48 protein-coding genes (1 of these 48 cut by a window edge) are annotated in these 56812 nt (G+C 71.8%); 26 read left to right on the top strand and 22 right to left on the bottom strand.

Annotated features, from left to right (window positions below; genetic code table 11):
• Positions 1-226 precede the first annotated feature (226 nt).
• From ACWDAK_RS18940 to ACWDAK_RS18955, 4 genes are all read left to right on the top strand, one after another.
• On the top strand, positions 227-379 hold the full coding sequence (locus tag ACWDAK_RS18940) for a hypothetical protein (RefSeq protein WP_427393654.1): 153 nt from the start codon (positions 227-229) through the stop codon (positions 377-379).
• Positions 380-1296: 917 nt separating this feature from the next.
• A complete protein-coding gene (locus ACWDAK_RS18945) occupies positions 1297-2478 on the top strand; it encodes a LuxE/PaaK family acyltransferase (protein WP_344634234.1) in 1182 nt (393 codons plus the stop codon).
• A complete protein-coding gene (locus ACWDAK_RS18950; RefSeq protein WP_427393655.1) occupies positions 2475-3797 on the top strand; it encodes an acyl-CoA reductase in 1323 nt (440 codons plus the stop codon). Before ACWDAK_RS18945 ends, ACWDAK_RS18950 begins: the two co-directional genes overlap by 4 nt.
• Before the next feature lie 167 nt (positions 3798-3964).
• On the top strand, positions 3965-4393 hold the full coding sequence (locus tag ACWDAK_RS18955) for a hypothetical protein (RefSeq protein WP_344634232.1): 429 nt from the start codon (positions 3965-3967) through the stop codon (positions 4391-4393).
• A gap of 24 nt (positions 4394-4417) precedes the next feature.
• Here the strand turns inward: ACWDAK_RS18955 and ACWDAK_RS18960 are convergent, their stop codons facing one another.
• From ACWDAK_RS18960 to ACWDAK_RS18990, 7 genes are all read right to left on the bottom strand, one after another.
• Positions 4418-5263 (bottom strand): pentapeptide repeat-containing protein, encoded by an 846-nt coding sequence (locus tag ACWDAK_RS18960; protein WP_344634231.1) that lies wholly within the window; start codon positions 5261-5263, stop codon positions 4418-4420.
• A gap of 165 nt (positions 5264-5428) precedes the next feature.
• The gene (locus ACWDAK_RS18965) at positions 5429-5896 is read right to left on the bottom strand and encodes a cysteine/serine endopeptidase inhibitor (RefSeq protein ID WP_344634230.1); all 468 of its coding nucleotides are present in this window, start codon (positions 5894-5896) and stop codon (positions 5429-5431) included.
• Positions 5897-6442: 546 nt separating this feature from the next.
• A complete protein-coding gene (locus ACWDAK_RS18970) occupies positions 6443-6853 on the bottom strand; it encodes a cytidine deaminase (protein WP_344634229.1) in 411 nt (136 codons plus the stop codon).
• A 242-nt stretch (positions 6854-7095) separates the two neighbouring features.
• Entirely contained in the window at positions 7096-7269 is a 174-nt protein-coding gene (locus ACWDAK_RS18975; RefSeq protein ID WP_344634228.1) for a hypothetical protein, read from the bottom strand.
• 275 nt (positions 7270-7544) lie between these two features.
• On the bottom strand, positions 7545-7667 hold the full coding sequence (locus ACWDAK_RS18980; protein WP_344634227.1) for a hypothetical protein: 123 nt from the start codon (positions 7665-7667) through the stop codon (positions 7545-7547).
• Between the two features lie 39 nt (positions 7668-7706).
• Positions 7707-8738 carry a serine hydrolase domain-containing protein gene (locus tag ACWDAK_RS18985; protein ID WP_427393656.1) on the bottom strand — a complete coding sequence of 344 codons (1032 nt, stop codon included), beginning with the start codon at positions 8736-8738 and terminating at the stop codon, positions 7707-7709.
• A gap of 138 nt (positions 8739-8876) precedes the next feature.
• A complete protein-coding gene (locus tag ACWDAK_RS18990; protein ID WP_344634225.1) occupies positions 8877-9272 on the bottom strand; it encodes an ACT domain-containing protein in 396 nt (131 codons plus the stop codon).
• A 137-nt stretch (positions 9273-9409) separates the two neighbouring features.
• Between ACWDAK_RS18990 and ACWDAK_RS18995 the strand changes: the two genes are divergently transcribed.
• Together ACWDAK_RS18995 and ACWDAK_RS19000 are read left to right on the top strand one after the other, a co-directional pair.
• Entirely contained in the window at positions 9410-9784 is a 375-nt protein-coding gene (locus tag ACWDAK_RS18995; protein WP_427393657.1) for a PadR family transcriptional regulator, read from the top strand.
• Positions 9781-10743 (top strand): permease prefix domain 1-containing protein, encoded by a 963-nt coding sequence (locus tag ACWDAK_RS19000; RefSeq protein ID WP_344634223.1) that lies wholly within the window; start codon positions 9781-9783, stop codon positions 10741-10743. Before ACWDAK_RS18995 ends, ACWDAK_RS19000 begins: the two co-directional genes overlap by 4 nt.
• Positions 10744-10849: 106 nt before the next feature.
• Here ACWDAK_RS19000 and ACWDAK_RS19005 read toward each other — a convergent pair whose 3' ends face one another.
• Positions 10850-11197 carry a tautomerase family protein gene (locus ACWDAK_RS19005; RefSeq protein WP_427393658.1) on the bottom strand — a complete coding sequence of 116 codons (348 nt, stop codon included), beginning with the start codon at positions 11195-11197 and terminating at the stop codon, positions 10850-10852.
• A 60-nt stretch (positions 11198-11257) separates the two neighbouring features.
• Entirely contained in the window at positions 11258-12052 is a 795-nt protein-coding gene (locus ACWDAK_RS19010) for a LysR family transcriptional regulator (protein ID WP_427393659.1), read from the bottom strand.
• 117 nt (positions 12053-12169) lie between these two features.
• Here ACWDAK_RS19010 and ACWDAK_RS19015 point away from each other — a divergent pair, with 117 nt between their 5' ends.
• Positions 12170-12814, top strand: a complete 645-nt coding sequence (locus ACWDAK_RS19015; protein WP_344634215.1) for a PadR family transcriptional regulator — start codon at positions 12170-12172, stop codon at positions 12812-12814.
• Between the two features lie 88 nt (positions 12815-12902).
• Here ACWDAK_RS19015 and ACWDAK_RS19020 read toward each other — a convergent pair whose 3' ends face one another.
• Positions 12903-13124, bottom strand: coding sequence for a hypothetical protein (locus ACWDAK_RS19020; protein ID WP_344634214.1), 222 nt, complete (start codon positions 13122-13124; stop codon positions 12903-12905).
• Positions 13125-13590: 466 nt separating this feature from the next.
• On the opposite strand from ACWDAK_RS19020, the gene ACWDAK_RS19025 reads away from it, so the two are divergent.
• Positions 13591-14298, top strand: coding sequence for a bifunctional DNA primase/polymerase (locus ACWDAK_RS19025; protein WP_344634213.1), 708 nt, complete (start codon positions 13591-13593; stop codon positions 14296-14298).
• A gap of 137 nt (positions 14299-14435) precedes the next feature.
• Here the strand turns inward: ACWDAK_RS19025 and map are convergent, their stop codons facing one another.
• On the bottom strand, positions 14436-15281 hold the full coding sequence (gene map, locus ACWDAK_RS19030; RefSeq protein ID WP_344634212.1) for a type I methionyl aminopeptidase: 846 nt from the start codon (positions 15279-15281) through the stop codon (positions 14436-14438).
• A gap of 104 nt (positions 15282-15385) precedes the next feature.
• Here map and ACWDAK_RS19035 point away from each other — a divergent pair, with 104 nt between their 5' ends.
• Positions 15386-15610, top strand: coding sequence for a hypothetical protein (locus ACWDAK_RS19035; RefSeq protein WP_427393660.1), 225 nt, complete (start codon positions 15386-15388; stop codon positions 15608-15610).
• A 162-nt stretch (positions 15611-15772) separates the two neighbouring features.
• Here ACWDAK_RS19035 and ACWDAK_RS19040 read toward each other — a convergent pair whose 3' ends face one another.
• Together ACWDAK_RS19040 and ACWDAK_RS19045 are read right to left on the bottom strand one after the other, a co-directional pair.
• Positions 15773-17095: an MFS transporter gene (locus tag ACWDAK_RS19040; RefSeq protein ID WP_344634210.1), complete on the bottom strand. Its 1323-nt coding sequence runs from the start codon at positions 17093-17095 to the stop codon at positions 15773-15775.
• A gap of 336 nt (positions 17096-17431) precedes the next feature.
• Positions 17432-17998, bottom strand: a complete 567-nt coding sequence (locus ACWDAK_RS19045; RefSeq protein WP_427393661.1) for a hypothetical protein — start codon at positions 17996-17998, stop codon at positions 17432-17434.
• A gap of 48 nt (positions 17999-18046) precedes the next feature.
• Here ACWDAK_RS19045 and npdG point away from each other — a divergent pair, with 48 nt between their 5' ends.
• A complete protein-coding gene (gene npdG, locus ACWDAK_RS19050; RefSeq protein WP_344634208.1) occupies positions 18047-18739 on the top strand; it encodes an NADPH-dependent F420 reductase in 693 nt (230 codons plus the stop codon).
• 87 nt (positions 18740-18826) lie between these two features.
• The gene (locus ACWDAK_RS19055) at positions 18827-19015 is read left to right on the top strand and encodes a hypothetical protein (RefSeq protein ID WP_344634207.1); all 189 of its coding nucleotides are present in this window, start codon (positions 18827-18829) and stop codon (positions 19013-19015) included.
• A 32-nt stretch (positions 19016-19047) separates the two neighbouring features.
• Here the strand turns inward: ACWDAK_RS19055 and ACWDAK_RS19060 are convergent, their stop codons facing one another.
• Positions 19048-19863, bottom strand: coding sequence for a site-2 protease family protein (locus ACWDAK_RS19060; protein ID WP_344634206.1), 816 nt, complete (start codon positions 19861-19863; stop codon positions 19048-19050).
• A gap of 206 nt (positions 19864-20069) precedes the next feature.
• On the opposite strand from ACWDAK_RS19060, the gene ACWDAK_RS19065 reads away from it, so the two are divergent.
• Positions 20070-23579: an AfsR/SARP family transcriptional regulator gene (locus ACWDAK_RS19065; protein ID WP_427393662.1), complete on the top strand. Its 3510-nt coding sequence runs from the start codon at positions 20070-20072 to the stop codon at positions 23577-23579.
• Between the two features lie 60 nt (positions 23580-23639).
• Here the strand turns inward: ACWDAK_RS19065 and ACWDAK_RS19070 are convergent, their stop codons facing one another.
• The 3 genes from ACWDAK_RS19070 to panB form a co-directional block, all read right to left on the bottom strand.
• A complete protein-coding gene (locus tag ACWDAK_RS19070) occupies positions 23640-24446 on the bottom strand; it encodes an ABC transporter permease (RefSeq protein ID WP_344634204.1) in 807 nt (268 codons plus the stop codon).
• Positions 24443-25459, bottom strand: coding sequence for an ATP-binding cassette domain-containing protein (locus ACWDAK_RS19075; RefSeq protein ID WP_344634203.1), 1017 nt, complete (start codon positions 25457-25459; stop codon positions 24443-24445). The genes ACWDAK_RS19070 and ACWDAK_RS19075 overlap by 4 nt, the downstream gene beginning before the upstream one ends.
• Before the next feature lie 176 nt (positions 25460-25635).
• Positions 25636-26508 carry a 3-methyl-2-oxobutanoate hydroxymethyltransferase gene (gene panB / locus ACWDAK_RS19080; protein ID WP_344634202.1) on the bottom strand — a complete coding sequence of 291 codons (873 nt, stop codon included), beginning with the start codon at positions 26506-26508 and terminating at the stop codon, positions 25636-25638.
• 263 nt (positions 26509-26771) lie between these two features.
• On the opposite strand from panB, the gene ACWDAK_RS19085 reads away from it, so the two are divergent.
• From ACWDAK_RS19085 to ACWDAK_RS19095, 3 genes are all read left to right on the top strand, one after another.
• Complete coding sequence (locus tag ACWDAK_RS19085) at positions 26772-28358, top strand: MFS transporter (protein WP_344634201.1); 1587 nt, start codon at positions 26772-26774, stop codon at positions 28356-28358.
• Positions 28359-28500: 142 nt separating this feature from the next.
• Positions 28501-29202: a TetR/AcrR family transcriptional regulator gene (locus ACWDAK_RS19090; RefSeq protein ID WP_344634200.1), complete on the top strand. Its 702-nt coding sequence runs from the start codon at positions 28501-28503 to the stop codon at positions 29200-29202.
• A gap of 120 nt (positions 29203-29322) precedes the next feature.
• Positions 29323-30378 (top strand): endonuclease/exonuclease/phosphatase family protein, encoded by a 1056-nt coding sequence (locus ACWDAK_RS19095; protein WP_344634199.1) that lies wholly within the window; start codon positions 29323-29325, stop codon positions 30376-30378.
• A 142-nt stretch (positions 30379-30520) separates the two neighbouring features.
• Here ACWDAK_RS19095 and ACWDAK_RS19100 read toward each other — a convergent pair whose 3' ends face one another.
• A complete protein-coding gene (locus tag ACWDAK_RS19100) occupies positions 30521-32272 on the bottom strand; it encodes an NAD+ synthase (RefSeq protein ID WP_344634198.1) in 1752 nt (583 codons plus the stop codon).
• A gap of 230 nt (positions 32273-32502) precedes the next feature.
• Between ACWDAK_RS19100 and glnA the strand changes: the two genes are divergently transcribed.
• Entirely contained in the window at positions 32503-33864 is a 1362-nt protein-coding gene (gene glnA, locus ACWDAK_RS19105; RefSeq protein ID WP_344634197.1) for a type I glutamate--ammonia ligase, read from the top strand.
• Positions 33865-33968: 104 nt separating this feature from the next.
• On the opposite strand, the gene ACWDAK_RS19110 is transcribed toward glnA, so the two are convergent.
• A complete protein-coding gene (locus ACWDAK_RS19110) occupies positions 33969-34241 on the bottom strand; it encodes a hypothetical protein (RefSeq protein WP_427393663.1) in 273 nt (90 codons plus the stop codon).
• Between the two features lie 884 nt (positions 34242-35125).
• On the opposite strand from ACWDAK_RS19110, the gene ACWDAK_RS19115 reads away from it, so the two are divergent.
• From ACWDAK_RS19115 to ACWDAK_RS19140, 6 genes are all read left to right on the top strand, one after another.
• On the top strand, positions 35126-38092 hold the full coding sequence (locus ACWDAK_RS19115) for a sensor histidine kinase (protein WP_427393664.1): 2967 nt from the start codon (positions 35126-35128) through the stop codon (positions 38090-38092).
• Complete coding sequence (locus ACWDAK_RS19120; protein WP_344634194.1) at positions 38089-38526, top strand: roadblock/LC7 domain-containing protein; 438 nt, start codon at positions 38089-38091, stop codon at positions 38524-38526. Before ACWDAK_RS19115 ends, ACWDAK_RS19120 begins: the two co-directional genes overlap by 4 nt.
• A gap of 47 nt (positions 38527-38573) precedes the next feature.
• The gene (locus ACWDAK_RS19125) at positions 38574-38936 is read left to right on the top strand and encodes a DUF742 domain-containing protein (protein ID WP_344634409.1); all 363 of its coding nucleotides are present in this window, start codon (positions 38574-38576) and stop codon (positions 38934-38936) included.
• A 20-nt stretch (positions 38937-38956) separates the two neighbouring features.
• Positions 38957-39541, top strand: a complete 585-nt coding sequence (locus ACWDAK_RS19130) for a GTP-binding protein (RefSeq protein WP_344634193.1) — start codon at positions 38957-38959, stop codon at positions 39539-39541.
• A gap of 44 nt (positions 39542-39585) precedes the next feature.
• Entirely contained in the window at positions 39586-40719 is a 1134-nt protein-coding gene (locus ACWDAK_RS19135) for an FAD-dependent monooxygenase (RefSeq protein WP_427393665.1), read from the top strand.
• Positions 40720-41089: 370 nt separating this feature from the next.
• Positions 41090-41269: a DegT/DnrJ/EryC1/StrS family aminotransferase gene (locus ACWDAK_RS19140; protein WP_344634191.1), complete on the top strand. Its 180-nt coding sequence runs from the start codon at positions 41090-41092 to the stop codon at positions 41267-41269.
• Between the two features lie 23 nt (positions 41270-41292).
• On the opposite strand, the gene ACWDAK_RS19145 is transcribed toward ACWDAK_RS19140, so the two are convergent.
• Positions 41293-42165, bottom strand: coding sequence for a glycosyltransferase family 2 protein (locus tag ACWDAK_RS19145; protein WP_427393666.1), 873 nt, complete (start codon positions 42163-42165; stop codon positions 41293-41295).
• Here ACWDAK_RS19145 and ACWDAK_RS19150 point away from each other — a divergent pair.
• Both ACWDAK_RS19150 and ACWDAK_RS19155 read left to right on the top strand, forming a co-directional pair.
• A complete protein-coding gene (locus tag ACWDAK_RS19150) occupies positions 42155-42745 on the top strand; it encodes a hypothetical protein (RefSeq protein ID WP_427393667.1) in 591 nt (196 codons plus the stop codon). The two genes, ACWDAK_RS19145 and ACWDAK_RS19150, sit on opposite strands and share 11 nt — an antisense overlap.
• Before the next feature lie 248 nt (positions 42746-42993).
• A complete protein-coding gene (locus ACWDAK_RS19155) occupies positions 42994-46026 on the top strand; it encodes a bifunctional [glutamine synthetase] adenylyltransferase/[glutamine synthetase]-adenylyl-L-tyrosine phosphorylase (RefSeq protein WP_427393668.1) in 3033 nt (1010 codons plus the stop codon).
• Positions 46027-46096: 70 nt separating this feature from the next.
• Here ACWDAK_RS19155 and ACWDAK_RS19160 read toward each other — a convergent pair whose 3' ends face one another.
• Positions 46097-47059 (bottom strand): phosphatase PAP2 family protein, encoded by a 963-nt coding sequence (locus tag ACWDAK_RS19160; protein ID WP_427393669.1) that lies wholly within the window; start codon positions 47057-47059, stop codon positions 46097-46099.
• Between the two features lie 486 nt (positions 47060-47545).
• On the opposite strand from ACWDAK_RS19160, the gene pulA reads away from it, so the two are divergent.
• Positions 47546-53062 carry a pullulanase-type alpha-1,6-glucosidase gene (gene pulA, locus ACWDAK_RS19165; protein ID WP_427393670.1) on the top strand — a complete coding sequence of 1839 codons (5517 nt, stop codon included), beginning with the start codon at positions 47546-47548 and terminating at the stop codon, positions 53060-53062.
• 543 nt (positions 53063-53605) lie between these two features.
• Positions 53606-55936, top strand: coding sequence for a M4 family metallopeptidase (locus ACWDAK_RS19170; protein ID WP_344634186.1), 2331 nt, complete (start codon positions 53606-53608; stop codon positions 55934-55936).
• 67 nt (positions 55937-56003) lie between these two features.
• On the opposite strand, the gene ACWDAK_RS19175 is transcribed toward ACWDAK_RS19170, so the two are convergent.
• On the bottom strand, positions 56004-56812 hold the 3' portion of the coding sequence (locus tag ACWDAK_RS19175) for a hypothetical protein (protein WP_344634185.1). Its footprint extends 22 nt past the window's final position; 809 of the gene's 831 nt are visible here — the last part of the coding sequence; its start codon lies off the right edge, out of view; the stop codon is at positions 56004-56006.

Raw genomic sequence — 56812 nt, forward strand, 5'->3', positions numbered from 1 at the left:
ACTCAAGATCGAGCCTGCGCTTACGTCCACGCCTTGCCATCAACACGCCCATCATGATCAAGGGGTGTTGCGACAAACGCTAGAACCCGCCGACCGTTAGGGGGTCACGTTTCAAAGAGCGCGGACACCGCTTCCGGAGTCGGTGGAAGGGGTGAAGCCGAGTAGGGTCTGGGAGCCCAGCCGGGAGCATGGATTCCACGTCCTGCGGCACACGTACGCCTCCGTCATGCTGGAGGCTGGAGAGTCGATCGTCTCCCTGGCACAGTGGCTCGGGCATTCGGACCCGGCCTTCACTCTCAGGACCTACACTCACTTCATGCCGGAGGCGGGAGCGCGGGGTCTTGCCGTAGTCGACCGCTGGTTCGCAGATCTCGACTGAAAGTCCCTGAGAAGTCCCTAGCGGGCCGAGCGGGGCCTCCCGGACACACAAAATGCCTGGTCAGGGCATGATCGTCGCCGAGGTTGGCCCTTACCCGGCGTATAAGGCCGACTCGTCCGTCGCCTAGCTGAGGGAAGGCCCTCTGACCTGCATAGTCCCAGGTCAGAGGGCCTTTTTCCATTGTCGCTAGCCGAGGGGGCCTGTTGGGTCTGTTCGGGCCTTTTCGCCCCGATCCTCGGTGCCGTGTGGAAGGCGGCCCCGGGCGAGGTGAAGACCTGTGCTCCGCCTTTCCCGAGTAGGACAGACGGAAAGAACTCCGCCTTCCGTGGGGGAAACGGAGCTGGCCGGAGGCCGTGGTACATCCTGCTCCGCTGCTGCCGTGCGTGGCCGTCGCGGCGGCCCTGGTGGGCGGGCTCGCCTGGTTGTTGCGCTCCGGCCACCGAGAGCGCGGGCTGCTGTGACGCTGTGGCGGTACCGCACCAGGGCCCGGCGGCTGGCTTCACGACAGAGGATCAGTTCCAGACGTACTTCTGGAACAGCTCTCGCGGACGAGGGCCCCGTCCGGTTCCGAGCCCTTGATCTTCCGGCCTCCATCGGATGAGGTAGCGGCAGCGCGAGGAACGACCCGAGCGCGACGATTCGCCAGCGAATGCGGCGGTGGGGGAGGGGTGTTGCGTCGTGGCCGGATCGACGGGCGGCCGGACGCCGCCTGGACTGGGCGTGATCACGGCCGCCGTGCAGGGGGTGCTCGAGGGAGCGCTGCACAACGGCCAGGAGGTGCGGCTGTGGTTCGCCGACTTCTTCGTCTTCGGTGCAGGGGGGCACCATCGCGCGTCGCGTAGGCCTTCTGCTACGCGCCGATGGTCTGAGCCGCTCCCCGCACCGCCGTTCCGAGAAACACTGTGAGGCGCCGAGAAATGACCCGAATACCCACCCAGGTGTCCGGCACGCAGCCGAGCGTTCCGGATCCGCAGCGACTGCGCGGGCTGCAACTGCTGTTCGACACCGCGGCGCCGTTCGCCGCCGGACCCGAGAGCGACGAGCTCTTCCTCGGTGCGCTGCGCGAGGTGAACACCTGGCACCTGGAGCACTCGCCGTTCTACGCCTCCCTCTGGGCGGAGGCCGGCCGGCCGGACATCGACTCGACGGCGGACCTGGACCGGCTGCCCTTCGTCCACGCCTCCTTCCTGAAGCGGAACGAGATCAGGTCGGTGTCCGAGGAGCAGATCTCCCTGCATCTCACCTCCTCGGGCACCAGCGGCCAGAAGTCCCAGGTCTTCCTGGACAAGTGGTCGGCGGACGTGATGCAGGAGATGGACTGCCGGGTGTTCGACCACTACGGCTGGGTGGACCGGTCCGAGGAGGTCAACTACCTGGTCTACGGCTACGAACCGCGTCCGGACTTAACCAACGGCGCCACCTTCGGCCTCGGTTACGTCAGCGAGCTCGCGCCGGCCAGGTCGCTCACCTTCGGCCTGCGGCACACCGGCACCGGACACGAGTTCGACCCCTTCGGTTGCATCCTGGCGCTGCAGCGCTACGCGGAGGAGGGCATTCCGGTCCGGATCCTCGGCTACCCCGCCTTCCTGCACTTCACGCTGGAGCGGATGGGCCAACTGAACCACCCGCCACTGAAGTTGTCGCCGCGTTCGCTGGTCTTCCTGGGCGGCGGCTGGAAGGCCAACGCCGACCGGCAGATCCCCAAGGACGACCTCTACGCGGCGATCAGGGAGCAGCTCGGTGTGCCGGACCACCGGATCCGGGACGCCTACGGCTCGGTCGAGCACCCGCTGCCGTACTTCGAGTGCGAGCGGCACAACCTGCACGTCCCGACCTGGTCCCGGGTACTGGTGCGGTCGGTCGACACGCTCCGGGCGCTGCCGTACGGGGAGACCGGCTACCTGCAGTTCGTCTCGCCCTTCATCACGTCGATGCCGACGCACAGCATCGTGATGAACGACCTGGGCACGCTGTACGCCCCCGAGGGCTGCGGCTGCGGGCTCGGCACGGCGTACTTCACCGTCCACGGGCGCGCCGGAGTCTCCCGCAACCGCTCCTGTGCCATCGCCGCCGCGGAACTCCTGAAGGCAGGGTCATGACCGACGTGAAGCACCTGTGGCAGGGAGAGTGGATCGACGGCGCGGAGGCCGGGCGGCGGCTCGCCGACCTGGACACCTTCGCCGCCGCCGCCCGGCAGCTGCCGCTCCGCACCGAGGCGGTGATCGAGGCGTGCACGGCGCTCGCCGCTGGGCTCGCCGGAGCCGCCAGCGCCGACCGCGACCTGCTGGCGGCGGAGCTCGGCCGGTCGGGCGCCTCGGAGCAGGAGACGGCGGCCGTGCTCGGCGACCTGGCCGGGCTGCTGCGCCGCGACGCCCTGGAGCGCGTACTGACGGCCCAGCTGGGTACCACCAGTCCCGCGACGCCCGTACCCGCCGGGAGCGGGGCGGCGGAGTACTGGGCGCCGGTCGGAATGGTGGCGCACGTGCTGCCCGGCAACGTCGCCACCGCGGGGCCCTGGAGCCTGGTCGAGGGCCTGCTCACCGGGAACCTGAACGTGGCCAAGACCACCGGCGGGAGCCGGTTCGTCCAGCTCTTCGCCGAGGCGCTGGCCGGGCACGACCCCAGCGGGGCGGTCGCCGCGCTGACCATCGTGCTGAGTTTCCCGTCCCGGAACCGGGACTGGCTGCGCACGGTCTGTCAGGCCGCCGACTCGGTGGTGGTCTGGGGCACCGAGGAGGCGGTCGCGGGGGTCGCGGAACACGTCGGGCCGGGGCGGCGGCTGGTGGCCTGGGGGCCGAAGATCTCCTTCGCCTACCTCACCGAGGCGGCCTGGTCCGACCCGGGGATCCTGGCGGACCTCGCCCGCAGCGTCTGCCGGCACGACCAGCAGGCGTGCACCAGCCCGCAGGCGCTCTACCTGGACACCGAGGACGACGACCAGCTCTTCGCGGTGGCCGAGCGACTGGCCGAGGCGCTGGCCGAGGCGGCCGCGGGGCTGCCGCAGCCCACCCCCACCCTCCAGGAGCGGGCCGAGATAACCACCACGGTGACGGTCGCCCGGCTGGAGCAGCACCTCGGCCACGGCCGGGTGCTGGCCGACCCCGAGGGGCGGTGGCGGGTGCTCGCCGACCGGCGCTCTGAGCTGGCGGTGTCCCCGCTGTTCCGTACGGTCTGGGTGCGGCCCCTGCCGCGCAAGCGGATCCCCGCCGTACTGCGGCCGCTGCGCAGCTACCTGCAGACCGTCGGCCTGGCGGCGGCCCCGGGTGAGACGGGCGTACTCGCTGACGAGTTCGTCCGGGCCGGCGCCCTGCGGGTCACCGCGGTGGGGGCGATGAGCGACTCGTACCCGGGGGAGCCGCACGACGGGCTGCTCGCCCTCCAGCAGCACAGCCGGCGGGTCTTGGTGCCGCGGGTTTGACCGCCCGCCGCTCGGGCCTCCCGCCGGGCCTCCCGCCGCTCCGCCGGACCGCCCGCCGCTCTGCGCGCGGGCGGTCCGGCGCGAGCCGGGGGGCGGGTTCCGGCAGTCGGCTGACCACAAGTCAAGTACCTTGTGTACCTGGTCGGTTGACGAATGGGGAGGGATCGATGGACGGAGTCCCGGTGCTCGGAATCCGGGAGTGGCCCGGCGGGCAGGGTGTGGTGATCACTGGAGGGACGGCACCCGACGGGAGACCGGATGCCGTCATCCACTCCTATCTGACCGGCGACCGCCGCAGCGCGCCCGCGTACGTCTTCGCGCAGACGGCCGGCCGCGACCAGACGTCGGCCGCGCTGGCGAACCTGCTCGGCCGGGGCGGCCGCCCGGGGCCGGAGGCGGTGCGGCGGCTCGGCGAGTACCCGGAGACGGCCGAGATCGACGGCAGCCCGGTGGAGGCGGTACGGCACCACTGGAGCGACGAGCGCATCCGCGGCCTGGAGTTCACCTGGCGCGGGTGGCGGGTGGCGGTGCTGGCCTGGGAGCGGCCACTCGACGCCGCGTTCCTGGCCTCGCTCGGAGTGCGCCGCCGGGTGTGACCGGGCCGCGCCCGCGCGGGGCGGCTACCAGTGGGCGGGGCGGCTGAGCGTGGCGGGCAGCCTGGTGGCGGCATCGCCCCTGGCGGCGTTGAGCTGGGCCTGGGTGAGGAAGATGCTGCCGGTGAGGTCGGCGCCGGACAGGTCGGCGCCCCGGAAGTCGGCTCCGATCAGGTCGGCGGAGCGCAGGTCGGCGCCGGACAGGTCGGCCGCGATCAGGTAGGCGCCGCGCAGGTTGGCGCCGCGCAGGTCGGCGCCGCCCAGCCGGGCGCCGATCAGGTCGGCGCCGCGGTGGTTCTTCTTCTTGCCGGGGACGCCGGCCCGGACCAGTTCGCTGGTGCGCAGCAGGAGCGCGTTGACGTCGGCGCGCAGCGCGGGGACGTCGGCCTGGACGAGGGTCTCGGCGTCGGCGCGGGTGAGGCGCTCGACATCGCCCAGCGCACGGCGCAGGTCGCGGTGGACGGGGCGGGCGGCGGGCAGCTCCAGGGCCTCGGTGAGGTACCAGAGCAGCTCGTGCAGCTGGCGCATGACCGGGAACACCTCGAACATCTGTCGTGCGGTGCCGGGGGCCTGCCGCCAGTCCTGCCCGCCGAAGGTGACCTGGGAGACCTTCTGCCCGGCGCCGAAGCAGTCGAACACGGTGCAGCCGGGGAAGCCCTTCTCGCGCAGCCGGGTGTGGATGCCGCAGCGGAAGTCCGCCTGGAGGTTGGAGCACGGCCGGCCGGCGTCCTTGTTGACCGCGAAGTCGGCCGAGGCGGCGAAGGGCAGGGCCACGCAGCACAGGCCGAAGCAGTTCGCGCAGTCGGACAGCAGAGCGAGCCGGCTGTCACCACCCGGGGCCGGGGCGGACGGGGCGTTGCGCTTCTGGGACAAGGTGCGTTCTCCTGCGAGGGGGCCGAGCACCGCCTGCTGCCGCGCTCCGGACCGGACCCATTGTCCCTGACCGGGAGCACCCAGGTGGAGCCGGGTGGGGCGGCGAGCGGCACCCGGTCCCGCGGCGCCCGCCACCCCTCGCCCGCGCGGCTTCCGGCCCCGGTGCTACCCGGCGAGCACCCCGTCGCTGTGCGCCGGTCCGAGGGCCTTGCCGCCGGCGGTGACGAACTGCCAGGTGATGCCGTTGACCACGCCCTTGTCGAGTGGCGCGAGTTTGGCGAAGGCCGGCCGACTGAGGTCGATGTGACCGGCGTCGCACGATGGACACTTGTCCCGGACCGGGACGGTGACGGTCTTCCCGTGGTACGTGACCTTCACCGAAATGCCCTTGCACAGCGGGTCGTTGTTGGGATTGGCGGAGGTCCACCAGGTGTGGGAGACCGCGACCAGGAGTTCCGAACCGGGGTCGATCCGGGTGCCGCAGGCGCCGTAGCCGGCGTCGGTGTAGTACGTCATGCTGCCGCCCACCGGCTTGTTGACCGGTATCGCGGCGGTGGCGGTGCCCGCGCTCAGGACGACTGTCGCGATCGCGGCCAGCGGGGCGCCGGCCCAGGCCTTCAACTGCTTGCCCATGCGGGTGTGTTCCTCCAGCTCGGGTGGACGGTGCACCGGTGGGCGTCGGCGGACTCTGCCGATCGCGGGTGCTGACGGTGCTTTCTGAGAGGCCAAGTGCACGCTGGGAAACCGGAGTTCGGGGTCGGCCCCGGCGTGGCCAGATGTGAAAGGTACGCGACAAGTCAGCTGTGGTCTATACCTTGATGTACTTTCAGGTCATTCCAACCACAGCAGAGCCGGGCGTCGACGCATGGGTGTCGACGCCCGGTGGGTGCGCGTACGGCGCGCTCAGGTGGTCCGAGGGGTGGCGCGGTGGTTCATGGCGCCGGGGTGTTTTCGGCCCGGCGGGTCATCGGAGAGTGGCCGGATCTCCGGCTGCGGGCCGGCGCCCGACGTGAAGCTGGTCCGGGAGGTGGGAGTTCACTCCCGGTGACCGTCAACCAGACTGCGGTTCAGAAGAGTTCGAGAGTGATCGGTTCATCGGGGCGGGCGCCCGGCGGACGAGGTCCGTGCAGTCGCCCGCCGTTGCCCGGTGGCTCGCGGTCGCCGGCGCCGGCCGGCCCGTCACTGGTGGTCGGCCCAGACGTAGCTCTCGGGCAGGAGCTCGGCGACGGGCAGTGCGCGCGGCTCCTCCGCGGTGCCCACGAGCACGGTCAGGTCGGGGAAGTAGTCGAAGAGCACCTGTCGGCAGCGCCCGCACGGCGGGACGATCCCGCGCCCGCCGTCGGCGACCGCCACGATCGCCTCCAGCTCGTACGCGCCCTGCGCGGCGGCCGCGCCCAGGACCACCAACTCGGCGCAGGGGCCGCCGGTGAAGTGGTAGACGTTGAGTCCGGTGATGATCCGGCCGTCCTTGGCGCGGGCGGCGGCGGCCACGGTGTGGTTGTCACCCCGGGCGTACGTCTCGGCGGTGTGCGTGGCCGCCCGGACGAGTTCGAGGTCTGCTTCCAGCTCTATGCGATCGACGGCGGCCATCGTGTCCGGCTTCCCTGCGGCTCGGCGCGGCGCGGGCCCCGATGGCGGCAGCGCGCGGGAAAGGCGTCGCGGCTATTGGACTGGTACCAACCATTGGACCACCGATCGTCGCGAACACCGGCATGGTTTTCCGCCGCCGAGTCGCTGCGCTCCGCCTCCGCCGTTCCTGTGCCTTTCCCGTCGTCGCGGGGGAACGCGAGTGCCCCGGTCGGCGCTCGGGCGGACCGGGGCACTGGGGGAGGTCAGTCCAGGTTGTGGTGCGGTTCGATGCCGTCGTAGTCGCAGTCGGACCATCCAGAGGGCTCGTTCTCCGGGCCGCAGTCGGGAGCGTCGTCGCGTCGGCCGCCGACGCCGGTTGACCGGGTCTTGCTGCTGGTCTCGTCGCCGGGCGCGGAGTCCTCGTGGGGGCTGGGCATGGTGTCCCTCCTCGATCGGGTGCTCGACACTGTTGCCCGGAGATTAATCGGACTCGACTGTTACAGATCACTTTGCCTTCGCGGCCCCCTGCAGGTTCACCCGAAGGGCAGTGGCCGGGCCGCTCAGCCCAGGTAGCCGGGGCTGTGCAGCAGGGCGGTACCGCCGTCCCGGCGTGCCCGGAGCGCGTGCGTAAGCCGCGGCACGGCGAGCGGGTGCAGCAGCTCGGCCGCCCGCCTGACCGGGAAGACGCCCGCCTGACCGGGAGGAAGCAGTACTAGGCCACCTCCTCGGCCTGCGGAAGGATCTCCGAGCCGGTCGGCACGGTACCGCCGTCGAACGTGAACCGAACCGCAGGGTGGGCGTGCTGCCCCTGCTCGGGCAGCCAGGCGGCGCTCAACGCAGCCGCTCCTAGGGCGAGTTGTGCGGTCTGCGCGGGTCAGCTCGGGGAGGTCAGGGCGGAGATGGCGAGGGTGCGGACAGGCAGCAGGAGGGTGGCGTCCCGGCCGTGGTAGACGGCGTTGGTGAGCAGGACGAGGTAGCGGCCGGTGTGCGGGTCGAGATGGATGCTGGTGCCGGTGAAGCCGTGGTGGTAGGCGACGGGCCCGCTGTCCGGGCCGGTGTCGGCGATGATCCAGGCGAGGCCGCGGTGCCGTCCCGGCTCGATGTGCGCGGCAGGGCGCATGCTCTCGGCCAGCCACTCGGAGGTGACCGTGTGCTCGGCGAAGACGGCCAGGTCGGCTGCGGTGCTGAAGGCCCCGGCGTGGCCCGCGACTCCGCCCATCAGGGCAGCGCTGGGATCGTGCACCGTGCCCCAGACGTGCGGCGCCCCCACCAGGCGCGCCTCGGTCGGAGCCACCCGCGGCGAGCGGACCAGCGGGCCGTAGGACGTCTCGGCCATGCCCAGTCCGCGCCAGAGCCCGTCCGCCAGGTGGTCGAGGGGGCGCCCTTGCAGCGAGGTGAGCAGCAGGCCGAGCAGGATGAAACCCCGGTCGATGTACCGGTGCCGGCGGCCGGGTTCGCTGATCAGCGGCTCCGCGCAGATCAGCTGGGCGAGCGGGGTGGGGCTGCCCAGGTAGCGGTCGAAGGAGGTGCGGTCGAACAGGCCGCTGGTGTGCGTGAGTATCTGACGTACCGTCAATGCCCCACCCGGGCTGGGAAGGTCCGGCAGATAGCTGCGGACGGGCGCGTCGAGTTCGAGCAGTCCCTCGCGGACGGCCCGGCCGACCAGCGGCCAGGTGGCCGTCACCTTGGTGAGCGAGGCCAGGTCGTAGCGGGTGTGCTCGTCGGGTGCCACCGCTCCGCAGTCGGGGGCGACCGTGCCGCAGACGGCGGTGGTGCGCGCGCCGCCGGCGGTGCCGGCGGTGATCACGCCGCCGGGGATCCGCCCCGCCGCGACCAGTGGTGCCAGAGCGTCCTGCAGAGTGGCGGCGGCGCCGGCCGCCCAGTTGCGGGCCGAGGACACGGTCACTTCCTCCCTTTCCTGCGGGGTCGGCCTGCGGAGCAGGGCCATCTCTGTGGTACCCCGGCAGCCGGGCGCAGAAGCTGAAGCGGACGTGTACGGCAGGATTCGGGGGCGTGGTCGGTGCGCCCCGCCCGTGCCCGGAGGTCAGGCGGAGGTGGACAGTTCCTCCAGGACCGCGACCGCGCGGTCGGCGTCGTCGGCTGAGACGAACAGATGGTCGTGGTGGAAGCCGGCCACCACGTTGCAGCTGATGCCGTGTTCGGCGAGGCGACCGGCGACGGCGGCGGTCAGTCCGACGGCCTCCAGCGCGGAGTGGATGCGCAGCGTGATCCAGGCGGCCACGTACTCGTACCGCAGGCCGAGGGCGTCGGCCTCCTCCTGCGCCACCACCACGGTCGGCCCCTCCGGCTCCGCGACCGTGACCACCGGCCGCAATCCGGCCGGGACGCGGGCGGGGAGGGTGCAGTAGACGTACCGGCCCGGGTTGAGGGTCGGGCGCATTCCGCTCAGCAGCTTCTGGAGTTCTCGTTCACCGGCCATGGCCGCCACCGTAGCCCGTACCCGCGGCGGTCGCAGGGAGGACGCGGCGGTCGGGGGCGCGGAGCGCGGCCCTCGTTTGCGCGCCGCACACTGATGCAACTGGACCATAATGTGTGCCACACACTATAGTGCTGTGTGTGGACGAATTCGAACTCCTCGACGCCCACCGGCAGGAGCTGCGCCGTGGCTCCGTGGTGCTCGCGAGCCTGCTCGCGCTGCAGACACCGGGCTACGGCTACGGCCTGCTGGACGAGCTCGAGCGTGCGGGCATGCCGGTCGCGGGCAACACGCTCTATCCACTGCTGCGCCGGCTGGAGAGCCAGGGATTGCTGACCAGCGAGTGGGACACCAGCCAGGCACGCCCGCGCAAGGTCTACCGGACCAGCTCTGACGGTGTCCGCCTCGCCGAGGCGCTGCTGCGCGAGTGGCGCCTGATCGACGCCGCGTTCACCCGCCTCGACCCCTCATCGGCCACCGGCTCGGCCCCCACCTCGAAAGGACAGGACCTGTGACCACCGCATTAACGGACCGGTACATCGCCGCCACCGTGCGGCGCGTGCCCGACAAGCAGCGGGGCGAGATCGAGCGCGAGCTGCGCGCCGCGATCGCCGACGACGTCGAGGCCCGCATCCAGCGCGGCGAGGCACCGGCCGACGCCGAGTACGCCGCGCTCGCCGAACTCGGCTCCCCCGAGCGGCTGGCCGCCGGGTACTCCCACTCCGCCCTCGCGCTGATCGGCGCCGACACCTACCCCGGCTACGTCCACGCGCTGCGGGGCGCCTGCCAGAGCGTGCTTCCGGTCGTCTACATCGTGCTCGTCCTCGTCGCCCGCGCCCACGGGGAGAACGCCTGGGTCGCACTGCTGCGCCCGATCGGCAGCACCGTGACCGTGGCCGTGTACCTCGCCGTCTGCGTGACCGTCCCGTTCGTGATCGCCGACCGGGTGCGCGGCGCCCGGTCCGAGGCTGCCCCGGCCGCCGGCCCGTGGACCCCGGATCAACTGCCCGCCGACCAGCCGCGCCCGGCGCAAGGCCGCGATCTGGTCACCGGGGTGATCAGGGCCGCGGCCCTGATCGCGGCCCTGTTCGCGCAGCGGGTGATCTCACCGGTCACCACCCCTTCGGGCGAGCACGTACCGATCATCAACCCGGGGCTCTGGGACTTCTGGATCCCCTACTTCGCCGGAGTGCTCGCCCTCTCCGTCCTGCTCGACGTCGTCGTCCTGCGCCTGCGCCGCGGCAGTCCCGCCATCGCCATCGCCCGCGTCGCGTTCACCCTCGCCGGAATCGCTCCGCTCGCGTGGCTGTTCTGGCAGGCGCGGGTGCTCAACCCCGCGCTCGCCGACGGCGCCGGCGCACTGGCGACACTGGCGGCGCCGGGCAACTGGACGGCCTGGCTCGCCGTCCTCGTCCTCGCCCTGGCCGCCATCGGCACCCTCGCCCAGGCCCGGCGCGAGCTCCGCCACCCGTGAACCGCGGCTGCGCGGAGAGCCGGGAAGGTCCCCGAGGAGAACGGCGTGGGCCCGGCGGACATTCCACCGGGCCCACGCGGGTCGCTCAACTCGGTGACCGGTAAGGCTACTTGTCGGTGAGCTTGCCGGCGCTGCCCCAGCTCTCCGGCGAGACCTCCTGGATCCACACCTGGACGGTGTCCGCCGGGATCTTGTACGCGTCCACGAAGGCATCGGTGATGAGGGCGACCAGCTCCCGCTTGAGCTCGACGCTGCGGGGGCCCTGCTGGATGGTGACGACGGGTATGGTCTGCTCCTGGATCGTTCGCGTGTGTGGATCGGATCGCGGCGGCTCCCGGGCCGCGGAGGCGGTGGGGCTGCCGACATCCAGTCCACTCCGATCGGGGCACGCGACCCAGCGGCAATCCGCGCTCGCGACGATCGCGAATCGTGATCGCGAATCGTGATCGTGCACTGCTGTCGGGCCCTGCGGTAACGGGTCCGTGGTAAGGGCCCCGCGGTAAAGGTCCCGCCGTCAGGCCCCGCGGTCGCCGCGCCCGGCCTCGCGGCAGGCCGCCAGCAGCGGGCGCAGCCGTTCCGGCGCGGCGGCGCCGTGCACCGCCAGCGCGGTGGGGAGCGACAGGCTGCTCGCCGGGCCGTCCGAGCCGTCCGGCGATCGTGCCGGCAAGAAGGCCACCCGGCCGCCGAGCAACTGGTCCGCGTGCGCCGCGTACAGCACGGTCCAGCCCGGGGAGCCCGCACCCAGCGCCGCCAGGGTGTCCTGGAGGGAGCTGTGCGGGGGCCCGGGCACGGGCTCGAAGCCGGCGTCCCGGCAGGCGTCGACGACGAGGTCGACCAGCGGCGGATTGTTCTGGCGGGCCGTCAGGTCGAGCGGCAGCTCGGCGAGCCGGGCGAGATCGACGCCGGCCGCATCGGCCAGTGGATGGCGAGAGGACAGCACCACCGGCAACTCGTCCTGCCAGACCGGGATCTGCCGCACGCCCTCGGGTGCCTCCATCTCCCCGCGCAGGAAGGCCGCGTCCAGCTCCCGGTCGGCGACCCGCCGCAGCCGGTCGCCCCGTGGCAACGAAACCAACTCGACCCGGGTGCCGGGCGCTTGTCGCTCCAGCGCCTCCAGTAGCCGCTCCAGTCGCGCGCCCATCCCCGCACTGGTGCCTATCCGCAGCACCGGGGCGCGCCCGGCGATGAACCCGTCGACCGCTTCCAGGGCGCGCCGCTCCGCCGCCAGCACCTCGCGGGCGGCGGGCAGGAACGCGGCGCCGGCTTCGGTCAGCCGCACCCGCCGGGGCGATCGGTCGAACAGCTCCACCCCCAACTCCCAGGCGGCGGAATCGTTGACGAGCGATAGTTAGCGATATATCGTCGAGATATCGAGATGCTTCGGAAGGGGAGTGTCGAGCGAGAGTCACGAAAGGTGGTGCGCGCCATGCGCACAAGGGGATCGTTCCGGGGAGGGCGTCGGCGCTCGGAGCGCGGCGAGTTCTCGGGTGAGGGCTTCGAGGGGCGGCACGCCTTCGGTGCCTTCGGTGGGCCTGGCGGCCGGCCCGGTCCGTGGGGGCCCGGCTTCGGCGGGCCGTTCGGCCCCGGCATGGGCGGACGGGGGCGCGGCGGCCACGGCCGTCGGGGCGGCCGGGCGCGGCGCGGTGACGTGCGCGCCTCGCTGCTGGCGCTGCTCAGGGAGCGGCCGATGCACGGCTACGAGATGATCACTGAGATCGGCGAGCGGACGGGCGGGGCCTGGCGGCCGAGCCCGGGATCGGTCTACCCGACCCTCCAGCTGCTGGAGGAGGAGGGGCTGATCCAGGCTCAGGAGGTCTCCGGAAAGCGCCTGTTCGAGCTCACCGAGGCCGGCCGGGCGGAGGCCGAGGCCGGTCAGGAGTCCCCCTGGGACGAGGCCGGGCGCGGTGTCGACTGGGAGGCCGTCCAGGAGGTCGGCCAGGCGCTGGCCGCCGTGGACCACGCCGTGCGGCAGGTGATGACCACCGGCTCGGAGGAGCAGCGCGCCAAGGGTCTCGCCGTGCTGACCGAGGCGAAGAAGAAGCTGTACCTCATCCTCGCCGAGGAGGACTGAGCGCGGCCCGATCCGCGCCGAGCGGGATCGGCCGGGCCCGGCGGGCGGGCGAGGGGCCGCACGCCCCGGACGCCGGGGTCGGTGGGAGTCAGGCCGAGGCGGACGGGTCGTACTCGTACCGCCAGTAGCGGCGCCGCTTCTCGGAGCGCAGCTCGGCCCGCCGGTAGACCAGGGTGGTGGCCGGTGCGTCGCCATGGGCGGGGACGGGTACTCGGTAGATCTTGGGCACACTGCCCAGCAGGGTCAGGCCGATCGGCAGCACCCTGCCGTCCAGGGGCCCGCCCACGAATTCGGTGTCGGCGCTTCTCATCACCCCAGCCTAAGCGAGCCGACGCGGCCCTGACCGGGCCCCTCGCCCGGGGGTGGGGGGCGGAAGGCATGGCGGCCGTGGAGAAGCGGTGACGGTCGAGAAACGGAGCAGCGGAACCCCGGTGGCGGTCGCAGTGACGCACGCAGCACCGCCCCCGGTCATCCGGACCCGTCCGGCACCCTTATCCTGCTCTGTACGCCCCCGGGAACCGCCCGGGTCTACGGGCCCCGTACGGGCCGGGTCGGGCGCGTGTCGGTGCGCCTTCCCGCCGAGCCCAACTCTCGTACTCCGTACCGTGACCCAGGCGTTGGCCGACCGGCGACCCCGGCTCCGGCCCATGGCGGACGTGCCTGATCGAGCACCGTCCGGGAAGCAACAGGCGAGCCCGGACGTGGCGTCGGTTGTCGCGTCGGTCGCCGCGTCGCACCAGGCGCGGCTGGTCACGGCAGGGTGCGGAAGGGGTCCGATGGAAGCCAGTGGCAGGTGGACGACCTGGTGGCGCAGGCGCGAGCGGCAGGAGGGGCGTGCGGCTGGCGGCGCGGATCCGGCGGCGAGACTCGATCAGCTGCTCCAGGCCGTCAGAGCGGGCTTCCCGGTGGCTCCGGCCGCCCATCCGGCCGGTTATCGATGTTCCTGTGACCGGATCGGCTGTCCGGCCCCCGCCCAGCACCCGGTCTCCTTCGCCTGGCAGTCCCAGGCGACCACCGACACCGAGCAGCTGACCCGCTGGCTCTCCCGCGACCCGCAGGCGAACTTCATCACCGCCACGGGCCGCGCGCACGACGTCCTGGACGTCCCGGCCGAGGCCGGCAGGCTCGCGCTGGAACGCCTTGACGCGCTGGGCGTCGGCGGCCCGGTCGCGGCCGTCGGCGAGGACCGCTACCTGTTCTTCACGGCCACCCGTGGCACCCCGCAGGACGAGGACGAGTGGTGGCCGAGCGCGCTGGACAGCACGCCGGACACCATGTCCGAGCACCCGGGCCTGCGGTGGCACTGCCGCGGCTCGTACACCCTGGTGCCGCCCGCCGCGCTCCCGGACGGCTCCGAGGTCCGCTGGCTGGACTCCCGCGGCCCCGAGCAGTCGCTGCCGGACGCGCTGCGGGTGCTGGACGTGCTCACCGACGCCTGCACCGAGGTGGGCGCGGTCGCGGAGGAGCAGTGGCTGATCGGTTAGCGGTCCCCGCCGCTGCTTCGACCGACAGCCGGAGCCGGGAGCGGCTGCGACGCCCGTCCTGCGGTCACCGGCGCACGGACGGCGACGCCTGACGGGCCGTCGGCCGGCCCGCCGGCGCCGTCGCCGTGGGGCCGTCGTCACGGCAGGGTGAGGATCTCCGCGCCGTCGGCCGTGACCACCAGGGTGTGCTCGAACTGGGCGGTGCGCTTGCGGTCCTTGGTGACGACCGTCCAGCCGTCCTCCCAGACCTCGTAGTCGTAGGTGCCCAGGGTGAGCATCGGCTCGATGGTGAAGGTCATCCCGGGCTTGATCACCTCGGTGGCCCGCTCGCTGTCGTAGTGCGGGATGATCAGGCCGGAGTGGAACGACGTGTTGATGCCGTGTCCGGTGAAGTCCCGCACCACGCCGTAGTCGAAGCGCTTGGCGTAGGACTCGATGACCCGCCCGATCACGTTGATCTGCCGGCCGGGCTTGACCGCCTTGATCGCCCGGTTGAGCGACTCCCGGGTCCGCTCGACCAGCAGCTTGGACTCCTCGTCCACGTCGCCGCACAGGAAGGTGGCGTTCAGGTCGCCGTGCACCCCGTGGATGTAGGCGGTCGCGTCGATGTTGACGATGTCGCCGTCCTGAAGGACCGTCGAGTCCGGGATGCCGTGGCAGATCACCTCGTTGATCGAGGTGCAGATCGACTTGGGGAAGCCCCGGTAGCCGAGGTCCGACGGGTACGCACCGTGGTCGCACATGTACTCGTGGGCGACGGCGTCGAGCGCGTCGGTGGTGACGCCGGGCGCGATCAGCTTCGCGGCCTCAGCCATCGCCTGCGCGGCGATCCGGCCGGCGATCCGCATCTTCTCGATCGTCTCGGCGGTCTGCACCTCGGGCCCGGTGTAGGGCGTCGGCGCGGGCTTGCCCACGTACTCGGGACGCGTGATGCGCGCCGGGACCTTGCGGGTGGGGGACTGGATGCCGGGTACGAGAACCATGGCCGCGAGTCTATCCGCCGGGCCCCGCACCGCCCCGGCTGTGTGTCCGAGCCGGGCACCGGGAATGATCCGTACCGAAGCGAACGAGCGACGGGAGACCGATCATGGCGCTGGGATTCGGCCGTAAGTCCACCGGCAAGTCGGGGGAGTGGTTCTACTGCATCAAGCACGCCAAGGTCGAGGAAGGCCCCGAGTGCCCCGCCAAGGACCGGCTGGGGCCGTACGCCACCCGTGAGGAGGCCACCCACGCTCTGGAGATCGCCGCCGAGCGCGACCGCGAGTGGCGGACCGATCCCCGCTGGCGCGACGACCAGCCGAGCGACGATTAGCGGGGCGGCCGCGCGAGAGCCGCAGGGCCCACCCTCCCGGGCCGCGCGAGAGCCGTAAGGCTCGCTCTCCCGGGGCGCGCGGGGGCGCACGGCCGGCCCGCGGTGAAGTCGGGCGCGGCTCCCGCGCTCCTGACGCCGTAACCGAGTGCCGAGCGGGCCCGCTCAGACCGCCGCCGCCTCGGCCTGCCGCCGGGCCGCCCGGACGGCCGCCGCGTGCGGGTCGGTCCTCGAGTCGTACGCCAGCAGCTTCGGCAGGGCGGCGGCGAGTCCGAGCACGCCGGCCACGCAGGCCAGCCCGCCGGCCCAGACCGAGCCGCGTACGCCGATCACCGCGGCCATCCCGCCCACCCGGACCTGACCCAGCTGCGGGCCGACCGAGTAGCTGAGCAGCTCCACCCCGGCCAGCCGCCCGCGCAGCTCGTCCGGAACGGACTGGCTCCAGATCACCGAGCGGGCGATGCCGCTGATCTGGTCGGCGCCGCCGGCCAGCGCCAGACCCAGCAGGACCAGCCAGATCTCGCCCGCCAGCCCCGCCAGCACCATCGCCGTACCCCAGCCGAGCGCGGCGAGCACCAGCATCCGGCCGTGCCGGCGGACACGCGAGGTCCAGCCGCTGGTGGCGCCGACGGCCAGCGCCCCGGCCGCCGAGGCGCCGTACATCAGGCCGAGCGCCCACTGGGCGTCCAACTCGCCGGCCAGGAACGGGAACACCGCCACCGGGTAGGCGAAGAGCATCGCGCAGAGGTCTATCGCATAGGTGCCCAGCAGGTCGGGCCGGCTCCAGGCGTACTTCACGCCGGTGGCGATCGTCCGCAGCGAGGGCTTCTCGGCGCCGGTGGACGGCGGGACGGCCCGCATCCGGGCGAGCAGCAGCAGTGAGGCCCCGAAGGTGGCGACGTCCAGTGCGTACGCCGTCTGCACGCCCGCCGTCGCCACCACGACGCCGGCCAGCGCCGGGCCGGCCACCGAAGCGGCGTTGCGGGACAGCGAGTTGAGCGCGTACGCGGCGGGGAGCCGATCGTGCGCGACGATCCGCGGGGTGAGCGCGTCGAGGGCCGGCCGCTGCAGACCGCCGAGGGCCGCGACCAGCGCGGCCACCAGGTACACCGGCCACAGCATCGGCCGCGGCAGCAGCGCGTTGAGCAGCAGCAGCCCGGAGAGCAGGCCGAGCCCCGCCTCCGACAGCAGCACCAGCCTCCGCCGGTCCAGCGCGTCCGCGAGCGCACCGCCCCACAACCCGAAGACGATCAGCGGGACCAGCTCCACCGCGCCCACCAGGCCGACCGCGAAGGAGGAACCGGTCAGGTCCTTGAGCTGCAGCGGTACGGCGACATAGGTCAGGAAGCTGCCGAAGGCGGTGACGGAGCCCGAGGTCCACAGCAGCCGGAAGTCCCGTGAAGAACGCCAGGGGGACATGTCGGGGCGGATTCCGCGCAGCGCGGACCGCAGTCGGCCCGGCCGGCGGGACGGTTCGTCGGAAGTCATGGTCCCGTCATCCTGGGCTGCGCCGCAGGCCGGGAGCAACCGAATTAGGAGGTACCCGGATCCCCGCACCGATTCCGGCTGCGCCCGCCCCCGGCGCGGTAGTTGGATGGCCGGGTGACCGATGACTCCCGCATCCCCGAGCATCCGCTGGACCGCCTGCGCCCCGCGGTACGGCGCGGCCGCGAACTCACCGCGGCTACCTGTGCCGGGAGGACCTGATCGCCGTGCGCCGCGCCATCGGCCGGCCCAAGGACCTGCGTCGCGTCGCGGAGCTGGAGAACCTCTGACGCCGAGCTACCTCCGACGCCGAGCAGGAGGGCCGCTGGAGCGAGCCGTTCACCAGTGGGCGACGGGGGAGGCGGCCAGCCGGGCGAGGAAGGCGAAGCGGGGGCGGAGGCCGGCAGCGGTACTGACGAGGTGCTGGACGAGGTCGAAGGGCTCCTCGGCGGCGTCCGGGACGGCGAGGCGTTCATGGGCGAGGGAGGCGAGGTCGCGGTCGCCGGTGTCGAGGGCGAGGACGGTGGCGCCACCGCGCCGGGCGTCGTGGACGCGCTCCAGCAGTGGGGCCTCGGTGGCGGCCGGGGCGACCACCAGGACCGTGGCGCCGCGCCGGACCTCTGTCAACAGGTCGACGCGGTGGGCGAGATGAGCCGGTGAACCGTCCGGGACGCGGTGCCGCAGCAGGGTGGGAGCCAGTTCGCCGACACCGGAGCGGTCGGCCTCGATGTCCAGATGGGCGGCCAGGTGCCAGGGCTCGTACCGCTCGGTGCCGACCAGCAGCAGCCCGGTGGCGCCGCGCCGGCTGACGGAGTGGCGCAGCGCGCCGCCGAAGGCCCGGGCGGTCTCCGGCCATCCGGTGCCGGTCAGCGATCGGGCCAGTGCGGTAACTCTCACGGCGTCCATGGAGGGAGAGGATGGAGCACCGGGCCGGGCTTTGGCAGGATCTTCCGCATGAGTACCCACGATTCAGTGACGGAGCCGACCCGAGGGCTCCCCGAGGTTTCCCAGCTGGTGGTCGGTGTCCTGGGCGGCACCGGCGACCAGGGCCGCGGTCTGGCCTACCGGCTGGCCAAGGCCGGACAGCAGGTGGTGATCGGCTCCCGTACCGCGGAGCGGGCCGAGGCGGCGGCGGCCGGAATCGGCCTCGGCGTCCGGGGTGCGGAGAACGCGGCCGCGGCCCGGGAGAGCGACATCGTGATCGTCGCCGTGCCGTGGGACGGCCACGCCGCCACCCTCTCCGCCCTGCGCGGGGAGCTCGCGGGCAAGCTCGTGGTGGACTGCGTCAACCCGCTGGGCTTCGACAAGCAGGGCGCCTACGCGATCCGGCCCGAGGAGGGCAGTGCCGCCCAGCAGGCCGCCGCCCTGCTGCCCGAGTCCCGGGTCACCGCGGCCTTCCACCACCTCTCGGCGGTGCTGCTGCAGGATCCCGCGATCGAGCGGATCGACACCGATGTGATGGTGCTCGGCGACGACCGCCAGGCGACCGACACCGTCCAGGCGCTGGCCGAGCGGATCCCCGGCATGCGCGGCATCTTCGCGGGCCGGCTGCGCAACGCCCACCAAGTGGAGTCGCTGGTGGCCAACCTGATCTCGGTCAACCGCCGCTACAAGGCCCACGCGGGCCTGCGCATCACCGACGTGTGACCGCGCCCGGAGGGCCCCCTGCGACGGCGTCGGGGGTCCTTCGGTGAGAATGGGACGGTCGTACCGATCCGTAAGGAGTCCCGCGCCATGCCCCGCAACGCCCTCTTCGCCTCGATCGTCTTCGTGCTGGCGGTCGCCGCGGCCGTGGTCTCGTTCGTCCAGGGCAACTGGCTGGGCGTGGTGTGGGTGCTGATGGCGGGCGTCTCCAGCAACATCGCCTGGTTCTACCTGCGCCGTGCGCGCCAGCAGAAGGCCGGGGCGGCCACCGGGGCCTGAGCCCCGGGCCGCCCCGGGCCGGGGCCGCCGGGTCAGTGCTGCCAGAAGCTGAACAGGTACCGGCCCAGCGCGGCGTAGGCGCCGTCCACGCCGAACAGGTCCATGGCCCGGTAGACCAGGTCGAAGAACCACCGGTTGACCTCGGACTGCCAGAGCACCACGAACACCGCCATCAGCCCGTACGGGGCGAACGGCTCGACCGCCCGGCGGGTCTTCGGCGACAGCCACGGCTCGACGATCCCGTAGCCGTCCAGCCCCGGGACCGGCAGCAGGTTCAGCAGGGCCGCGCTGAGCTGGAGGAACGCCAGGAAGCCGAGGGCCGCGGCGAGCGGGGAGACGTTCAGGTCGTGGCCCTCGTAGCTCGCGTGCACGGCGGGGTCGTCCAGCCAGCCCGCACCGACCGGGATCAGCAGGAGCACCGCGCAGAGGACGTTCACCAGCGGGCCGGCGGCCGAGATCAGGCTGTGCTTGAGCCTGCCCCGGATGCGGTGCCGTTCGATGTAGACCGCCCCGCCGGGCAGGCCGATGCCGCCGAGGATGACGAAGATCATCGGCAGTACGAAGCTGAAGACCGCGTTGGTGTACTTGAACGGGTTGAGGGTGAGGTAGCCCTTCGCCCCGATGGTGATGTCACCGCCGTACATCGCGGTCCGCGCGTGCGCGTACTCGTGCAGGCAGAGCGAGACCACCCAGCCCGCCACCACGAAGAGGAACACCCCGACGCCCGCGTTGCCGTAGCCCGACCAGACGGCCCAGCCCGAGGTGCCGAGGATCGCGAGCAGGACCCAGAACACCGGGCTTATCCTGCGTTCCTCGCTGCGCGAGCGCTGGGTTTCGGCGAAGGTCATGGCGGTGGAGCTCCGAGGGGTAGGGGAGGGCGAGGGTCGATCATGCCGGGCCGGACGAGGCCGGGACAAGCCGTCCCGGGTGAACGGACGGGCCCACGTCAGGGTTCCACACCGGCGGCCCGGCCGGGGCGCGCCCCCGCCGAGCCGCGGGTCCCGGTCCGCCGGGGCTTGCGGGATGACGGGTAAACAGGAGTGCGACGCTGCGGGTGTCCACCAGAATGGTCCCCGTGCACTACGGCATCCTCGGAACGACCACCGCCCACCGGGAGGACGGCACCGCCGTCCCGCTGGGCGGCGCCCGGCTGCGCGCGCTGCTCACCGCGCTGGCGCTGCGGCAGGGCCGGCCCGTCCCCACGGACCTGCTGGTGGACGAGGTCTGGGGTGCCGAACCGCCGCAGGACTGTGCCGCCGCCCTGCAGACCCTGGTCGGGCGGCTGCGCCGCGCCATCGGCCGGGACGAGATCGGCTCCGGCCCGGCCGGGTACTGGCTGACCGGTCGGAACACCGACCTCGGGGAGTTCCAGCGGCTGGTCGCCGAAGGCCGGCAGGCCACGGCCGCCGCCGACCACGCCCGCGCCGCCGAGCGGCTGGGTCGTGCCCTCGGCCTCTGGCGCGGCCCCGCGCTGGCCGACCTGCCGGACCGCGGTGGACCGGCCGCCCGGCTGGAGACCCAGCGCGAGGAGGCCCGCAGGTGCCGGATCGGCGCCGAACTCGAACTCGGCCGGGCCGCCGAACTGACGGCCGAACTGGCCGAACTCTGCGCGGAGCGACCACTGGACGAGCAGCTGCAGCTCCTGCTGGTCCGGGCACTGAACGACAGCGGCCGGACAGCCGAGGCCCTCCAGCAGTACGAGCGGGCCCGACGTGCCCTCGCCGAACAGCTGGGCGCCGACCCGGGCCCGGCACTCCAGGCCGTCCACCGCGAACTGCTCCGTTCCACCGTCCCCGGACCGGCGGTGCCGCAGGTCCCGCCCGCCGCGTACGGCTTCGCGACGCACCCGCCCATACCGGCCGCCGGGGAGCAGCGGAGGCCCGCGGCCCCGCGCCCGGTCGGCAACCTGCGCCCCCGGCTGACCAGCTTCGTCGGACGGGAGGCCGAACTGGCCGCCCTGAAGAGCGCCTTGACGGCGAGCCGGTTGGTCACGCTCACCGGCCCCGGTGGCTCGGGCAAGACCAGCCTGGCCGTCGAGGCGGGCCGGGCCGCCGCCGAGGCTGTCGCCGCGATCGCGGCCGCCGGTGCGACGGGCGCCCCAGAAGGCTGGCCCGACGGCGTCTGGCTCGCCGAACTCGCCCCGCTGGAGGACCCGGGCGACGTGCCGGCCGCCGTACTCTCCGCGCTCGGCCTGCGGGAGACCGTGCTGCACACCGGCGGCGCGGTCGCAGAGGCGGCTCGTACCGACGACCCGGTGCGGCGGATCGTCGAGCACTGCGCGCAGCGCCGGATGCTGCTGGTGCTGGACAACTGCGAGCACCTGATCCAGGCGGCCGCCGAGCTGGCCGACCGGCTCCTCGCCGAGTGCCCCGGGCTGACCGTCCTGGCGACCAGTCGGGAGCCGCTCGGGGTGCCCGGCGAGAGCGTCCGGCCGGTCGAGCCGCTGCCCGACCCGGTGGCGCTCAGACTGCTGGCCGAGCGTGGTGCCGCCGCCCGGCCCGGCTTCGACCCCGCCGAGGACCCCGAGGCCTGCGCCGAGATCTGCCGCCGGCTGGACGGCCTGCCGTTGGCCATCGAGCTCGCCGCCGCCCGGCTTCGGGGACTGACGCCGCGCCGGCTCGCCGACCGCCTGGACGGCAGGTTCGCGCTGCTCACCGCCGGTTCCCGCACGCTGCTGCCGCGCCAGCAGACCCTGCGCGCGGTGGTCGACTGGAGCTGGGACCTGCTGAGCGAGCGCGAGTGCGCCGTACTGCGCCGGCTCTCGGTGTTCGCCGGCAGCTGGACCCTGGAGGACGCCGAACAGGTCTGCGCCGACGGCACCTTCGACACCGGACCGGGAGCGCCCGGAGGCGAGCGAGGAGTCACAGCGGTACCCCGGGAGGAGGTCGCCGACCTGCTGCTCTCGCTGGTGGACAAGTCGCTGATCGTGGCCCGCCTCGGTACCGAGACCAGGTACTGGATGCTGGAGACCATCCACGAGTACGCCGCCGAACGACTCACCGAGGCGATGTCGGCGGGCGGGGCCGACGAGGGAACGGCGCTGAGGCACATCCGCTGCTTCCGCGAGCTGGTCCGCTCCGCCGAGCGGCACCTGCGCGGTCCGGACCAGCTGCGCTGGCTGGCCGTGCTGGAGCGCGAGCAGGACAACATCCGCGCCGCGCTGCGCCGCGCGGTGGACGGCGGCGAGGAGCAGGAGGCGCTCGTCCTGGTCCTCGGGATGAGCTGGTTCTGGGCGCTGCGGGACTACCGCACCGAGGCGCGCGGCTGGTACGAGGCGGTCGGCGCGCTCGCCCCGAACCCGTACGCCGACGACGCGCCGAGGCCCGTCCCGCTGTCGGCCGATCCGCTGGACGCGCCGCCGCCGATGCCGCCGGAACTGCTCCAGGAGGCCCGGCGGCAGGTCCATCTGCACCGCCTGGTCACCATGTTCATCGGCAACATGGAGATGCTCGGGGATCCGGAGGCCACCGATCTCGCCCAGCGGGTGCTCGCGGCCTACACCCCGGACCTGCCGCAGTCCTTCCGCCTCCCCGTGCTGCACCGGGTCTTCGCGGCCTTCCCGGCCGGTGCGTTCGGCCAGCTGCGGCCGATGCTGGACGAGGCCGTCGAGGGCTGCCGCCGCCACGGCGGCGTGGGCGACCTCGCGTTCATCCTGCAGATCCGCTCCCACCTGCTGAACGACTGGTCCGGCGGTCTCGACCAGGCGATCCGCGACGGTGACGAGGCGCTGGAGCTGTTCACCCGGCTCGGCGACCGCTGGGGCATGTCCGAGGCGCTGTCCGCGAAGGGCGAGACGGCGTTGAAGCAGGGCGACAGCGCGCGCGCCACCGAGGCGTACCGGAAGGCCATCGAACTGGCCCGGGAACTGGAGGCGCCGCAGGAGATCCCGCTGCTTCGGATACGCCTGGGCGAAGCCCTGTTGGACACCGATGTGGCGGAGGGCGAGCGGCTGATCCGGGAGGTACTGGGGGAGACCGCGACCGGGCGCGCCGACCAGGGAGCGACGCTGTACGGGTGCCTGCTGCTCTGCAACCTGAGCGCCGCGCGCGGGGATTACGCCGAGGCGCTCGACCAGCTGGACCAGCTGGACCGGCTGGAAGGCGACCGGTCGGTGCTCGGCCCACTGGTGCCGAACGTGTTCCGGGGCATCGTGACCTCGATCCGGGCCTGGATCACCGCGCTGAGCGGTGATCCCGAGGCCGGTCTCGACCTGCTCAGGGAGGCACGGAGGCTGGTGAACTCGGTGGAGAACGGCGGCAGGGTCTTCGCCGAGCACATGACCGTGATGCTGGTCCTGCCGGCCGTCGGGGTGCTGACCGCGGTCGCCGAGCTGCGCGGGGATCCGGCCGTGGCCAGGCGGGCGGCTGTGCTGATGGGCGCGTACCAGACCCTGCACGGCGCGCTCGGCTCCTACCTGGAGCGGCAGGAGAGGGACCGGGGCGAGCGCAGGCTGCGCGCCCTGATCGGCGACCGGGCCTACCAGGAGGGGCTGGCCGAGGGGGGCGGGCTCACGCTTGCCGAGGCGGCCGCCATGATGAACGATCCCGACGGGTCCGGGGCCTGAGCGACCGTGCGCGGGTGCCGGAGCCCGACGCCTGGTCGGACTCCGGCACCCGCGCTCCGGTCAGGTCCGCTTGCGGAACCTGGCCACCGCCAGCGGGGCGGTGACGGCGGTGATCGCCACCGACCAGATCAGGACGATCGTCACCGGGTGGGCCACCGCGCCCTGACCGTTGATCAGCGCCCGGCATGCGTCCGCCAGCGCGGACAGCGGGTTGACGTGGGTGAAGGCCTGCAGCCAGCCCGGCATGCTGGTGGGCGGCGCGAAGATCGAACTGCCGAACTGCAGCGGCGCGATGACCAACATCGACACGCCCTGGACGGCCTGGGCGCTGCGCAGGGACATACCGAGCAGCATGGAGACCCAGACGATCGACATCCCGAAGAGCAGTGAAAGGCCCACCGCCGCCAGCAGGTTGAGGAAGCCGCCGGTGATCTCCAGCCCGAGGACCATCGAGAAGCCGATCAGGATGGTGAAGGAGAGCAGTCCCCGGCAGGTTTCGGCCGCGATCTTGGAGAGCAGCACCGAGGCCCGGCCGATCGGCAGCGTGCGGAAGCGGTCCATCACCCCGGTCTGGAAGTCGCTGTTCAGACCGGTGCCCACCGCCATCGCCAGGTTGAGCCCGGTGGTGCCGAGCAGTCCCGGGATCATGTACTGGACGTACTGGTGCTGGCCCCCGGAGACCGCGCCGCCGAAGACGTAGACGAACAGCACCGTGAAGATGATCGGGACCAGTACGGCGTCCAGGATCGACTCCGGGTCGGCCTTGATCCGCATCAGGTTGCGACGGGTCAGCGCGCCGATGTGCCGTAGATGAGCGCCGAGCCCGATCCGGGGGTCGGTGGTTTCGTACGAGATGGCCGCGGTCATGCCACGGGCTCCTTCACGAGAGTCGGGGCGGTGGCCGCAGCGGGCTTGGCGGTGATGGTGAGGAACACCTCGTCCAGGCTGGGCAGTTTGGTGTCGATGGCGGCGATGCCGAATCCCCGGGTTCCCAGCACGCCCACCACGGTGGTGAGTTGGCCGTCGTCGGCGAGCTGTACGGTGAGCACACCGGCGTCCGTGGAGACGGTGGCGCCGGTAATGCCGGCCTGGTGCAGGCAGTGGGCCATCTCGGGCAGTTCGGCGGCCTGCACCGGCGTCACATGCAGGGTTTGGCCGCCGACCTGGGACTTGAGCTCGTCGATCCCGCCGTTGGCGATCACCCGGCCCTTGTCGATCACGGTCAGCTCGTGCGCGAGCTGCTCCGCCTCCTCCATGTACTGGGTGGTGAGCAACACGGTTGAGCCGTCGGCGACCATCCGCTGCACCTCGTCCCAGACCTCGTTGCGGGTACGCGGGTCGAGGCCGGTGGTCGGCTCGTCGAGGTAGAGCACCCTGGGGCGGCCGATCATGCTGGCGGCCAGGTCGAGCCGGCGCCGCATGCCGCCCGAGTAGGTCTTGGCGGGGCGCCCCGCGGCCTCGGTGAGCGAGAAGCGCTCCAGTAGCTCGGTAGCGCGGGCCTTGGCCTCCCGACCGGAGAGGTCGAGCAGCCGCCCGATCAGGTAGAGGTTCTCGTAGCCGGAGAGCAGTTCGTCCACCGAGGCGTACTGGCCGGTCAGGCCGATGGTGCGGCGCAGCTGCCTGGGCTGGCGCAGCACGTCGTAGCCGCCGACGTGGGCGGTGCCGGCGTCGGGCTTGATCAGGGTGGAGAGGATGCGCACCAGGGTGGTCTTGCCGGCGCCGTTCGGGCCGAGCACACCGAGGACGGTGCCCTGCCTGACGCTGAGGTCGACGCCGTCGAGGGCCCTGGTCTCGCCGTAGTGCTTGACGATCCCGCGTACCTCGACGGCGTTGCCGCTGCGGGGCCCCCGCTCGTTCGGGGTGTTGTCGATGCGTGTCATGCCCTCAGGCTGCCCGGGCCGTCTGCCAGCCCGCTGTCATCCTGCTGTCGCCACCGTCATCGTGCTGTCGGGTGGCGGAGCGGGGCGGGGAACCGCGTGCCCGGTCGCTGCACCGGTTCCCCGCCCCGCTCAGCCGCTCACCCCCGCCCGGAGGGCCGATCCGCCGTGTCCGGGCGTCACTTGAAGGTGTGCTCCGGCGCCGGGAAGGTGCCCGCGCCGACCTCGGCGGCGAACTCGCGGGCGGCATCCCCGAGGACGGCCCGCAGGTTGGCGTACTGCTTGACGAACTTCGGCACCCGGCCCGCCGTCATCCCGGCGAAGTCGGTCCACACCAGCACCTGGGCGTCGCAGGCCGCACCCGCGCCGATGCCGACGGTCGGGATCGCCAGCTGCTCGGTGACCTGGCCGGCCAGCTCGGCCGGTACGGCCTCCAGCACCACCGCGAACGCCCCGGCCTGCTGCACGGCCTTGGCGTCCCGCAGCAGCTGGTGCGCGGCCTCGTCGCCGCGTCCCTGCACCGGGTACCCGCCGAAGGCGTGCACCGACTGCGGGGTCAGTCCGACGTGGGCCATCACCGGGATGCCGGCCTCCACCAGCAGCTCGATGGCCCGCGCGCTGCGCTCGCCGCCCTCCAGCTTGACCGCGCCGACCCCGGCCTCCTTGAGCAGCCGGGCGGCGTTGTGCAGGGCCTGGGCGGGCGACTCCTGGTAGGAGCCGAACGGCAGGTCGGCGACGACCAGGGCGCGCTTGGTACCGCGGACGACGGCTGCGGAGAGCATCACCATCTGGTCCATGGTCACCGGCACGGTGGTCTCGTAGCCGAGGTGGCAGTTGCCCGCCGAGTCGCCGACCAGCAGGACCGGGATCCCGGCCTCGTCGAAGACCCCGGCGGTGAGGGCGTCGTACGCGGTGAGCATCGCCCAGCGCTCACCGTGCTGCTTGGCCTTGGCCAGGTCACGGACGGTCACCCGGCGGTTGGTGACGCCGCCGTAGAGGACGGTCGGCGTGCCGTCCTGCGGCTGGGCAGGCGAAAGCGGAGAAGCGTTCATCGAACAGGCTCCTGAAAGGTTGTCGTCTCGTGGCGCCGTGCGGCGTCCCCGGATCTGCCCCCATGCTTGCACGCCGTGCGGCAGGCGCAAAAGGGCGGGGATCGGACAACCGGTGCGCTCCCGGGCGCCCCCTCCTTTGCGGAGACTTTACGATACGACACCGTCTCGTATCGAAAAGCGGGCTATCCTGGGCTCGAAAGGGGTTACGAGACGCTGCCGGCTCGTAAGTCCGCACATCCTCGTACGGACGGGAACGCTCTCCGATGTCCACAGTCGCACCTCAGCGGATCCCCGAGGCGATACACCGTCGCCGCTGGGCGATCCTGGGCACCCTGGTGCTCTCCCTGCTCGTCGTCGTCCTCGACAACTCGATCCTCAACGTGGCGATGAAGACCATCGCCTCGCCCGCCCCCACCGGCCTCGGCGCCAGCCAGAGCGACCTGGAGTGGGCGATCAACTCCTACACGCTGGTCTTCGCCGGGCTGCTGTTCACCGCGGGCCTGCTCGGCGACCGGATCGGCCGCAAGAAGACCCTGCTCGGCGGCATGGTGGTGTTCGGCCTCGGCTCGCTGCTGTCCGCACTGGCCTCCTCGCCCGGCCAGCTGATCACCTTCCGTGCGGTGATGGGCCTCGGCGGCGCCTTCGTGATGCCCGCGACGCTGGCCATCATCATGAACGTCTTCGAGCGGCACGAGCAGCCCAAGGCGATCGGCATCTGGGCCGGTGCGGTGGGCCTGGCGATCGCGATCGGGCCGATCACCGGCGGCCTGCTGATCGAGCACTTCTGGTGGGGATCGGTCTTCCTGGTCAACGTCCCGATCGTGGCCCTCGCGCTGGTGGCGATGTCACTGCTGGTCCCGGACTCCCGCGACCCGAGCCCCGGCAGACTGGACCCGACCGGCGTGCTGCTCTCCGTCATCGGCCTGGTCGCGCTGATCTACGGCATCATCAAGGGCGGCGAACTGGCCGACCTCACCAGGTTCGAGGCCTGGGGCCCGCTGCTCGGCGGCCTGCTGGCGCTGGTCCTGTTCGTCCTGCACGAGAAGCGCACCGACCACCCGGCGCTGGACGTCAGCTGGTTCCGCCGGATGCACTTCACCGGCTCGGTCGTGGTGATCGGCCTGGTCTTCTTCGCGCTGATGGGCGTCTCCTTCTTCGGCGTCTTCTACACCCAGAGCGTGCGCGGCTACAGCGCCCTGCAGGCCGGTGTGCTGATGCTGCCGATGGCCGCCGCCCAGATGCTCTTCGCCCCCCGGGCCCGCCTGGTGGTGGACCGCTTCGGCGTCCGCGCCACCTGCGCCGGCGGCATGCTGCTGATCGCGGTCGGCTTCCTCGGCTACCTGCTGCTCGGCCTGACCACCTCGATCTGGGTGCTGGTCGTACTCGGCTTCGTGATGGGCGCCGGCATGGCGCACGTGATGCCGCCGGTCACCACGGCCATCATGGGCTCGCTGCCGCGTGAGAAGGCCGGTGCCGGGTCGGCGGTCAACAACACCTTCCGCCAGGTCGGCGGTTCCCTCGGCGTCGCCGTCCTCGGCGCGGTGCTCTCCACCTCCTACCGGGACGGCGTGGCCGCCCAGCTCGCCCACCTCCCCGCCCCGCTGCGGGACAAGGCGGGGGAGTCCCTGGAGGCGACCCTCGCCATCGCCGACGGCACCCACCACACCGAGCTGATCGGCCCGGCCAAGGACGCGTTCATCCACGCGATGCACATCGTCTCCGGGCTCTCCGCCGGGATCACGGTGATCGGCGTCCTGCTCGCCTGGTTCATGCTCCCCGGCAAGGCCCAGGCCGGACCCGGTGATGTGCCGCAGCCCCAGAGCCAGCCGCAGCAGACCGCCAAGGTCTGACCGGGCCGGGCGACGGGGAGGGACGGCCGGCCGGCCGGAACGGGGGCCGCGGTACCGGTCCTGGCAGGGGAACGATGGGCACCGCGGCCGCTGACCGCGGTGGAGAGACGGAAGGCTTCGAGCGGCTGTGGAGAATAAGGCCATGCAGATCGACACCACGGCCCCGGCGTCCCCGGCCGAGTCCCACTGCCCCGCTGCCGAGCCGTGCGCCCGGCGGCGGGGCCGCCCGCGCAGCGAGGCGGCGGAGCAGGCGATCGTCGCCGCGATCGAGCGGCTGATGGAGGAGGGGGCGGGCCTGGCCGACCTCTCGATCGAGGGGATCGCCGCGGCTGCGGGTGTCGGCAAGGCCACCATCTACCGGCGCTGGCCCAACAAGGAGGCGCTGCTGGTCGATGTGGTCGCCCGACTGGAGGCCCCCGAGCCGCAGCTCATCGGCGGCACGGTGCGCGAGGAGCTCCTGGCGATGATGGAGTTCATGCGCCGCCGGGGTCTGGCCAAGCGCTCGCGCTGGGTGCTGAAGACCGCCCTCGGCCAGCTGAACAACTGGCCCGAACTGCGCTCGATGTACCAGGAGCAGGTGATCGAGCCCCGCCGCGAACTGGTCCGCCAGGTGGTCCGGCGCGGCGTCGCCGAAGGGGTGATCCGCTCCGACCTGGACACCGACCTGCTCTCCGAGGTGGTGATGGGGCCGATCCTGCTGCGCACCGTCTTCTGGGAGGACGCGCCGCTGGACGACCCCGCCCTGGCCGAGCAACTGGTCGACGCCGTCCTCAACGGCATCGCCGCTCCCGCACCGACCGCCGCCCCGGCCGCGGCGGCCCCCTCCGGTGGCGAATCTCACTGAGAGCTGCGCGCCGCAACCCCCCGCGACGATAGCGGCGTCTGTCCAGGCATAGGCTGATCCGAGAATCCCACTAAAGCGGCATCAGCTCGGTCAGGCGGGGACGGTACGGAGGATCAGGGCATGGCGCAGCTGGACGGGGTATTGGCAGCCGAGGACGGCGGGGACGCCCCCACCCCTGCGGGTGCCACCGCCCAGGGAAGCGCCGGCGCCGGGTTCCGCTCGCGGTTCCGCGGCTGGTGCCGCGGCTGGCGTCCGGCCGGGCGGCGCGGCTGGATCACCGCCGTGCTCGCCGTACTCCTCGCCGGGCTGCTCGCGCTGCACTCCTCGGTGCCCAACTCCGTCGGCAACCTCGGCAGCCTGCTGGAGACCTTCCTGCCCTGGGCGGGGCTGACCCTGCCGCTGCTGTTGACCGTGGCCGTGTGGCGGCGCTCGGTGGCCGCGCTGGTGGCGGTGCTGCTGCCCGTGATCGTCTGGTTCAACCTGTTCGGTGGACTGCTCTTCGACAAGAGCAGCGGCAAGGGCGACTTCACCGTCCTCACCCACAACGTGGCGGCGGGCAACCGGGATCCGGCCGGCACCGTCCGGCTGCTCAACGGCTCCGGTGCGCAGATCGTCGCCCTGGAGGAACTGGCCGCGCAGGCCGTTCCGACGTACCAGGCGGGGCTGGCGGCCACCTACCCCTACCACGCGGTGGAGGGCACCGTCGGCCTCTGGTCGAAGTACCCGCTGAGCGGCGTCTCCCAGGTGGACATCAGGATCGGCTGGGTCAGGGCCTTCCGCGCCACCGTGGCCACACCGCGGGGCCCGCTCGGGGTGTACGTCGCGCATCTGCCCTCGGTGCGGGTCAAGTTCGACCGGGGTTTCACCGCGGAGCAGCGCGACGTCAGCGCGCAGGCGCTGGGCGACGCCATCGAGCGCGACGGCCTGAAGAAGGTGCTGCTGCTCGGCGATCTGAACGGCACCATGAACGACCGCAGCCTGGCCCCGATCACCTCGCAGATGCGCTCCGCCCAGGGGGCCGCCGGGGACGGCTTCGGCTTCAGCTGGCCGTCGACCTTCCCGATGGCCCGGATCGATCAGATCATGAGCAAGGGCGGCCTCAGGCCCACCGCCTCGTGGACCCTGCCCGCCGACGGCAGCGATCACCGCGCCATCGCCGCGTCCTACCGGTACTGAGCCGCGTCCTGCGGGTACCGATCCGCGTCCTGCGGGTACCGATCCGCTTCCTGCCGGTACGGCCGCACCCTGCCGGTATCGAGGCCAGAGTCCCGCAGTGCTGTCGACAACTGCACTGCGGGGACGGCTGATTGGCGATCCGTCAGCCGCGGCGCCAGCGGTTGGTGATGGGCAGCCGGCGGTCCCGGCCGAAGCCCTTTGCGGAGATCTTGGGGCCCGGCGGGTACTGGCGGCGCTTGTACTCGGCGGTGTCGACCAGCCGCACCACCCGGTCCACCACCTCGGGGTCGAAACCTGCGGCGACGATGGTGTCGCGACCCTGGTCGCCCTCGACGTACAGGTCGAGGACGGTGTCCAGCAGGTCGTAGTCCGGCAGCGAGTCGGTGTCGACCTGGTCGGGGCGCAGCTCGGCGGACGGCGGCTTGGAGATGGTGTTCTCCGGGATCGGCGGGGTCTCACCGCGCCGGACGGCCTCCTCGTTGCGCCAGACGGCGAGCCGGAAGATCAGCGACTTGTAGACGTCCTTGATCGGCCCGTACGCGCCGACCGAGTCGCCGTAGAGGGTGGAGTAGCCGACGGCGAGCTCGCTCTTGTTACCGGGGGCCAGCACGATGTGGCCCTCCTGGTTGGAGAGCGCCATCAGCAGGGTGCCGCGCAGCCGGGACTGCAGGTTCTCCTCGGCCAAGCCGGTCAAGCCGAGCGACTCCATGTAGGCGTCGAACATCGGGGCGATGGAGACGGTGCGGAAGTTGAGGCCGGTGCGCCTGGCCAGCTCGGCGGCGTCGTCGCGGGAGTGCTGCGAGGAGTAGCGGCTGGGCATGGAGACGCAGTGCACGTTCTCGGCGCCGATGGCGTCCACCGCGATGGCGGCGACCAGTGCGGAGTCGATACCGCCGGAGAGTCCGATCAGCACGGACTTGAATCCGTTCTTGCGGACGTACGCCCGGGTGCCGGTGACCAGCGCCTGGTAGATCTCCGCCTCGTCGCTCACCTGAGGGGCGATGCCCGGGCTGACGGGCTCGGCGGGGGCGGGCAGCGCCTCGCCGCCGAGGTCGGTGCGGACCAGCTGGAGGCCGTCGCTGAGCAGCAGCCCGTCGGTCGGGTCGGCGGCGGCGGGTAGGTCCAGGTCGAGGATCAGCAGGCTCTCCTCGAACTTCGGGCCCCGGACCAGCACTTCGCCATCGGCGTCGACCACCAGCGAGTCACCGTCGAAGATCAGCTCATCCTGGGCGCCGACCATGTTGAGGTAGACCAGCGGGCAGCCCGCCTCGGCGGCCCGGCGGGTGACCAGCTCCAGGCGGATGTCGTCCTTGTTGTGCTCGTACGGCGAGCCGTTGATCGACAGCAGCAGCCCGGCGCCGGCCTCGCGGGCGGCGGTGACCCGGCCGCCGTCCTGCCAGATGTCCTCGCAGATGGCCAGCGCGACATCCACGCCGTGCAGGCGCAGCACGGAGAGCTGGTTGCCGGGGACGAAGTAGCGGTACTCGTCGAAGACGCCGTAGTTGGGCAGGTAGTGCTTGGCGAAACGGTTCACCACCTTGCCGCGGTGCAGCACGGCCGCGCAGTTCTGCGGCGACCCGGCCGGGCGGCCCGACCGCGGCACGTCCCGCTCGGAACGGCCGAGGTAGCCGAGCACCACCGGCAACTCGCCCAGGCCCTCGGTGGCCAGCCGCTCGGCCAGCTCGACGAGCGCGGTCCTGGACGCCTCGACGAAGGAGCGGCGCAGCGCGAGGTCCTCGACGGGGTATCCGGTCAGCATCAGTTCGGGGAAGGCGACCAGTTGGGCGCCCGCCTCGGCGGCCTGCTTGGTCCAGCGCACCACCTCATCGGCGTTGCGTGAGATGTCACCGACCCAGGGGTCGATCTGGCTCAGGGCGAGACGGAGATTGGGCATGAAAAGAGTGTAATCGTCTAACTGACGTTATGTCGCGGGCGGGTGCGTCCACCCATCGCGCGCCCGCCCCACCCCTGGCCTGCGCGGCTGCCGGGGTGGGGCCAGGGGTCGGCAAGTCGGTGCGGATCCGCCATGATGGGGGCAGCCGCTCCGTGAGCCGCTCCCGCCGGTCGCTTTCGCGTGCTTCCGTGCGTAACACGAACGTAAAGAGCAGAGGTGAGACTGTCCCCATGGGCAAGCAGCAGGAGTTCGTGCTTCGCACGCTCGAAGAGCGTGACATCCGTTTTGTCCGGCTGTGGTTCACCGACGTGCTCGGGTTCCTGAAGTCGGTCGCAGTGGCGCCCGCCGAACTGGAGCAGGCCTTCGAGGAGGGCATCGGCTTCGACGGCTCGGCCATCGAGGGATTCGCCCGGGTGTACGAGTCCGACATGATCGCGAAGCCGGATCCGACCACCTTCCAGATACTGCCGTGGCGCTCGGAGACCCCGGGCACCGCGCGGATGTTCTGCGACATCCTGATGCCGGACGGCTCGCCCTCCTTCGCCGACCCGCGCTTCGTACTCAAGCGCACCCTGGAGAAGGCCTCCGACCAGGGCTTCACCTTCTACACCCACCCGGAGATCGAGTTCTTCCTGCTGAAGAACCTGCCCGGCGACGGCACCCCGCCGATCCCCGCCGACCAGTCCGGCTACTTCGACCACACCCCGCGCGGCGTCGGCCACGACTTCCGCCGCCAGGCGATCACCATGCTGGAGTCGATGGGCATCTCGGTGGAGTTCTCCCATCACGAGGGCGCCCCCGGCCAGCAGGAGATCGACCTGCGCTACGCCGACGCGCTTTCCACCGCCGACAACATCATGACCTTCCGCCTGGTCATGAAGGAGGTCGCGCTGGAGCAGGGCGTGCACGCCAGCTTCATGCCCAAGCCGTTCTCCGACCACCCCGGCTCCGGCATGCACACCCACGTCTCCCTCTTCGAGGGCGACCGCAACGCCTTCCACGAGTCCGGCGCCGAGTACCAGCTCTCCAAGGTGGGCCGCTCCTTCATCGCCGGCCTGCTGAAGCACGCCGCCGAGACCGCCGCCGTCACCAACCAGTGGGTCAACTCCTACAAGCGGATCTGGGGCGGCTCGCAGCGCACCGCGGGCGCCGGCGGCGAGGCCCCCTCGTACATCTGCTGGGGCCACAACAACCGTTCGGCCCTGATCCGCGTGCCGATGTACAAGCCGGGCAAGCAGGGCTCCACCCGGGTCGAGGTCCGCTCGCTCGACACCGGCTGCAACCCCTACCTCGCCTACGCCGTCACCCTCGCCGCCGGCCTCAAGGGCATCGAGGAGGGCTACGAGCTCCCGCCCGGCGCCGACGACGACGTCTGGGCCCTCTCCGATGCCGAGCGCCGCGCCATGGGCATCCAGCCCATGCCGCAGAACCTCGGCGAGGCCATCGACCTCATGCAGCGCAGCGAACTGGTCGCCGAGACCCTCGGTGAGCACGTCTTCGACTTCTTCCTGCGCAACAAACGGCAGGAGTGGGAGGAGTACCGCTCCGAGGTCACCCCGTTCGAGCTGCGGAAGAACCTGCAGGTGCTGTAGCCGCAGGTCGGCAGGGCGCCCCGCAGGCAGGTTGCGGCCCTGGGTCGGTGGTGGTGATCCGCCGGCCTGGGGCCGTCGTCGTGTGTCCGGGCGTGCGCGGACTGTTACGAGGACACGGGGGCCCGGCGACACGCCTCGGTCGCGACCGGGTCCGAGGCAGCGGCCTGCGTCATCGCGTTGACACACATGTCGTGGCTGCCCACCAGGCCGTAGTAGCACGCCGTCCGGATGGAGTCGGTGAGTTCGACGCCCTGGTCCTGGAGGTACGCCGTACAGTCCCCCAGATCCGCGTGGGCGGCCGGTGCGGCGATGACGGTGCCGCCCAGGGTGAGGGTCAGGGCGGCGAGAGTACTGACGATTCGCGGCGATGGATGCACGGGGACTCACCTGCTCTCTCGATCGGGTCACCCGGTCCAGGGTCGTGTCGGACCGCGGGCCGAGAGGACGACGGCGAGCAAGCACACCGGTGGTCGGACGAGTTGCCGCCGGTCGTTCCGATCGGCTCGGCGCCGAACACGCCTTCTGTGAAAATCTAGGACCCCTCACGGCCGTCCGCCTGCGCAGTGCGCCGAACGGGTGAACCGGACGGACGGGCCGCGCAGGGACCTCCCGGGCGCGGCCGCCGTGCCGGGAGCGCGTTCGGGCCCGCTCCGCCGTCCCGGCGCTCCCCAGGGCTGCCAGGAACTGCGGGGTGCGGGTCGGCGGCAGGTAGTCCAGCAGCCGGCCGCGCCGCCGGATCGATGTCCGCGGTGCCCGCGGGCCGCAGCGTCGGGCCGAAGGGCCGAGCAGGCCGAGTGAGCGGAACATGCGTGAGAGCCGATGGGGAGCAGTCGTCCTGAACGGGGCTGGTGCGCGCGGAAGTGAATGATGTTGCGTCAGATCGGGTGTGCACTTGAGGCGGTGAGGGGCGCCGGGGTCGGGGTGTCGGCACGGGTCCAGGTGGGGGCGGAGCTGGAGGGGGCGAGGAGGAAGGTGGCCCGATGCGTCAGCGCCCAACCAGTGGGCTGAGGTTGGGTTGGATCGCCGCAGGTCGGCCTAGGTGAAGGGGAGGTGGCCGGCTGGTGTCTCGGGATCCAACTGACAGATGACCAGAAGGTGATGGATGATCAATAAGTGACTGGGTTTTCCCAGGAGTTATGGACATGACTAGTATCCACCCGTCAATGTTCTTACCAGATCTGACCAGTCGTGAACGGCTGGTGCCGTCTCCAAGGAGCATGCCCTGCGCACGCGCGCGAACCGGCGGATCCGCTCGACCAGGATGTCCCTCAGGACGGCCCTGCTCGTGCTGGCAGTCGTACCCGGCTTGGCCCTGGCCGCCCTCTGGGCGGTGACCAGCGGTCAGACCCTGCTGGACTTCCAACGGCAGGCTGCCCAGGGGCTGCTGGCCCAGAAGGCGGGCCAGCCGTCCAACATCGTCTACTACAACCTGCAGGAGGAACGGCGGCTCAGCGCCGAGGCCCTCGGTGCCCACGCGGGCGCCACCGACGCGCTGGTCAAGCAGCGCAAGCAGACCGACGACGCGATCCGCACCTTCCAGGAGCTGTCCTCGGTCGCCACCGACGGCGCGCCCACCGAGGTGCGCGCCGCGCTCGCCGAGGCCCGGCGGGCGATGACCCAACTGTCCGCCGAGCGCCTGCTGGTGGACCAGGGCGGCGAGGCGCAGCAGGCAGCGGTGTACCGCTACTACACCCAGCTGATCGCAGTCGACCTCAAGCTCTTCACCACGCTCAGCCATGTGGACAACGGCAAGGTCGCCACGGTCTCCCAGCCGCTGGTCGACCTGTTCTGGTCCAAGGAGATGATCTCCCGCTCGGATGCGCTGCTGGCCCAGGCCTGGCCCACCGGGAAGCTGGGGGCGCAGGACTACCAGGGCCTGGTGCAGTCCATCTCCGACCAGTCCTTCCAGTTCGTCATCAAGGTCGCGCCCTACCTGCCGACCAACGAGCAGGCGATGGCGAAGCAGATCATCGAGAGCCCGGCCTGGCAGGCCAAGACCGAGGTGGAGAAGGACCTGCTGCGTCCCGCCGCGGCGGACAGCAACGGGTCCGTCCCGATCGGCGCCAGCCAGCAGCAGATCGCCGCGGACCAGAAGAAGTGGCGCCAGGCGATGGACGACCTGAACCCCAAGCTGGTCGACCTGGTGGAGCGCAGTACCGACACGGTGGTGTCCACCGGCAAGAGCGAGATCATGTCCCTGCTGATCAGGGTCGTGCTCACCGCCGTGGTCGGCCTGGTCGCGGTCATCGCGGTGATCCTGACCACCTGGCGCCTCACCCGTACGCTTCGCCACCGGATCGGTGAACTCCAGGAGCAGGCCGAGGAACTGGGAAGCAAGCTGCCGGAGGTGGTCGAACGCCTCGGCCAGGGCGAGCAGATCGACGTCGAGACCGAGGCCCGCGGTATCGCGCGGGACGACCGCAGCGGCGTCAATGACGAACTCGCCCAGCTCGGCGCGGCGTTGAACCTGGCCCGGTCCAGCGCCCTCACCGCGGCCGTGCGGCAGGCCGAGCAGCACCGCGGGTTCGAGCGGCTGCTCCAGCGCATCGCCCGCCGAACCCAGCTGCTGATCGGCCAACAGCTCAAGAGGCTGGACGAGTTGGAGCGCAAGCACGAGGACCCGGAGGTGCTGGACGGCCTCTTCGACCTCGACCACCTCACCGCCCGTCTGCGCCGCTACGAGGAGAACCTGGTCATCCTGGCCGGCGGTACCCCGCACCGGCGCTGGCGCAAGCCCGTCCCGCTGCTGGACGTGATGCGCTCGGCCCAGGGCGAGGTGCAGGACTACCGCCGGGTGATCCTGGACGTCGACGGCAGTCCCTGGCTCTCCGAGCGTGCCGTCGGCCCGGTGGCGCACATCCTGGCCGAGCTGATCGAGAACGCGCTCAGCTTCTCCCGGCCGCCGAGCCCGGTCGAGGTCCGGGCCGCCCGGGTCAGCCGGGGCACGGTGATCGAGGTTGAGGACCGCGGCCTGGGCATGGACGAGGCGCAGCTCGCCGAGGCCAACCAGCTGATGGGCCGTCCGCCCCGGACCGACGTGCTCGCCCGCGCCGACGACATCCGGCTCGGCTTCTTCGTGATCGCCCGGCTCGCGGCCCAGCACGGGCTGCGGGTGGAGTTCCGGCCCTCGGCCTTCGGCGGAACCAGGGCGGTCGTGCTGATCCCCGATGAGCTGATCGCCCCCGACGGCCCGGCTCGTCCGGTCGCGGTGCCGCAGCCGGCCACCGAGGGGTTGCCGACCCGCAAGCGCGGCCGGGCCCTGGCCGGGGTCACGCCGCTGATCGAGCCGGTCGGTCCGGCGGTGGAGCCCTCCGGTCCGCTGATCGAGCCGGTCGCTGTGGCGACGGAGCCCTCCGGTCCGCTGGCCGAACCGCTCGCTCCGATGGTGGAGCCGCTTCGGGTCGTGGCGGACGCTTTCGGCCCGGCGCAGGAGCCGGGTCCGGTGGACGAGACGTACGAGTCGCACGGCGGTCATGGCATGCACGAGGCGTTCGGCGGGCGCGAGGAGCACGAGGTGTTCGGCGGGCACGGGGCGTTCGGCGGGCGCGAGGAGCACGAGGTGTTCGGCGGGCACGGGGCGTTCGGCGGGCGCGAGGAGCACGGGCAGCACGAGGTGTACGGGGCCCAGTCGGCGTACGAGCCGCACCAGGAGTACGGCTCGTACGAACTGCGCGGGCCGGACGGGCACCCGACCGAGGTGTACCCCGACCCCGAGTCCTCCTGGCACGCGGCACCGCAGGCCGCTCTGCAGGACATGCCGCAGGCGTGGCAGCCGCCGGCCGAAGTGCGGGAGCGGCCGGCCGGGCGCGAGTCGGACATCGCCGTGGACACCGCGGACGAGCAGCCCGGGCCGAGGGACACCATGGTCCCGTCGGGTCCGAGCACCCCCTCCGCGGAGCCGCCGCTGCCGCGCCGGATCCGGCAGGCCAGCCTGGTGGACGAGCTCAGGGTCAACCCGGCGCCGCAGGCCGCCGCGCCGAAGCCGCCGCGCTGGGACGAGAACCCGTTGCTCCGGCCGGCCCCTCGACGGGCCGGAGCAGCCATCGGTGCGTTCCAGCGGCGGTCCCGGGCCGCCCGCGAGGGCGCGGTACAGCCGGGGCAGTCCGTACCGCCCGGACAGCAGCAGCCGGTCCTCCCCGAGTGGGAGTACCGGACCGGGGCCGGTGAGCCGCAATCCACCGACCCGTGGAACACCACTCCCATCCCTACGACGGAAGACCGGTCATGACTCGCACTACCGCCACCCACCAGGATCTCGACTGGCTGCTCGACGGCCTGGTGGACTCGGTGGCCGGGACCAGAAATGCCGTGCTGCTCTCCGACGACGGCCTGGTGGTGAGCCACTCCCGCACCATCGATCGCTCCGACGCCGAGCGGCTGGCCGCGGTCGCGACCGGGCAGCAGAGCCTGGCGCGGGGTGTCGGCCAGCTCTTCGACGGCGGCTCGGTGCACCAGGTGATCGTGGAGCTCGCCGACCTCTGGCTGTTCATCATCGCCGCGGGGCAGGGCACCCACCTGGCCGTGGTCGCCTCGCAGGAGGTGGACGCCGAGGTGATGTCGCTGGCCATGCACAACCTGGTGCAGCAGGTCGGCCAGAAGCTCGGTACCCCGGTCCGGAGCGAGTTCGACGCCTTCGGCGCCCGAGGCGGGCAGCGCGGGTGACCCCGTACTGGGAGGAGGAGGACGCCGAGGAGGACAGTGCGGGCAGCATGGTCCGCCCGTACACCATCACCCGGGGCCGCACCGCGCCCGAGCGTGACGACTTCAGCCTGATCACCGTGCTGACGACCGTGCAGGACCCCAGGGACGAGCACGGTGTGCCATTACGGCCCGGGCGGCGCGCGCTCCAGCCCGAGCACCGGGCGATCCTCGCCTTCTGCGGCCACCCGAGCGCGGTCGCCGAGGTCGCCGCGGAGCTCGACCTGCCGGTGTCGGTGACCAAGATCCTGCTGGCGGATCTGGTCGCCCAGGGCCTGCTGCTGGCCCGCGCCCCGCTGTCGGTGGCGCGGGCCGCGGGCGGCCCCGACCTCGGCCTGCTGGCCGCCGTCCGTGAAGGACTCCGGAGACTCTGAGACAGTGGGATGACAGCGAAATGACGAGCAGTCAGGCGGCTCCCGCCGCCGTCAAGATCCTGATCGCCGGGGGTTTCGGCGTCGGCAAGACCACCATGGTGGGCGCGGTCAGCGAGGTCGCGCCGCTGCGCACCGAGGAGTACCTGACCCGGGCCAGCATCGGCGTGGACGACCTGGCCGGGGTCGACCAGAAGGACACCACCACCGTCGCGCTGGACTTCGGCCGGATCACGGTCAGTTCGGAGCTGGTGGTCTACCTCTTCGGCACCCCCGGCCAGGAGCGCTTCTGGTTCATGTGGAACGACCTGGTCAACGGCGCACTCGGTGGGGTGGTCATCGCCGACACCCGCCGGCTGGAGAGCAGTTTCGCCTCGATCGACTTCTTCGAGAGCCGGGGCATCCCGTTCGTGGTCGCGATCAACTGCTTCCACGGCCAGAACACCCGTAGCGCGGCCGAGATCAGGGATGCGCTGGACCTCGACCCGCAGGTCCCGCTGCTGGTCGGCGACGTCCGGGAGCGGCCGTTCGGGCGGGACGCGCTGCTGGCCCTGGTCGACCACTTGATGAGCCTGCCGGCCGAGGTCGAGCCCGTACCGGCGGGCTGACCCCTCGACCCGGCCCTCGGCAACACCCCCTGGAGGCGCCCGAGATGGCATCATCCCTGCGTGTTCTGGTCCACGGCGGCGGCATCGGCGGGCTCAGCCTCGCCATCGCGCTGGCCCGCCGCGGGCACACTGTCGAAGTCGCCGAGCTGCGGGCGGAGTTGGACGCGCTCGGCGTCGGCATCGTCCAGCCGTCCAACGCGCTGCACGTGATGCGGGAGCTCGGTGTGCTGGAGCAGTGCCTGGAGGCCGGCTTCGAGTGGGAGGTGCTGACCGTCTGCGACCCGGCCGGGAACACCCTGGCCGGGATCCCGCAGCCCCGGATGGGCGGTGTCCCCGCGAACAACGGGATACCGCGGCCCGCGCTCGCCGGGGTGCTCGGCCGGGCCGCCGCCGAGACGGGTGTCCGGATCCGCTTCGGCACCACCATCGCCGAACTGGCCGACGACGGCTCGGGCGTGGACGCCGTTCTCTCCGACGGCTCGAAGGGCCGCTGGGACTTGGTGGCCGGCTTCGACGGCATCGGCTCGCCGCTGCGCCGCCGCCTGTACGGGGAGCGGTTCCGCCCCGAGTACACCGGCTTCGCCAACTGGCGGGTCACCGTGCCCCGGCAGCCCGAGGTGCGGGGCGTGGTGATGAGCACCGGCAACCCGGCGGCGAAGGCGCTGCTCACCCCGATCACCGGTGAACTCATGTACCTGGGCGCGGTGTCCGCCGAGGCCGAGGGCTTCAGGTCGGACCCGGAACGCGCCCACGAGCAGCTCGCCGAGCGGCTTGCCGGCTTCGGCGGACCGGTCGCCGAGGCACTCGCCCAGGTGACCGACCCGCGCGCCGTGGTGTACTCGCGGATCTCCCAGGTGACCGTGGACGCGCCTTGGCACGTCGGCCGGGTGGTGCTGGCCGGTGACGCCGCGCACGCCTCCACCCCGCACCTCGCGCAGGGGGCGGCGATGGCGGTCGAGGACGCCCTGGTGCTCGCGCAGTCGCTGGACGCGGTGGACGGGGTGCCGGCCGCGCTGGCCGCCTGGGAGGAGCGGCGGCGGCCGCGGGCCATGTGGGTGCAGAACATGTCGCGTGCGGTGCTCAAGCAGGAGACCGGCGCCCCCACCACCCCGGAGGAGGACGAGCTCCTCAAGGTCGGCGTGCCGGGCGCGGCCCACGTGCTGGTTCAGCCGTACTGACGGGGTACTCGCGAGCGTCCTGGAAGGTCAACCTAGGCTGCGACTGCACGTGCCTCCATCAGGTAAGTCGCGTGTCGGGATTGAAGGTGTCGGCTACGTTGAACGCGCACGCCTGATGCCAACTGGTGCTACAAGGAGGCGAGTTCGGCAGCTCGTCGAGCGAGTTCGGGGGCGCCGGGGATTCCTCGCCTGCCGTAAATGGCTCGTCGCCCCGCCAGCGTCTGGACTCCGTAGCCAACTTCATGGCGTCGCGTGCCGTCGTCACCGGGCGCATCCCGCTCAACGGCGGCTCGCAGCGACGGCCCCTCGTACACGTCGGCGACGTCGGCGCAGTTCTCGCCGGCGTCCTGCAGAGCAACCTGACCCGGGCGTGGAACGTCGGCAGCGACCAGGAGAACCACACCATCGGCGACATCGCCGAGACCTGGGCTGCCACCTGCCCGTCACCGAGCAGATCGCGGCCCGGCAGCTGTCCCTGCCCTGCTACCCGGCGATGACCAGCGCCGACGTGCAGCGCGTCATCGACGCGATCCACGCCATCTGGTCCTGATCCCCGGCGTGCTGGGCCGACTGTCAGATCACCGGCGGCCGGCCCAGTCGCGTCATCCGCCACACGGTGCTCCACCGCATCGGACGGCGCGGGGGACAGGGCGTCCGCACACCCTCGAAGAACCCGGACCACCACGCCTTGAGCCCCGACAGCGGGGGACGGCGAACCAACGTGTACAGCGCCCAGGAGGTGAGGTAGATCGGCACCAGGACGGCGGGCAGGTGACGCTTCGCCAGCCACACCCGGTTCCGCGCCGTCATCCGGTAGTAGGTGGCGTGACGGGCCGGGTCGGTGCGCGGGTGCTGGAGCACCATGTCGGCCCGGTAGTGGATGTCCCACCCGGCGTCGAGCGCGCGCCAGGCGAAGTCCGTCTCCTCATGCGCGTAGAAGAACGGTGCCGGGAAGTCGCCGACCTGGTCGATCACGCTCATGCGGATGGCGTGGCCGCCCCCCAGGAAGGTGGTCACCTCACCCGACAGCAGTGGGTCCGAGGCGCCGAAGCGAGGAACGTGCCGACGCTGAGTGAACCCTGTCTCGTCCGCGATCCGGAAGCTCACCACCCCAAGGCGCGGGTCCTGCTCGAACGCCTCCCGGATCAGCTGGAAGGTGTCGGCCCGGGGAAGCAGGCCGTCGTCATCCAGGACCACCAGGACGTCGGCACCGCCGAGTTCGCGCAGTCGCTGCACACCGGCGTTCCGGCCACCGGGAATACCGAGGTTCTCCGGCAGTTCCACGGTGTCCACCCACGCCGGCAGCTCCGGGAGCTTCACCCCCTGCCCGAGCACCACGGCCTTGACGCTCTCGCCTTCCTGGGCCGCCACCGACTCCAGGAGCACACGCAGCTCCTTCTGCCGGTCGCCCATCGTCAGCACCACCACGCCCAGCGTGACGCCCATCGCACCCGACCCCATCGAGGAACCCTTCATGATCTCGCCGACACCGGAAACCGAGGACGTGCCGCTGCACGTACTCGCCGAGACCGGACAGCTCCCGGACCACCAGTACATGGACCAGCGCACCCTGACCTGGATCGCCGGCAACCGGCCCGTCGGCCCGCGTGTTCCGGCCACGATGCCACACTGCCCTGCCCGGCTGGCGCCCGACGACTCCTGGTTCGCCAGCCCGGCCGTGATCGACTCCATCGACGGCGCCCGACACAACGCCCGTGCCAGCCTCCTGATCCAGTTGCTCGCCCGGCATCACGGTCTCGGCCACGATCACGCCTTGGCTCTCGCCGCTGCCGCAGCCCGGCATGACAGCCGACGCCTTCACGACCGTGACGATCCGGGTCACGGCAAACGCGCCGCACACTGGCTCACCAGCAACCTCGACACCGTGGCCGGCGCGCCCGATTCCCGATACGACCCTCACTCCCGCAACTTGACCCTCAACACCGTCTCGGCGTTCGGCGGAAACGGTCGTGCGCGGAGTGCGAAGCCCAACAGCAGGCCCAGCAAGCCGAGTTGTCCGAGATGATCGATGCGGTTCGCGAGCCGGCACGCGCTGGGGTGCACCGGGCGGAATGGGCCCGGAGATTCCCCGGGGGCCCACCACACCACGAGCGAGGCGACCTGGCACTGACCGAGGCCGGGCAAGGTCCTCCGCACGACCGGCTCCGTCCCGGTGGCTTCCCGTGCCACCGGGACGGAGCCGTTGCATGGCGGTCCTGTCGTGGTCGGCACCGGACACGTACGCTTCCAGCAGGGTCGGCAGCTGGAGGGGCGATGGCAGTGGAAGGACGGGCCGGGAGCCGGACCAGTCGCCTGGAGACCAGGCTGGTGCGGCGGGGGTTCACCGATCCCGAGGTGGCCGTGAGGCTGCTCGCGGAGCCGGCCCTGAACGGCCTGGCGGCTGACCCGGTACTGCTGGACGCGCTCGGTGCCGCGCCCGACCCCGACCTCGCGCTGCTGGGACTCGCCCGCCTGCTGGAGGCCCTGGACGAGCCCGAGCGGCACACCCTGCGGGACACCCTCACCGGCTCAAAGCCGCTGCGCGACCGCCTGCTCGGCGTACTCGGTGCCTCCGCCGCGCTCGGCGACCACCTGGCCCGCCACCCCCGCGACTGGCACGCGCTGGTCACCTTCGAGCTGCGTGACATCCATCCGGGCCCGCAGGACTTCCTGCGCCAACTCTCCGACCGCGTCTGGCGGAGCGGCGCCGCGAACGGCGCCGGCCGGGCCGACGCCCTGCGCACCGCCTACCGCCGCTGCCTGCTCGCCATCGCCGCCCGCGACCTCAGCCGCACCACCGACCTGCCGCAGGCCAGCGCCGAACTCGCCGACCTGGCCGGGGCGACCCTGCAGACCGCGCTGGACATCGCAGCCGAGGAGGACCCGCAGGCCGCCCGGGCCTGCCGGCTCGCCGTGATCGGGATGGGCAAGTGCGGCGGCCGCGAGCTCAACTACGTCTCCGACGTGGACGTGATCTTCGTTGCCGACCCCCGTGAGGGAGTGGACGAGCACCGGGCGCTGCAGGCCGCCACCAGGCTCGCCGCCCGGATGATGCGGCTGTGCTCCGACACCACCGGCGAGGGCAGCATCTGGCCGGTGGACGCCAACCTCCGCCCCGAGGGCCGCAACGGGCCACTGGTCCGCACCCTGGCCAGCCACCTCGCCTACTACCAGCGCTGGGCCAAGACCTGGGAGTTCCAGGCCCTGCTCAAGGCCCGCCCGGTCGCCGGGGACACCGAACTCGGCGCCGCCTACGCCGCGGCCACCGCACCGCTGGTCTGGCAGGCCGCCGGGCGGGAGAACTTCGTCGCCGACGTCCAGCAGATGCGCCGCAGGGTGCTCGACTCCATTCCCGCCACAGAGCTGGACCGGCAGCTCAAGCTCGGCCCCGGCGGCCTGCGCGACGTGGAGTTCGCCGTCCAACTGCTGCAGCTGGTGCACGGCCGCACCGACGACGGCCTGCGCAGCGGCAACACCCTGGAGGCCCTGGCCGCCCTCAGCGCCGGCGGCTACGTCGGCCGGGCCGACGCCGTCTCGCTGGACACCGCCTACCGGTTCCTGCGCGCACTGGAGCACCGCATCCAGCTGTACCGGCTGCGCCGCACCCATCTGATGCCCACCGACGAGCGCGACCTGCGCCGGCTGGCCCGCTCGCTCGCCCACCTGATCAACGACGACACCCGCGCCGACCCGGTCGCCGCGCTGCAACGCGAGTGGAAGCGCCACACGGTCGAGGTGCGCCGGCTGCACGAGAAGCTGTTCTACCGGCCGCTGCTGGACGCCGTCGCCGAACTACCCGCCGAAGCCGCCCGGCTCAGCCCCGAGGCCGCCAAGGCCCGGCTGGCCGCCCTCGGCTACGCCGACCCCACCACCGCGCTGCGCCACCTCACCGCGCTGGCCGCCGGGGTCAGCCGCAAGGCCGCCATCCAGCGCACCCTGCTGCCCGTGCTGCTGGGCTGGTTCGCCGACTCCGCCGACCCGGACGCCGGCCTGCTCAACTTCCGCCAGGTCTCCGACGCACTCGGCCGCACCCCCTGGTACCTGCGGCTGCTGCGGGACGAGAGCGGCGCGGCCGAGCAGCTCGCCCGGGTGCTCTCCGCCGGGCGGCTCGCCCCGGACCTGCTGCTGCGCGCCCCCGAGGCGGTCGCCATGCTCGGCGATCCCCAGGGGCTCGTTCCGCGTGGACGGGCCGCGCTGGAGTCGGAGGTGCTGGCCGGAGTCGGCCGGGCCGCCGACGCCGAGGCCGGGGTCGCCTCCGCCCGGTCGGTCCGGCGGCGGGAACTGTTCCGGACCGCCGCCGCCGATGTGCTCGGGCGGTTCTCGGACGACCCGGGCGAGGCAGTGGACGCCGCCGGGGAGGCGCTGACTGCGCTGAACGCCGCCACCCTGCAGGGTGCGCTCCGCGCATGCGTCGCCGAGTGGGAGTCCGAGCACGGGGAGCTGCCCACCCGGCTGGCGGTGATCGCCATGGGCCGCTTCGGCGGGCACGAACTCGGCTACGGCTCCGACGCGGACGTGCTGTTCGTCCACGACCCGCTGCTCGACGTCCTGGAGCACGACGCCGCCCGGGCCGCCCAGGCCGTCTGCCACCGGCTGCGCACCCTGCTCGCCGCCCCTTCCACCGAGCCCCCGCTGCTGGTCGACGCCGACCTGCGGCCAGAGGGCCGCACCGGTCCGCTGGTGCGCACCCTCGCCTCGTACGAGGCCTACTACCGGCGCTGGTCGCACGCCTGGGAGAGCCAGGCGCTGCTGCGGGCCGAGCCGGTCGCGGGCGACCTGGAGCTGGGGGCGAGTTTCCAGCGGCTGATCGACTCGCTGCGCTACCCCGGGACGGGCGTACCCGAGAAGGACCTGCTGGAGATCCGGCGGATCAAGGCCAGGATCGAGTCCGAACGTCTGCCGCGCGGTGCCGACCCGACCACCCACACCAAGATCGGGCGGGGCGGGCTGGCGGACGTGGAGTGGACGGTGCAACTGCTCCAGCTGCAGCACGGGCACGAGCTGCCGGAACTGCGGACCACGCGGACCCGGCAGGCGCTGGCGGCCGCGGCCGCGGCCGGGCTGGTCGCCGGGCGGGACGCGGCGGTGCTCGACGCGGCCTGGGTGCTGGCCTCGCGGGTGCGCGGCGCCGTCATGCTGGTCCGCGGCCGGGCGGGGGACAGCTTCCCCGTCGACGGCCGAGAACTGGCCGGGGTGGCCCGTTACCTCGGCTACGGCTCGGGGCACACGGGGGAGATGGTCGACGACTACCGCCGTACGACGCGGCGGGCCCGCTCGGTCGTGGAGAAGCTGTTCTACGGCCCGTGAGAACGAAACCGTCCGGGGGTGAGGGGGAGTCCCCTCACCCCCGGACGGTGTGCTGTCCGAGGTCCGTGCGTCAGCGGCGCGAGGCGCCGACCGGTGCCGTCCACTGGGCGGGGACGGTGACCGGCTCGTCGGGCGCGGGCTCGTGCGGAGTGCGGGGGAGCCGGTAGGCCCACTGGTGGTAGATCAGCCGGGCGGCGAGGAAGCCGACGGCCAGGCAGATCTCGCCGCAGACCGCGTCCATCCAGAAGTGGTTGGCGGTCGAGACGATCACCATCAGCGTGGTCAGCGGATAGAGCAGGCCGAGCAGCCGGACCCAGAGCGGCCTGGCCAGGAAGAAGATCGCCAGCCCGCACCACATCGACCAGCCGATGTGCATCGAGGGCATCGCCGCGTACTGGTTGGAGACGTGGGCTCCGGCCCCGGAGGCCATCGAGCCCCAGGTTTGGTGCACCTTGACGGTGTCGATGAAGCCGCCGCCGTCCATCAGCCGGGGCGGGGCGAGCGGGAAGAAGTAGAACCCGACCAGCGCGATACCGGTGGTGACGAACAGTACGCTCCGCGCCGCCGCGTAGCGGCCCGGATGCGAGCGGTACAGCCACACCAGCACGCCGATGGTGATGATGAAGTGCAGCGTCGCGTAGTAGTAGTTCATCCCGACGATGAGCCAGGTGACCGAGTTCACGGCGTGGTTGATCGAGTGCTCGACCGCGATGCCGAGGTGCTGCTCGAAGTGCCAGATCCAGCTCGCGTGCTTCTGCGCGACCGCCTCCTGCTCGGGGACGGCGTTGCGGACCAGGGAGTAGATCCAGTAGCTGAGGCCGATCAGCGCCAGCTCGAAGAAGACCCGGGGACGCGACGGATTCCGGCGCTGCTCGTGGATGCGAAGGCGGAGCGCGGCGCTTCGCGTCCGGGCGGCGCGGGAGGCTCCGTCCGGCGTCGGAACCGAAGGGACCGCGCCATCGACGGAACCTGCACCACTGGCCGCCTCGGCGTGTTCGATGCCGGCTGTACGGATCTCGGTCGGTTCCCCCATGGACGAGAAGTCTGCCAGACGTCCTGTGGTCGTCTGCTCATCCTGCGGTAGTGGATTCTTCACCAGCTGTCCCCCCGAGGGGGTAGGGGGTGGGTACCGGAGGTGGGCATGGGGTCCATTGTGACTCGCACCCGAACGACCCTGCGACCCGCCCCCCGGGTAGCGGAAGAGGCCCTGGGGGAGCAGGCGAGGAGGCACCCGGAAGCAGGGCGAGGAGGCCTCGGGGGAGGGCCGGGGAGTGGGGCGGGGGAGGCCCGTCGGCTGTCAGGCGCGACGGGCCACCGTCCCCGCACGCGGGCCTGGCTGTCCCTCACCCACAGGCCCGCGTGGTGCCGGCGCACAGCGGGGCACTCGTGACTCTGACCCGCGCGCAACGGTTCGGTCAAGAGATCTCTTGCAGGTTTTACAAGATCTTGCTGAAAGACCTTGCAGTCGCTAGCGTCCACGCCACTCAATGACGACCAGCTGCCTCAAGGGAGAGCCGCAGTGGCCGAAACACCGCTTCGCCGCCCACGGAGCACCATCCTCGCCCGCAGACCCGGTAGAGCCGCCGCACTGCTGGCAGCCCCGCTACTGACCACCTCGCTGGTGGCCGCGACGCTTGGCTCGGCCGCCCCGGTGGCCGCCGCCGCCCGGCCCGCCCCGCCCTCCGACGCCGCCCTCGCCGCCACGGCCAAGCGGCACGACCTGACCCGCGAGCAGTTCTACTTCGTACTCCCGGACCGCTTCGCCAACGGCGACCCCGGCAACGACACCGGCGGCATCACGGGTTCGCGGATGGAGAACGGCCTCGATCCCACGGACAAGGGCTTCTTCCACGGCGGTGACCTCAAGGGGGTGATCGACAAGCTCGACTACATCCAGGACCTGGGCACCACCGCCATCTGGCTGGCCCCGATCTTCAAGAACAAGCCGGTCCAGGGCACGGGAGACGCCGCCTCAGCGGGCTACCACGGCTACTGGATCACCGACTTCACCCAGGTCGACCCGCACTTCGGCACCAACGCCCAGCTGGCGGAGCTGATCCGCAAGGCGCACGCCAGGGGTATCAAGGTCTTCTTCGACGTCATCACCAACCACACCGCGGACGTCATCGACTACGCCGAGGGGAGGCACGACTACCGCTCCACCGGCGCCTATCCGACCCTGGACGCCGACGGCAACCCGGTCGACGAGACCGCCCTGGCCGACTCGGGCGCGCCCTGGCCGAAGCTCACCGCCTCCTCCTTCCCCTACACCCCGGTCTTCCGCAACGCGGCCGATGCCAAGGCCAAGTCCCCGGCCTGGCTGAACGATCCGTCGCTCTACCACAACCGAGGCGACTCGACCTTCGCCGGGGAGTCCGCCACCGAGGGCGACTTCAGCGGCCTGGACGACCTGGACACCCAGAACCCCAAGGTGGTCGAGGGGTTCAAGAAGATCTACGAGAACTGGGTCAGACAGACCGGCGTGGACGGCTTCCGGATCGACACCGTGAAGCACGTCGACATGGCCTTCTGGCAGAACTGGGCGCCCGCACTCAAGCAGTACGCCGCCCAGCAGGGGAAGAAGAACTTCTTCATGTTCGGCGAGGTCTACTCCGGCGACCCCTCGGTCACCGCGCCGTACGTCACCAAGGGCAAGCTGCAGGCCGCCCTGGACTTCCCGTTCCAGCAGGCCGCGCGGAGCTACGTCTCGCGCAGCGGCTCGGCCAAGGCGCTCTCCTCGGTGTACGGGCAGGACTACCGCTACACCACAGCCGACACCGACGCGTACGAGCTGCCGACCTTCCTCGGCAACCACGACATGGGCCGCTTCGGGTCCTTCCTGCAGAGCGACAACCCGGGCGCGAGCCAGGACGAGCTGCTCGCCAAGGACCGGCTCGCCAACCAGCTGATGTTCCTGACCCGCGGCCAGCCGGTCGTCTACTACGGCGACGAGCAGGGCATGACGGGCGCGGGCGGCGACAAGGACGCCCGGCAGGACATGTTCGCCTCCAAGGTCGCCTCGTACAACGGCGACAACGTGATCGGCGGCAGCAGCGGACCGGCCGACCGGTACGGCCGCGACGTGCCGCTCTACCAGGAGATATCCGCGCTGGCACAGCTGCGGAAGGCCAACTCGGCGCTGGCCGACGGCGCGCAGGTCGAGCGGTACGCCGCCGACGGCCCGGGGGTGTACGCCTTCTCGCGGATCGACGCCGGGCAGCAGGTCGAGTACGTCGTCGCGGTCAACAACTCGACCGAGGCGAAGACCGTCACCCTGGACACCTTCTCCGCGGGGATGGACTTCGACCGGATCTACCCGACGGCCGGCGCCAGGACCACCAGCGGTGCGGACCGCCGGATCACCGTCACGGTGCCGCCGTTGTCCTCGACCGTCTACAAGGCGGCGGGCAGGCTGGCGAAGACGGCCGCGGCGCCCCAGCTCACCCTGCGGACGCCGGCCCAGGGCTCGACCGGCACGGTCACGGTCGGCGCCGAGGTGCCGGGCGGCGGCTTCAACCGGGTCTCCTTCGCCGCGCAGATCGGCAACGGCCCCTGGCAGGTCCTCGGCACCGCCGACAACGGCACGTACCAGGTCACCCAGGACCTCGGTACCGTCGCGCCGGGGACGCAGGTGCGGTACAAGGCAGTGGTGCAGACATCCAGCGGACAACTGCGCTCCGCCACCGGGAGCTTCACCACCGGCACCCCCGACCCCAAGCCGGTGCCGACCGCGACCTCGCGCCCGTACGCGGTGGTGCACTACCAGCGCAAGGACGGGAACTACGACGGCTGGAACCTCTACGCGTGGGGCGACCTCGCCGACGGCGAGGCCACCGACTGGCCCGCCGGGCACGGCTTCACCGGCCGAGACGCCTACGGGGCCTTCGCCTACGTCAAGTTGAAGAGCGGTGCCTCGGACCTCGGCTTCATCGTCGAGAACAACGGCACCAAGGACGTCGAGGCCGACCGGCACATCGACCTCTCCAGCACCGGTGAGGTCTGGCTGAAGGAGGGCGACCCCACCGTCCGGACCAGCAACCCCGGGCCGGTGGACACCGTGCCCGCCGACACCGCAGTGATCCACTACCACCGGGCGGACGGCAACTACGACGGCTGGGGCCTGCACGACTGGACGGGCGCCGCCAAGCCCACCGACTGGGGCAGCCCGCTGCAGCCCGCCCGCCGGGACGCCTTCGGCGACGTCTTCGAGGTGCCGCTGGCGGCCGGGGCCACCAGCCTCAGCTACATCCTGCACAACGGCAACGACAAGGACCTGCCGGCCGACCAGTCGCTGGACTTCGCCACCAGCGGTCGCGAGGTGTGGATCCTCGGCGGGCAGCAGGGCTATCTGCTGCCGCAGTCCACGGGCGACTCGGCGCAGCTGGACCTCGGCACCGCCAAGGCCCAGTGGATCGACGCCAGGACCGTGGTGGTCCCGGCCGGCTTCGGCGCCGGCGACGGCCAGTTGGCCGGCGGGACCAGTGCCCAGCTGATCTACGACCCCGAGGGCGGCCTGCGGATCGACAAGGGCGTGCTCGACAAGCCGGGCCACTGGATCCGGCTCGACCCCGGCACGCTCACCGGAGCCCAGAAGGCCAAGTACCCGCATCTGGCCGGCTACCGGGCCTTCACGGTGGACGCCCGGGACGCGGGTCGGATCACCGCCGCGCTGCGAGCCCAGACGGCGTTCACCGAACACCTGCCGAACGGAGCGCTGTCGGCCGCCACCGGGGTGCAACTCCCGGGCGTGCTGGACGACCTGTACGCGGCGAAGGCCGCCAAGGCCGAGCTCGGACCGGTCTACCGGGACGGCAAGGTCACCCTCTCGCTCTGGGCGCCGACCGCCACCCAGGTCTCGGTCCAGCTCTTCGACCGGGCGAGTGGCGGCACGCCGAAGACCGTACCGCTGCGGCGGGACGAGGCGAGCGGGGTCTGGTCGCTCAGCCGCAGTACCCGTGAACTGGACGGGAAGTACTACCTGTACCAGGTCGCGGTGTGGGCGCCGAGCGTCCAGCAGCGGGTGACCAACACCGTAACCGACCCGTACTCGGTGGCGCTCTCCACCGACTCCAGGCGCAGCCTGGTCACCGATCTGGCGGCCGGGCGCAACAAGCCGAAGGGCTGGGACCAGCACCGCAACCCGGCCGGTATCCCGGCGGTCAAGCAGCAGATCCAGGAGCTGCACGTCCGCGACTTCTCGGTGGCCGACACCACCGTGCCGGCGGCCGAGCGCGGCACCTACCTGGCCTTCACCGAGTCGCAGTCGGCCGGCATGAAGCACCTGCGCGAGCTGGCCAAGGCCGGCATCACCACCGTCCACCTGCTGCCGACCTTCGACATCGCCACCATCCCGGAGAACCGCGCCGACCAGAAGCTGCCCGCCTGCGACCTCAAGTCGCTGCCGCCGGACAGCGAGAAGCAGCAGGAGTGCGTGGCGGCCGTGCAGGCCGGCGACGCCTACAACTGGGGCTACGACCCGCTGCACTACAACGTCCCCGAGGGCTCGTACGCCACCGATCCGGACGGACCTGCGCGGACCGTGCAGTTCCGGCAGATGGTGCAGGCGATGCACGAGGCGGGCCTGCGGGTGGTGCTGGACGTGGTCTACAACCACACCGCCGCCGCAGGACAGGCCGACCACTCGGTGCTGGACAAGGTGGTGCCCGGCTACTACCAGCGGCTCGACGCCAACGGGAAGGTGACGGCGGACAGTTGCTGCGCCGACACCGCGCCCGAACACGCCATGATGAACAGGCTGGTGGTCGACTCGGTGATGCTGTGGGCCAAGCAGTACCGGGTGGACGGCTTCCGGTTCGACTTGATGGGTCTGGACCCCAAGTCCACCATGCTGGACGTGCAGTCGGCACTGCGATCGCTGACCAGGGCCAAGGACGGAGTGGAGGGGAAGGACGTCTTCCTCTACGGCGAGGGCTGGAACTTCGGGACCGTCGCCGACAACTCCCGCTTCGTGCAGGCCACTCAGCAGAACATGGCGGGGACCGGCATCGCCACCTTCAACGACCGGATCCGCGACGCCGGGCGCGGGGGCAACTTCATGCTCTCCTCCGCTCCCCAGCAGGGCTTCGCCTCCGGGCTGTTCACCGACCCGAACGGTTCGGCGGACAACGGCACCCCGGAGCAGCAGAAGGCCCGGCTGTTGCACCAGATGGACCAGATCAAGGTCGGCCTGACCGGGAACCTGGCCGGCTACTCCTTCACCGACAGTTCGGGAAAGCCCGTCACCGGCGCGGGAGTCGACTACAACGGTTCGCCGACCGGCTACGCCGCCAACCCGGGCGAGGCGGTCGAGTACCTGGACGCGCACGACAACACCGACCTGTTCGACGCGCTCGCCTACAAGCTGCCCGTCACCGCCTCGCCCGCCGACCGGGCCAGGATGCAGGCGCTCGGCCTCTCGCTCACCGCGCTGGCCCAGGGCCCGGGCTTCGCGCAGGCCGGCAGCGACCTGCTGCGGTCCAAATCGCTGGATTCCAACTCGTACGACTCCGGTGACTGGTTCAACTCGATCTCGTGGGACTGCAAGCAGGGCAACGGCTGGGGACGCGGCCTGCCGATGGCCGCGGACAACAAGTCGATGTGGCCCGCCGCCAAGGCGCTGCTGGCCGATCCGAGGCTGACGGTCGGCTGCGCCGAGATGACGGCGAGCAGCGCGCTGTACCAGCAGTTCCTGCGGATCAGGCAGTCCTCGCCGCTGTTCGCGCTGGCGAGCGGGGCCCAGGTGCAGCGCAGGCTGTCCTTCCCGCTCTCCGGTACCCCGGGCGAGGCGCCCGGTGTGATCACCATGCACCTGGACGGGACCGGGCTGAGCGGCGCGGAGAAGGGCATCACGGTGGTCTTCAACGCCACGCCGACCGACCAGAAGCAGACCGTGTCCGCGCTGGCCGGAACCGGGCAGCGGCTGCATCCCGTACAGGCGACCGGAGTTGACCAGGTAGTCAAGCGGTCCGCCTTCGATCCGGCGACCGGTACCTTCACGGTGCCCGCCCGGACGGTCGCGGTCTTCGTGCAGAGCTGACCCCGTCCGGAGCCGGCGCACCGCCGGACCCAGAGGTCCCGCCGACCCGGCGGGGCCTCTGCCGTATCTGGCCGAAAACGAACCCTGTGCCGCCTCAAGGGGTGACAGCGACAGGTTCGTCGGCGCTGCCGCGGCCCGCTGGCCGGGGACCGCGGGTCTACGCGCGCTGCTCGTGCTGTGGTCGGGCAATGCGCTGGCGTGATGACATTCATATGCAGAAATAGCTTTGGTCAAGCCTGAGTTGACACTGCCTCGGCTTTGCGGTGTCGGGGGTGGTTATTGGCCAATTGCTGGCATGCATCTGTCACCGGTGGCGCCTTTGCTGCCACGATTCCCCCGGCTGCAGATGAGGAGGGTCCCCCACCCCCGGGTGCGGCTGTTCCAGCGCAGGCACAGAGCTATCGGCTCCATCTCCTGAACCGCGCCCCTCACTGCAACGCACCCTGCCGCGAACCGCGGTGGGGCCCCCACTGCGCCGCAAACCTGCGGCCAGGTTTCTCTCCACCGTTCGTGACCCCGCGACCGGTCGGATAAGGAGTCCGCATGTCCCGTTACAGGCACGCCCGGGTGAGTCTGGCCGCACTCGCGGCCACAACCGCCCTGCTGGTCACCGGAATTCCGGTGATCGCCCAGGCCTCGCCGAGTCCCTCGGCCGGTGGTGCGGCCCCGCAGGCGGCCACCAACCGGGCCCAGCTGTTCGCCGACGCGAACCGGACCCTCGCAGCGACGGCGCAGTCGCTGGGTCTCGGCAGCCAGGAGAAGCTGGTGGTCAAGGACGCGATGCGGGACGCCGACGGCACCCGGCACACCCGCTACGAGCGCACCTACGGCGGACTTCCGGTGCTCGGTGGCGACCTGGTCGTGCACCAGACGGCGGCCGGGGCGACCAAGGGCGTGGACCGCGCCTCCACCGCCTCGCTGAACGGCCTGAGCACCAGCCCCAAGCTGGCCGCGCCCAAGGCACAGGCCGCCGCCCTCGCGACGGAGGCCGGCTCGAAGGTCGAGACCGCGCCCCGCCTGGTGGTCTTCGCCGCCAAGGGCACCCCGAAGCTGGCCTGGGAGACGGTGGTCTCCGGCAAGCAGAAGGACGGCACCCCGAGCCGGCTGCATGTGGTCACGGACGCCACCACCGGCGAGGTGCTCTCCAAGGTCGAGGGCATCGAGACCGGCACCGGCCAGGGTGTCTTCGTCGGCAACGTCAACATCGGCACCACGCTGTCGGGTTCGACGTACCAGATGAAGGACAACACCCGCGGTGGGATGTACACCACCAACATGAACAACGGCACCTCCGGCAACGGCACGCTGTTCACCAAGTCCACCGACACCTGGGGCAACGGCCAGGTCAGCAACAAGGAGTCGGCCGCCGTCGACGCCCACTACGGCGTGGCCGCGACCTGGGACTTCTACAAGAACACCTTCGGCCGCAACGGCATCCGCAACGACGGCGTCGGCGCCTACAGCCGGGTGCACTACGACACCGGCTACGTCAACGCGTTCTGGGACGACTCCTGCTTCTGCATGACCTACGGCGACGGCCAGGGCGACACCCACCCGCTGACGGAGATCGACGTGGCCGGCCACGAGATGAGCCACGGCGTCACCGCGGCCACCGCGAACCTCAACTACTCGGGCGAGTCCGGCGGTCTGAACGAGGCCACCTCGGACATCATGGGCACGATGGTGGAGTTCTACGCCAACCTGCCCTCGGACACCCCGGACTACCTGATCGGCGAGCTGATCAACATCAACGGCGACGGCACGCCGCTCCGCTACATGGACAAGCCCTCCAAGGACGGGCAGTCGGCCGACTCCTGGTACTCGGGCGTCGGCAACCTGGACGTGCACTACTCGTCCGGCATCGCCAACCACTTCTTCTACCTGCTGGCCGAGGGCAGCGGCGCCAAGGTGATCAACGGCGTCAGCTACAACTCCCCGACGGTGAACAACATCACCGTCACCGGCATCGGCCGGGACAAGGCGGCGGCGATCTGGTACCGGGCGCTGACCACCTACATGACCTCCACCACCGACTACGCGGCCGCCCGCACCGCCACTCTCAGCGCGGCCACCGACCTGTACGGCGCGGGCAGCACCGAGTACAACCAGGTCGCCACCGCCTGGGCCGGAGTCAACGTCGGCTCGCTGCCGAGCGGCGGTGTCACCGTCACCAGCCCGGGCAACCAGAGCACCGCGCTGAACGCCTCGGTCAACCTGCAGGTCAAGGCCACCGGCGGCACCGGCGCGCTGACCTACTCGGCCACCGGCCTGCCGACCGGCCTGTCGATCAGCTCCAGCGGTCTGATCACCGGCACCGCGACGGCCGCGGGCACCTACAACGTGACCGTGACCGCCAAGGACTCCTCGGGCAAGAGCGGTTCGGCCAGCTTCACCTGGACGGTCAGCGGTGGTGGTGGCGGCGGCTGCACCCCGGCCCAGCTGCTCGGCAACCCCGGCTTCGAGAGCGGCAGTTCGTCCTGGACCGCCTCCAGCGGCGTGGTCGACAACAGCTCGAGCGAGGCCGCCCACAGCGGCTCGTACAAGGCCTGGCTGGACGGCTACGGCTCCAGCCACACCGACAGCCTCTCGCAGACCGTGACCATCCCGGCGGGCTGCAAGGCCACCCTCAGCTTCTGGCTGCACATCGACACGGCGGAGTCCGGCTCGACCGCGTACGACAAGCTCGCCGTGCAGGTGAACGGCACCACGCTGAAGACCTACAGCAACGCGGACGCCGCCGCCGGCTACCAGCAGCGCACCTTCGACCTCTCGGCCTACGCGGGCCAGACGGTCACCCTGAAGTTCACCGGCACCGAGGACTCCTCGCTGCAGACGAGCTTCGTGATCGACGACACCTCGGTCCAGACCGGCTGACGCCGATCCGGTGAGTGCGTGACGGGCCCGGCGGCTTCGGCCGTCGGGCCCTGCCGCGTTGTCGGGGTCAGGAGCCGCTCGGGCGCGGGACGGGAGGGGCGTCGGCGGTCGGCTGCGCCGAAGCCCGGAGGTTCCAGCGGGGGTCGCGGGCCAGGGCGGTGAGCTGGTCCGGGCTGATCGGCGGCTTGGCGCGGACGGTGCTCGCCGCCTCGTCGGCGGTCCCGCCGGAGCCGTTGTAGAAGCGGATCCGAAGTTCGCTGCCGTCCGGCCGGACCAGGTCGACGTTCTCGTAGTACATGCCGTTGCCGTAGGCGGGGGAGACCATGGACCACCCGTTGGTGCCGTCGGGGAAGCTGACGGTGTTGCACCTCACCGGCTCGGCCCCGAACGGTCGATGTGCTCCGCCGTCGAGCAGCGGCTGGCACGGCGGCGCTACCGGTTCGGCCGGGCTGGAGTTCAGGTACACCTCGACCTCAACCGGGCTGAGGCCGTCGTCGTACCGGGCCGTGAGGCTCGCGGAACGGCCCGGATCCTCTTCCCTGCCCGGGAGGAAGTCCGTGACCTTCCCCTTGGGCAGCAGTTCGGTGAGGACCTTGAGCAGCCCGCCGCTGGTGACGGGTAGGACGGCGCCGCTCGGCGCCGGCCGGGCCGGGGCAGAACCGGTCGCCGTGGGGCCGGCGACGGAGGCGGGCGGAGCGGCGGCCGGCCGGAGGCCGAAGGCGGCACCGGTACCGGCCACCGCGACGACCGCGACGGCAGCGGCGGCGGTCTGCAGTCGGCGGCGCCGGCGCAGCCTGCGGCCCCGGCGGTTCGCCTCGTCGAGGATGGCGGAGACAGGGGGGGACAGGCCGACCACGCTCTCTTCGAGCATGCGGC

Source organism: Kitasatospora sp. NPDC001175 (assembly GCF_053598215.1).

Coding starts and splice junctions, on each gene's coding strand:
- ACWDAK_RS18940 (WP_427393654.1), top strand. CDS start 227: ATGCTGGAGGCTGGAGAGTCGATCGTCTCCCTGGCACAGTGGCTCGGG.
- ACWDAK_RS18945 (WP_344634234.1), top strand. CDS start 1,297: ATGACCCGAATACCCACCCAGGTGTCCGGCACGCAGCCGAGCGTTCCG.
- ACWDAK_RS18950 (WP_427393655.1), top strand. CDS start 2,475: ATGACCGACGTGAAGCACCTGTGGCAGGGAGAGTGGATCGACGGCGCG.
- ACWDAK_RS18955 (WP_344634232.1), top strand. CDS start 3,965: ATGGACGGAGTCCCGGTGCTCGGAATCCGGGAGTGGCCCGGCGGGCAG.
- ACWDAK_RS18965 (WP_344634230.1), bottom strand. CDS start 5,896: ATGGGCAAGCAGTTGAAGGCCTGGGCCGGCGCCCCGCTGGCCGCGATC.
- ACWDAK_RS18970 (WP_344634229.1), bottom strand. CDS start 6,853: ATGGCCGCCGTCGATCGCATAGAGCTGGAAGCAGACCTCGAACTCGTC.
- ACWDAK_RS18975 (WP_344634228.1), bottom strand. CDS start 7,269: ATGCCCAGCCCCCACGAGGACTCCGCGCCCGGCGACGAGACCAGCAGC.
- ACWDAK_RS18990 (WP_344634225.1), bottom strand. CDS start 9,272: ATGGCCGGTGAACGAGAACTCCAGAAGCTGCTGAGCGGAATGCGCCCG.
- ACWDAK_RS19015 (WP_344634215.1), top strand. CDS start 12,170: ATGCGCACAAGGGGATCGTTCCGGGGAGGGCGTCGGCGCTCGGAGCGC.
- ACWDAK_RS19020 (WP_344634214.1), bottom strand. CDS start 13,124: ATGAGAAGCGCCGACACCGAATTCGTGGGCGGGCCCCTGGACGGCAGG.
- ACWDAK_RS19025 (WP_344634213.1), top strand. CDS start 13,591: ATGGAAGCCAGTGGCAGGTGGACGACCTGGTGGCGCAGGCGCGAGCGG.
- map (WP_344634212.1), bottom strand. CDS start 15,281: ATGGTTCTCGTACCCGGCATCCAGTCCCCCACCCGCAAGGTCCCGGCG.
- ACWDAK_RS19035 (WP_427393660.1), top strand. CDS start 15,386: ATGGCGCTGGGATTCGGCCGTAAGTCCACCGGCAAGTCGGGGGAGTGG.
- ACWDAK_RS19040 (WP_344634210.1), bottom strand. CDS start 17,095: ATGACTTCCGACGAACCGTCCCGCCGGCCGGGCCGACTGCGGTCCGCG.
- ACWDAK_RS19045 (WP_427393661.1), bottom strand. CDS start 17,998: ATGGACGCCGTGAGAGTTACCGCACTGGCCCGATCGCTGACCGGCACC.
- npdG (WP_344634208.1), top strand. CDS start 18,047: ATGAGTACCCACGATTCAGTGACGGAGCCGACCCGAGGGCTCCCCGAG.
- ACWDAK_RS19055 (WP_344634207.1), top strand. CDS start 18,827: ATGCCCCGCAACGCCCTCTTCGCCTCGATCGTCTTCGTGCTGGCGGTC.
- ACWDAK_RS19060 (WP_344634206.1), bottom strand. CDS start 19,863: ATGACCTTCGCCGAAACCCAGCGCTCGCGCAGCGAGGAACGCAGGATA.
- ACWDAK_RS19070 (WP_344634204.1), bottom strand. CDS start 24,446: ATGACCGCGGCCATCTCGTACGAAACCACCGACCCCCGGATCGGGCTC.
- ACWDAK_RS19075 (WP_344634203.1), bottom strand. CDS start 25,459: ATGACACGCATCGACAACACCCCGAACGAGCGGGGGCCCCGCAGCGGC.
- panB (WP_344634202.1), bottom strand. CDS start 26,508: ATGAACGCTTCTCCGCTTTCGCCTGCCCAGCCGCAGGACGGCACGCCG.
- ACWDAK_RS19085 (WP_344634201.1), top strand. CDS start 26,772: ATGTCCACAGTCGCACCTCAGCGGATCCCCGAGGCGATACACCGTCGC.
- ACWDAK_RS19090 (WP_344634200.1), top strand. CDS start 28,501: ATGCAGATCGACACCACGGCCCCGGCGTCCCCGGCCGAGTCCCACTGC.
- ACWDAK_RS19095 (WP_344634199.1), top strand. CDS start 29,323: ATGGCGCAGCTGGACGGGGTATTGGCAGCCGAGGACGGCGGGGACGCC.
- ACWDAK_RS19100 (WP_344634198.1), bottom strand. CDS start 32,272: ATGCCCAATCTCCGTCTCGCCCTGAGCCAGATCGACCCCTGGGTCGGT.
- glnA (WP_344634197.1), top strand. CDS start 32,503: ATGGGCAAGCAGCAGGAGTTCGTGCTTCGCACGCTCGAAGAGCGTGAC.
- ACWDAK_RS19115 (WP_427393664.1), top strand. CDS start 35,126: ATGTCCCTCAGGACGGCCCTGCTCGTGCTGGCAGTCGTACCCGGCTTG.
- ACWDAK_RS19120 (WP_344634194.1), top strand. CDS start 38,089: ATGACTCGCACTACCGCCACCCACCAGGATCTCGACTGGCTGCTCGAC.
- ACWDAK_RS19125 (WP_344634409.1), top strand. CDS start 38,574: ATGGTCCGCCCGTACACCATCACCCGGGGCCGCACCGCGCCCGAGCGT.
- ACWDAK_RS19130 (WP_344634193.1), top strand. CDS start 38,957: ATGACGAGCAGTCAGGCGGCTCCCGCCGCCGTCAAGATCCTGATCGCC.
- ACWDAK_RS19135 (WP_427393665.1), top strand. CDS start 39,586: ATGGCATCATCCCTGCGTGTTCTGGTCCACGGCGGCGGCATCGGCGGG.
- ACWDAK_RS19145 (WP_427393666.1), bottom strand. CDS start 42,165: ATGGGCGTCACGCTGGGCGTGGTGGTGCTGACGATGGGCGACCGGCAG.
- ACWDAK_RS19155 (WP_427393668.1), top strand. CDS start 42,994: ATGGCAGTGGAAGGACGGGCCGGGAGCCGGACCAGTCGCCTGGAGACC.
- ACWDAK_RS19160 (WP_427393669.1), bottom strand. CDS start 47,059: ATGGGGGAACCGACCGAGATCCGTACAGCCGGCATCGAACACGCCGAG.
- ACWDAK_RS19170 (WP_344634186.1), top strand. CDS start 53,606: ATGTCCCGTTACAGGCACGCCCGGGTGAGTCTGGCCGCACTCGCGGCC.